General features: G+C 59.5%; 48 protein-coding genes and 1 riboswitch (2 of these 49 running past the window's edge). Of the genes, 10 read left to right on the top strand and 38 right to left on the bottom strand.

What is annotated here, in order from left to right:
• Nucleotides 1-195, top strand: partial view of a DMT family transporter gene (locus tag DMP17_RS00820; protein WP_337827186.1) — the 3' portion only. The gene continues 702 nt to the left of window position 1, outside the view; only the last 195 of its 897 coding nucleotides appear in the window; the start codon falls outside the window, past its left edge; its stop codon occupies nucleotides 193-195.
• A gap of 37 nt (nucleotides 196-232) precedes the next feature.
• Nucleotides 233-361, top strand: coding sequence for an entericidin A/B family lipoprotein (locus tag DMP17_RS00815; RefSeq protein ID WP_337827185.1), 129 nt, complete (start codon nucleotides 233-235; stop codon nucleotides 359-361).
• Between the two features lie 113 nt (nucleotides 362-474).
• Here DMP17_RS00815 and DMP17_RS00810 read toward each other — a convergent pair whose 3' ends face one another.
• Nucleotides 475-1,092: a DUF938 domain-containing protein gene (locus tag DMP17_RS00810; RefSeq protein WP_337827184.1), complete on the bottom strand. Its 618-nt coding sequence runs from the start codon at nucleotides 1,090-1,092 to the stop codon at nucleotides 475-477.
• A gap of 133 nt (nucleotides 1,093-1,225) precedes the next feature.
• On the opposite strand from DMP17_RS00810, the gene DMP17_RS00805 reads away from it, so the two are divergent.
• Nucleotides 1,226-2,446, top strand: coding sequence for a GAF domain-containing sensor histidine kinase (locus tag DMP17_RS00805; protein WP_337827183.1), 1,221 nt, complete (start codon nucleotides 1,226-1,228; stop codon nucleotides 2,444-2,446).
• A 209-nt stretch (nucleotides 2,447-2,655) separates the two neighbouring features.
• Here the strand turns inward: DMP17_RS00805 and gcvPB are convergent, their stop codons facing one another.
• The 4 genes from gcvPB to gcvT form a co-directional block, all read right to left on the bottom strand.
• A complete protein-coding gene (gene gcvPB / locus DMP17_RS00800) occupies nucleotides 2,656-4,347 on the bottom strand; it encodes an aminomethyl-transferring glycine dehydrogenase subunit GcvPB (RefSeq protein ID WP_337827182.1) in 1,692 nt (563 codons plus the stop codon).
• Complete coding sequence (gene gcvPA, locus DMP17_RS00795; RefSeq protein WP_337827181.1) at nucleotides 4,344-5,702, bottom strand: aminomethyl-transferring glycine dehydrogenase subunit GcvPA; 1,359 nt, start codon at nucleotides 5,700-5,702, stop codon at nucleotides 4,344-4,346. The genes gcvPB and gcvPA overlap by 4 nt, the downstream gene beginning before the upstream one ends.
• A 159-nt stretch (nucleotides 5,703-5,861) precedes the next feature.
• Nucleotides 5,862-6,233 carry a glycine cleavage system protein GcvH gene (gcvH, locus tag DMP17_RS00790; RefSeq protein WP_337827180.1) on the bottom strand — a complete coding sequence of 124 codons (372 nt, stop codon included), beginning with the start codon at nucleotides 6,231-6,233 and terminating at the stop codon, nucleotides 5,862-5,864.
• A 3-nt stretch (nucleotides 6,234-6,236) separates the two neighbouring features.
• Nucleotides 6,237-7,421 carry a glycine cleavage system aminomethyltransferase GcvT gene (gene gcvT / locus DMP17_RS00785; RefSeq protein WP_337827179.1) on the bottom strand — a complete coding sequence of 395 codons (1,185 nt, stop codon included), beginning with the start codon at nucleotides 7,419-7,421 and terminating at the stop codon, nucleotides 6,237-6,239.
• A 154-nt stretch (nucleotides 7,422-7,575) separates the two neighbouring features.
• Nucleotides 7,576-7,669, bottom strand: a riboswitch (glycine riboswitch).
• A 189-nt stretch (nucleotides 7,670-7,858) separates the two neighbouring features.
• On the opposite strand from gcvT, the gene DMP17_RS00780 reads away from it, so the two are divergent.
• A complete protein-coding gene (locus tag DMP17_RS00780) occupies nucleotides 7,859-8,047 on the top strand; it encodes a DUF3008 family protein (protein ID WP_337827178.1) in 189 nt (62 codons plus the stop codon).
• A 145-nt stretch (nucleotides 8,048-8,192) separates the two neighbouring features.
• Here the strand turns inward: DMP17_RS00780 and DMP17_RS00775 are convergent, their stop codons facing one another.
• The 22 genes from DMP17_RS00775 to DMP17_RS00670 form a co-directional block, all read right to left on the bottom strand.
• Nucleotides 8,193-8,864 carry an NAD(P)H-binding protein gene (locus DMP17_RS00775; RefSeq protein WP_337827177.1) on the bottom strand — a complete coding sequence of 224 codons (672 nt, stop codon included), beginning with the start codon at nucleotides 8,862-8,864 and terminating at the stop codon, nucleotides 8,193-8,195.
• Entirely contained in the window at nucleotides 8,864-10,036 is a 1,173-nt protein-coding gene (locus DMP17_RS00770) for a deoxyguanosinetriphosphate triphosphohydrolase (RefSeq protein WP_337827176.1), read from the bottom strand. Before DMP17_RS00770 ends, DMP17_RS00775 begins: the two co-directional genes overlap by 1 nt.
• A 3-nt stretch (nucleotides 10,037-10,039) precedes the next feature.
• The gene (locus tag DMP17_RS00765; RefSeq protein ID WP_337827175.1) at nucleotides 10,040-12,208 is read right to left on the bottom strand and encodes a tetratricopeptide repeat protein; all 2,169 of its coding nucleotides are present in this window, start codon (nucleotides 12,206-12,208) and stop codon (nucleotides 10,040-10,042) included.
• Between the two features lie 128 nt (nucleotides 12,209-12,336).
• Nucleotides 12,337-13,845, bottom strand: coding sequence for a cell division protein FtsZ (ftsZ, locus tag DMP17_RS00760; RefSeq protein ID WP_337827174.1), 1,509 nt, complete (start codon nucleotides 13,843-13,845; stop codon nucleotides 12,337-12,339).
• A gap of 168 nt (nucleotides 13,846-14,013) precedes the next feature.
• Nucleotides 14,014-15,273, bottom strand: a complete 1,260-nt coding sequence (gene ftsA / locus DMP17_RS00755; RefSeq protein WP_337827173.1) for a cell division protein FtsA — start codon at nucleotides 15,271-15,273, stop codon at nucleotides 14,014-14,016.
• Between the two features lie 4 nt (nucleotides 15,274-15,277).
• Complete coding sequence (locus tag DMP17_RS00750; protein WP_337827172.1) at nucleotides 15,278-16,261, bottom strand: cell division protein FtsQ/DivIB; 984 nt, start codon at nucleotides 16,259-16,261, stop codon at nucleotides 15,278-15,280.
• Entirely contained in the window at nucleotides 16,258-17,184 is a 927-nt protein-coding gene (locus DMP17_RS00745; protein ID WP_337829746.1) for a D-alanine--D-alanine ligase, read from the bottom strand. The genes DMP17_RS00750 and DMP17_RS00745 overlap by 4 nt, the downstream gene beginning before the upstream one ends.
• A complete protein-coding gene (gene murB / locus DMP17_RS00740; protein ID WP_337827171.1) occupies nucleotides 17,177-18,169 on the bottom strand; it encodes a UDP-N-acetylmuramate dehydrogenase in 993 nt (330 codons plus the stop codon). The genes DMP17_RS00745 and murB overlap by 8 nt, the downstream gene beginning before the upstream one ends.
• 122 nt (nucleotides 18,170-18,291) lie before the next feature.
• Nucleotides 18,292-19,713, bottom strand: coding sequence for a UDP-N-acetylmuramate--L-alanine ligase (gene murC / locus DMP17_RS00735; protein ID WP_337827170.1), 1,422 nt, complete (start codon nucleotides 19,711-19,713; stop codon nucleotides 18,292-18,294).
• Complete coding sequence (gene murG, locus DMP17_RS00730) at nucleotides 19,710-20,894, bottom strand: undecaprenyldiphospho-muramoylpentapeptide beta-N-acetylglucosaminyltransferase (protein ID WP_337827169.1); 1,185 nt, start codon at nucleotides 20,892-20,894, stop codon at nucleotides 19,710-19,712. Before murG ends, murC begins: the two co-directional genes overlap by 4 nt.
• Complete coding sequence (locus tag DMP17_RS00725) at nucleotides 20,891-22,117, bottom strand: FtsW/RodA/SpoVE family cell cycle protein (protein ID WP_337827168.1); 1,227 nt, start codon at nucleotides 22,115-22,117, stop codon at nucleotides 20,891-20,893. The genes murG and DMP17_RS00725 overlap by 4 nt, the downstream gene beginning before the upstream one ends.
• Before the next feature lie 76 nt (nucleotides 22,118-22,193).
• Complete coding sequence (gene murD / locus DMP17_RS00720; protein ID WP_337827167.1) at nucleotides 22,194-23,504, bottom strand: UDP-N-acetylmuramoyl-L-alanine--D-glutamate ligase; 1,311 nt, start codon at nucleotides 23,502-23,504, stop codon at nucleotides 22,194-22,196.
• Nucleotides 23,501-24,571 carry a phospho-N-acetylmuramoyl-pentapeptide-transferase gene (mraY, locus tag DMP17_RS00715; RefSeq protein WP_337827166.1) on the bottom strand — a complete coding sequence of 357 codons (1,071 nt, stop codon included), beginning with the start codon at nucleotides 24,569-24,571 and terminating at the stop codon, nucleotides 23,501-23,503. Before mraY ends, murD begins: the two co-directional genes overlap by 4 nt.
• The gene (locus DMP17_RS00710) at nucleotides 24,572-25,963 is read right to left on the bottom strand and encodes a UDP-N-acetylmuramoyl-tripeptide--D-alanyl-D-alanine ligase (RefSeq protein ID WP_337827165.1); all 1,392 of its coding nucleotides are present in this window, start codon (nucleotides 25,961-25,963) and stop codon (nucleotides 24,572-24,574) included.
• Complete coding sequence (locus DMP17_RS00705) at nucleotides 25,960-27,387, bottom strand: UDP-N-acetylmuramoyl-L-alanyl-D-glutamate--2,6-diaminopimelate ligase (RefSeq protein ID WP_337829745.1); 1,428 nt, start codon at nucleotides 27,385-27,387, stop codon at nucleotides 25,960-25,962. The genes DMP17_RS00710 and DMP17_RS00705 overlap by 4 nt, the downstream gene beginning before the upstream one ends.
• Nucleotides 27,387-29,081: a peptidoglycan D,D-transpeptidase FtsI family protein gene (locus DMP17_RS00700; protein ID WP_337827164.1), complete on the bottom strand. Its 1,695-nt coding sequence runs from the start codon at nucleotides 29,079-29,081 to the stop codon at nucleotides 27,387-27,389. Before DMP17_RS00700 ends, DMP17_RS00705 begins: the two co-directional genes overlap by 1 nt.
• Nucleotides 29,078-30,037 carry a hypothetical protein gene (locus tag DMP17_RS00695; protein ID WP_337827163.1) on the bottom strand — a complete coding sequence of 320 codons (960 nt, stop codon included), beginning with the start codon at nucleotides 30,035-30,037 and terminating at the stop codon, nucleotides 29,078-29,080. Before DMP17_RS00695 ends, DMP17_RS00700 begins: the two co-directional genes overlap by 4 nt.
• Nucleotides 30,037-31,005: a 16S rRNA (cytosine(1402)-N(4))-methyltransferase RsmH gene (gene rsmH / locus DMP17_RS00690; RefSeq protein WP_337827162.1), complete on the bottom strand. Its 969-nt coding sequence runs from the start codon at nucleotides 31,003-31,005 to the stop codon at nucleotides 30,037-30,039. Before rsmH ends, DMP17_RS00695 begins: the two co-directional genes overlap by 1 nt.
• A complete protein-coding gene (locus tag DMP17_RS00685) occupies nucleotides 31,002-31,487 on the bottom strand; it encodes a division/cell wall cluster transcriptional repressor MraZ (RefSeq protein WP_337827161.1) in 486 nt (161 codons plus the stop codon). Before DMP17_RS00685 ends, rsmH begins: the two co-directional genes overlap by 4 nt.
• A 468-nt stretch (nucleotides 31,488-31,955) precedes the next feature.
• Nucleotides 31,956-33,113, bottom strand: coding sequence for a Gldg family protein (locus tag DMP17_RS00680; RefSeq protein WP_337827160.1), 1,158 nt, complete (start codon nucleotides 33,111-33,113; stop codon nucleotides 31,956-31,958).
• A 107-nt stretch (nucleotides 33,114-33,220) separates the two neighbouring features.
• Entirely contained in the window at nucleotides 33,221-33,625 is a 405-nt protein-coding gene (locus tag DMP17_RS00675; protein WP_337827159.1) for a hypothetical protein, read from the bottom strand.
• Between the two features lie 40 nt (nucleotides 33,626-33,665).
• Nucleotides 33,666-34,682: a cysteine synthase A gene (locus tag DMP17_RS00670; protein WP_337827158.1), complete on the bottom strand. Its 1,017-nt coding sequence runs from the start codon at nucleotides 34,680-34,682 to the stop codon at nucleotides 33,666-33,668.
• Between the two features lie 737 nt (nucleotides 34,683-35,419).
• Here DMP17_RS00670 and DMP17_RS00665 point away from each other — a divergent pair.
• Nucleotides 35,420-38,629: a TonB-dependent receptor domain-containing protein gene (locus DMP17_RS00665; RefSeq protein WP_337827157.1), complete on the top strand. Its 3,210-nt coding sequence runs from the start codon at nucleotides 35,420-35,422 to the stop codon at nucleotides 38,627-38,629.
• Between the two features lie 149 nt (nucleotides 38,630-38,778).
• On the opposite strand, the gene DMP17_RS00660 is transcribed toward DMP17_RS00665, so the two are convergent.
• The gene (locus DMP17_RS00660; protein ID WP_337827156.1) at nucleotides 38,779-40,041 is read right to left on the bottom strand and encodes a hypothetical protein; all 1,263 of its coding nucleotides are present in this window, start codon (nucleotides 40,039-40,041) and stop codon (nucleotides 38,779-38,781) included.
• A gap of 489 nt (nucleotides 40,042-40,530) precedes the next feature.
• On the opposite strand from DMP17_RS00660, the gene DMP17_RS00655 reads away from it, so the two are divergent.
• Nucleotides 40,531-42,732, top strand: a complete 2,202-nt coding sequence (locus DMP17_RS00655; protein ID WP_337827155.1) for a TonB-dependent receptor — start codon at nucleotides 40,531-40,533, stop codon at nucleotides 42,730-42,732.
• Nucleotides 42,733-43,197: 465 nt separating this feature from the next.
• Here DMP17_RS00655 and tatC read toward each other — a convergent pair whose 3' ends face one another.
• The 10 genes from tatC to DMP17_RS00605 all read right to left on the bottom strand — a co-directional run bounded on the left by tatC (nucleotide 43,198) and on the right by DMP17_RS00605 (nucleotide 52,814).
• Nucleotides 43,198-44,022 carry a twin-arginine translocase subunit TatC gene (gene tatC, locus DMP17_RS00650; RefSeq protein WP_337827154.1) on the bottom strand — a complete coding sequence of 275 codons (825 nt, stop codon included), beginning with the start codon at nucleotides 44,020-44,022 and terminating at the stop codon, nucleotides 43,198-43,200.
• Complete coding sequence (gene tatB, locus DMP17_RS00645) at nucleotides 44,019-44,465, bottom strand: Sec-independent protein translocase protein TatB (protein ID WP_337827153.1); 447 nt, start codon at nucleotides 44,463-44,465, stop codon at nucleotides 44,019-44,021. Before tatB ends, tatC begins: the two co-directional genes overlap by 4 nt.
• A gap of 29 nt (nucleotides 44,466-44,494) precedes the next feature.
• On the bottom strand, nucleotides 44,495-44,755 hold the full coding sequence (locus DMP17_RS00640; protein WP_337827152.1) for a twin-arginine translocase TatA/TatE family subunit: 261 nt from the start codon (nucleotides 44,753-44,755) through the stop codon (nucleotides 44,495-44,497).
• Between the two features lie 175 nt (nucleotides 44,756-44,930).
• Complete coding sequence (scpB, locus tag DMP17_RS00635) at nucleotides 44,931-45,521, bottom strand: SMC-Scp complex subunit ScpB (RefSeq protein ID WP_337827151.1); 591 nt, start codon at nucleotides 45,519-45,521, stop codon at nucleotides 44,931-44,933.
• 193 nt (nucleotides 45,522-45,714) lie between these two features.
• Nucleotides 45,715-46,488, bottom strand: coding sequence for a segregation and condensation protein A (locus DMP17_RS00630; RefSeq protein WP_337827150.1), 774 nt, complete (start codon nucleotides 46,486-46,488; stop codon nucleotides 45,715-45,717).
• Between the two features lie 12 nt (nucleotides 46,489-46,500).
• Complete coding sequence (nagZ, locus tag DMP17_RS00625; protein WP_337827149.1) at nucleotides 46,501-47,511, bottom strand: beta-N-acetylhexosaminidase; 1,011 nt, start codon at nucleotides 47,509-47,511, stop codon at nucleotides 46,501-46,503.
• Between the two features lie 116 nt (nucleotides 47,512-47,627).
• Nucleotides 47,628-48,353, bottom strand: a complete 726-nt coding sequence (locus DMP17_RS00620) for an SPOR domain-containing protein (RefSeq protein WP_337827148.1) — start codon at nucleotides 48,351-48,353, stop codon at nucleotides 47,628-47,630.
• The gene (gene argS, locus DMP17_RS00615) at nucleotides 48,353-50,080 is read right to left on the bottom strand and encodes an arginine--tRNA ligase (protein ID WP_337827147.1); all 1,728 of its coding nucleotides are present in this window, start codon (nucleotides 50,078-50,080) and stop codon (nucleotides 48,353-48,355) included. Before argS ends, DMP17_RS00620 begins: the two co-directional genes overlap by 1 nt.
• 116 nt (nucleotides 50,081-50,196) lie before the next feature.
• Complete coding sequence (locus tag DMP17_RS00610) at nucleotides 50,197-52,011, bottom strand: vWA domain-containing protein (RefSeq protein ID WP_337827146.1); 1,815 nt, start codon at nucleotides 52,009-52,011, stop codon at nucleotides 50,197-50,199.
• Nucleotides 52,012-52,142: 131 nt separating this feature from the next.
• Entirely contained in the window at nucleotides 52,143-52,814 is a 672-nt protein-coding gene (locus DMP17_RS00605) for a hypothetical protein (RefSeq protein WP_337827145.1), read from the bottom strand.
• 128 nt (nucleotides 52,815-52,942) lie between these two features.
• On the opposite strand from DMP17_RS00605, the gene ispH reads away from it, so the two are divergent.
• From ispH to DMP17_RS00585, 4 genes are all read left to right on the top strand, one after another.
• Nucleotides 52,943-53,941: a 4-hydroxy-3-methylbut-2-enyl diphosphate reductase gene (gene ispH, locus DMP17_RS00600; RefSeq protein ID WP_337827144.1), complete on the top strand. Its 999-nt coding sequence runs from the start codon at nucleotides 52,943-52,945 to the stop codon at nucleotides 53,939-53,941.
• Nucleotides 53,942-54,099: 158 nt separating this feature from the next.
• Nucleotides 54,100-55,065, top strand: a complete 966-nt coding sequence (gene thrB / locus DMP17_RS00595; RefSeq protein WP_337827143.1) for a homoserine kinase — start codon at nucleotides 54,100-54,102, stop codon at nucleotides 55,063-55,065.
• Nucleotides 55,062-55,559 carry a ribonuclease HI gene (gene rnhA, locus DMP17_RS00590; protein ID WP_337827142.1) on the top strand — a complete coding sequence of 166 codons (498 nt, stop codon included), beginning with the start codon at nucleotides 55,062-55,064 and terminating at the stop codon, nucleotides 55,557-55,559. The genes thrB and rnhA overlap by 4 nt, the downstream gene beginning before the upstream one ends.
• Before the next feature lie 125 nt (nucleotides 55,560-55,684).
• Nucleotides 55,685-57,671 carry the 5' portion of a hypothetical protein gene (locus DMP17_RS00585; RefSeq protein ID WP_337827141.1) on the top strand. The gene runs 83 nt beyond the window's last position, so 1,987 of the gene's 2,070 nt are visible here — the first part of the coding sequence; its start codon is at nucleotides 55,685-55,687; its stop codon lies beyond the right edge, outside the window.

The following is a 57,671-nucleotide window of genomic DNA, read 5'->3' as shown; positions in this document are numbered from 1 at the left end:
CTGGTCATGCCGATGGATTATACCGGCCTTCTGTGGGCGAGCCTCATCGGTTTCATCCTGTTTTACCAATGGCCGGGTGCAGCGACATGGTTCGGCGCCCCGCTCATCATCGCGAGCGGCCTTTATATCCTGTGGCGCGAGCGCGTTCGCGCTCAGCAAGCGTTCATGGAACCGGCGGCAAGTCCGGAACGTTGAAGCAGCACGAAATAATATATGAAGTGAGGGAAACTAGATGAAAAAGTCAGCTTTTGTTATGGTTTTGACAGCAATAGCCTTGTCGGTATCGGCGTGCGCCACCGTCAAGGGCGTCGGCAAGGACATCCAATCGGTCGGTCAGGCGGGCGAAGAAGCCATTAATTGATCTTGATACGCGCTTTTATAGCGTGAAACGCTGGAATATCCGGCTGGAGGATGGCTGGACGTGGGAAACCATGTCCGGCCATTTTTTGCGTATTGATAGCGCCTAGATGCCGCTCACTCCGCCATAAATTTGCGGAAAAGCGCGATGATATTATTGGCGGGCATGGGCGTCACTTGCTCCAGCGCAAAGTCGTAAAGATCAGCCAGTTCGGCGGCTTCCTCCAAAGTACGCAGGCCCCAAGTGGGGTTACGCTGCTTGAGGCTTTCGTCGAAAGCAAGGTTGGACGCCGCCGTTTCCACGCCCTCGCGGATATAAGGGCCATAGAGGATGAGCGGTTCGCCGGGGGCTAGCAGCTTTGCGCTCCCCCGCATCAACCCTTCGGTCGCCGCCCAAGGGCTGATATGCACCATGTTGATGCACAAAATCGCGGAAATATTGTCCATTTCCGGCCAGCCTTCGGGGGCGGACGCATCAAGCTTTAACGGCGCAAGCAAATTGGGCAAGTCCGCCGTCGCGCGCCAGCTTTCGATGGCTGCGACCGCCGCATCCGACCCGTCGCTCGGCTGCCACAGCATTTGCGGGAACCGCTGGGCAAAATAGAGCGCATGTTCACCCGTCCCACTCGCAATTTCGAGGATTTTGCCGGTATCTGGCAAAATTGCCTGTAAAATATCGGCAATCGGCCCGCGATTGCGTAAAGCGGCGGGTGATGAAGGTCTTGCTGGCGGCATATCCCTTCCTAACCGGACGATTGGCGCGATGAAACCCCTGTTCGGCGATGCTTTGTTGTCGTTTGTTCAGCGCGTTCTGCTATAGCTGCGCGCTCCACTCCTTTGCCGGACTATTATGCTCAAGGATTTCGACGTGAACGCCCCGCTTATGCGACAGCCCGTGCCCCACGATTATCGTCATGATATTGAAGCGGTTGGCCGGATCGAAGCTGTGCCGCGTATTCTTGACGTGATTTGCAAAACCACCGGCCTTGGCTTTGCTGCGGTTGCGCGCGTGACCAATGACCGCTGGATTGCGTGCAAGGTGCAAGACGATATTAATTTCGGCATCCGCGCCGGGGATGAGCTGGATATTGCGACCACCATTTGCAACGAGATTCGCGAAACGCGCCAAGGCGTGGTCATCAACCATGTCGCCGAAGACCCGATTTTCCACACCCATCCGACACCAGCGCTGTACGGTATCGAAAGCTATATTTCGCAGCCGATCATCCTGAAGGACGGCACATTTTTCGGGACATTATGCGCGGTGGACCCGCGCCCCGCCGCTATCGACAATCCGCAAACCATCAATATGTTCAAATTATTTGCCGATTTGATCGCGCAATATCTGATGGTGGATGGCCAGCTTCGTTTGACGCAGGACGAGTTGGAAGAAACGCAGGACGAGCTGGAAGAAGAACGCGAAACCGCGCGGTTACGGGAACAATTTATCGCGGTACTGGGCCATGATTTGCGCAATCCGGTGGCCGCCTTCCAATCGGGCATCCGCCTGCTTGCCGACCAGCCACTCGACCAGCGCGGAGAGCAGATTTTGGGGCTGTTACAAGGCAGCGTGAGCCGCATGGATGATATGATCCGTAATATGCTCGATTTTGCGCGGTTGCGGCTGGGGTCGGGGGTGACGCTCCACCATGATGCCGACCGCGATTTGTCCGAAACCATCGAACAGGTCGCGCTGGAATTAAAGGCCGCCAATCTGGAACGCCGCATCGAAATAGCGATCCCCGCTTTTCCGCGCCTTTCCGTCGACCATAACCGCATTGCGCAGATGCTGTCGAACCTCATCGGCAATGCGATTACGCATGGCGACCCTGACCAGCCGATCCGCATCGGCGGTTCGCTGTGCGCCAATAATCTCACCATCTATGTCGCCAATGGCGGCAAGCCTATCCCTGCCGACGCGATGCCGCATCTGTTTGACGCCTTTTACCGGCAGGACCAAGGCAAATCCAAGGATGGCTTGGGGTTAGGCCTGTTCATCGCCTCCGAAATCGCGCGCGTCCATGGCGGAACATTGAGCGTCGCCTCGGACGAGACGGAGACGCGGTTTACCTGCACCTTGCCGGTGTAGGTGCGCGCACCATCCTTCTCCCTCGATGGAAGAAGGATATGGAGCCTTAGCGAGGAACGAGCTTAGGCGCAGTTGGATGAGGGTGATCTCTCCGGAAAAACCGCGCTTGGCTGAGAGCACACCCTCATCCAGCTACGACTAGGCAGCAAGCTGCCAAGTCTTCACATCCTTCTCCCATCAAGGGAGAAGGATTGCGCAGGTCTATCTCCTCAGCCCCCGCCGATATTCGCGCCCGCACCGGTGCCAGCGGCTTCCGGCACGGATTCTTTCCAGCCGAGGATCGGTTTTCTTGCCGCCAAGGTTTCATCCAAACGGCGGCGCGGCGCGTAATAGGGCGCGTTTTTGAGGGTCGGATTGCCCTGCTTGGCTTGCGCCACCACCGAACGCAGCGCGCCGATAAATTGGTCCAGCACGCGCTTGGATTCGGTTTCGGTCGGCTCGATCAGCATCGCGCCATGCACCACCAGCGGGAAATACATGGTCATCGGGTGATAGCCTTCGTCGATCAGTCCCTTCGCCACATCAAGCGTCGAAAAGCCCTCGGCAAAGCCTTTGTCCGAGAAGATCGCTTCGTGCATACACGGCCCTGACGGTGCGAACGGCGCGTCGAGCATATCTTCCATCGAGCGCAGGATATAGTTGGCGTTCAAGACCGCATCCTCGCTGACCTGTTTCAACCCGTCCGCGCCGTGGCTCATAATATAAGCGAGCGCGCGGGTGAACATGCCCATCTGCCCGTGGAAGGCGCACATACGGCCGAACGTCTGCGGATGCTCTTCCGCGGCATTTTCTTCCTCGATGAGCCGGATATGGCCGTCCTCATAGCGCGCGGTGAAGGGGAGCGGACCGAACGGCGACAAGGCTTCGGAGAGCACCACCGGTCCCGAACCCGGACCGCCGCCGCCATGCGGGGTGGAGAAGGTTTTGTGGAGATTGATGTGCATCGCATCGACACCCAAATCGCCCGGACGCACGCGGCCGACGATGGCGTTGAAGTTCGCGCCGTCGCAATAGACAAACCCGCCCGCCGCATGGACCATGTCCGAAATGCGCTTCATGTCGCGCTCGAACAGGCCGCAGGTGTTGGGGTTGGTGATCATCACCGCCGCAACATCGGGACCAAGACGCGATTCAAGCGCCTTGATGTCGACACGGCCTTCGGGTGTTGCGGGGATATTTTCGACCTTATAGCCGGCAAAAGCGGCGGTCGCGGGGTTGGTGCCATGCGCGCTTTCCGGCACAAGGATGACCGAGCGCGCATCGCCGCGCGCTTCCAATGCGGCGCGGATACAAAGGATGCCGCAAAGCTCGCCATGCGCGCCCGCTTTGGGGGTCATCGCCACGCCGTGCATGCCGGTCAGTTTGATGAGCCACACTGCCAGTTCATTGATGACGCCGAGGGCGCCTTGCACCGTATCGACCGGCTGGAGCGGGTGAATATCCGCAAAGCCCGGCATCCGCGCAACCTTTTCATTGAGGCGCGGGTTGTGCTTCATCGTGCAGGAACCGAGCGGGAAAAAGCCCAGATCAATCCCGTAATTCTGGCGGCTGAGGCGCGTATAATGGCGCACCGTTTCGGATTCCGACAGGCCGGGCAGATTGATCGGGTTTTTGCGGGCCAAACTTCCCAACCTATTAAGCCCCTCCCCTTCAGGGGAGGGGTTGGGGTGGGGGTTGTTGACGGAGGCCGAGCTTTCCGACAGGCCCCACCCCCGGCCCCTCCCCTGAAGGGGAGGGGAGATTTGGTCAAAATCCACGCCCGTGGTCGTGCGGCTGCCAATTTCAAAAATCAGCGGCTCGTCGAGCATCAGCGCCTTGTTACCGGTGAAGGTTTCGGGGCCGGTCAGTTCGTCAGCGCCGCCCATTTCGGGGCGCCATCCGCTTGCGTTCAGTTCGCTCATTTCAGCACCTCCTCAAGCGCTACGGCAAAGGCTTCGACATCTTCCGCTGTGGTGGTTTCGGTGACGGCAACGAGCAACCCGTTTTCGAGTGCCGACACTGTGGGATAAAGCCGCCCCAAGGACACGCCGCCCAAAATGTCACGCTCCGCCAGTTCGCGCACAACCGGGCGCGCTTCCTTAGGGAGCACCAGCGTAAATTCGTTGAAGAAGCTGTCATTCAACAGCTTCACACCCGGCACCTTGGCCAAGCGGTCCGCCGCATCACACGCCAGCGCATGGTTGAGCGCCGCCAATTCGGTCAGCCCCCGCTCGCCGAGCAAAGTCATGTGGATGCTGAACGCCAGCGCGCACAGCCCCGAGTTAGTGCAGATGTTCGAGGTCGCCTTTTCGCGGCGGATATGCTGCTCGCGGGTCGACAGCGTCAGCACAAAACCGCGCTTGCCGCTTGCGTCCACCGTTTCGCCGCACAAGCGCCCCGGCATCTGGCGCACATATTTTTCCTTGGTCGCAAACAGGCCGACATAGGGCCCGCCAAATTGCAAGCCCACGCCCAGCGATTGGCCTTCGCCGACAACAATGTCCGCGCCCATATGGCCCGGCGCTTCAATCGCGCCAAGTGCGACCGGCTCGGTCACGACCGCGATGAGCAGCGCGCCCATTTCATGCGCCTTATCGGCAATCGGGGTAAGGTCGGTAATACGGCCCAAAATATCGGGATATTGGACGACGACGCAGCTTGTATCCTTGTCGATCGCGCCAAGCAGCCGCTCGGTATCGGTGTCTGCGACCAGTTCGGGCGCGGCAACGTCCAGCGTGTCGCCGGTAAATTTCGCCATCGTTTCGGCAACCGACACATAATGCGGGTGAAGTCCCGAAGACAGCACCGCCTTTTTGCGGCGCGTCACGCGGCCCGCCATGCTGATCGCTTCATAACAAGCGGTCGAGCCATCATACATGGAGGCGTTCGCGACGTCGCAGCCGAACAGATGCGCGACTTGCGTCTGGAATTCGAACAGGACTTGCAGCGTCCCTTGCGCGATTTCGGGCTGGTAAGGCGTGTAGGCGGTCAGAAACTCGCCGCGCTGGATCAGATGATCGACCGACGCAGGCACATGGTGGCGATAGGCCCCGGCGCCCAAGAAAAACGGCACGTCGCCCGCGACCATATTCTGACCCGCAAGCCGCTTCATATGGCGCTCGACCGCCATTTCGCTGGCATGATCGGGCAAGCCTTCAATCGTGCCGCTAAGCCGCGCTTCGGCGGGCACATCGACAAACAGGTCATCGACCGACTTTGCGCCGATCACATCGAGCATCGCCTTGCGGTCGGTGTCGGTCAGGGGGAGGTAACGCATGGGTTCTGGTTCCTAACCCCCTCCTTTAGGGGAGGGGCAATTTAGCCTTATGAGCGTATGCGAATTAGGCGTGTGGGGTGGGGTTTGTCGGCCCGCGTTGCGTTTGCGGACGAACCCCACCCCAACCCCTCCCCTGAAGGAGAGGGGCTTTTCTTCGCCTTACAGGCTCGCGATGAAATCCTTGTAGGCGGCCTCGTTCATCAGGCCGTCGAGCTGGCTTTTATCCGCGAGCGTCAGTTTGAAGAACCAGCCTTCGCCTTCGGGGTCGGTGTTGACGAGGCTCGGATCATCGCCCAGCGCTGCATTGCCTTCGGTGATGGTGCCATCAAGCGGGGCATAAACGTCGGACGCGGCTTTCACCGATTCCACGACCGCGGCGTCTTCGCCTTTCTTCACATCCTTGCCTGCTTCGGGGACTTCGACGAACACGATGTCGCCGAGCTGGCTTTGTGCATAGTCGGTAATGCCGACCGTCGCTTCGTCGCCGGTTACGTCAAGCCATTCATGTTCATCGGTAAAATAACGTGCCATAATTCAGACTGCCTTCCTCACATATTTGTGCGGTACGAACGGCATGGGAACCACGGTTGCCATGAGCCGCTTGCCGCGCACTTCAATTTCCAAAATCGTGCCGGGATGCGATTGTTCGGTGGCGACATAGCCCATCGCGATGGGACCACCGACGCTCGGCGCAAAACCGCCCGACGTCACGACGCCGACATGATGGCCGCCCGCATAAATATCCGCGCCTTCCCGCGCCGGTTGTTTGCCTTCAAGCGTCAGGCCCACGCGCTTGCGCTTGGCGCCATCGACCAGTTCGGCAAGAATATCGACCGCACCCGGAAAACCGCCTTCCAAGCGGCGGCGCTTGGAGATGGCAAAACCAAGATCGGCTTCGACCGGATCGGTTTCGGGGCTGAGGTCATGGCCGTAGAGCGGGAGGCCCGCTTCAAGCCGCAAACTGTCGCGCGCGCCAAGACCGACCGGCTTGACTTCGGGCGCTGCGGTAAGCGCATCGGCAAAGGCTTCGGCGGCAGCGGCGGGCAGTGAAATTTCAAAACCGTCCTCGCCTGTATAGCCCGACCGGCTGATGCCCAAAGGCACACCGTTCCATTCATAAGGCCCGGCCTGCATGAAGACGAGCCCGCCCACATCGGGGAGGCCGTCAACCGCAGGCTTGATGCCCAATCGCGTCAGAACCTCGACCGCTTTCGGACCTTGCAAGGCAAGCAAGGCTGCATCTTCGTCATAGTTGAGCGTAATATCGTCGGGCAATTCTTCGCGCAAATGGGCAATATCGTCATGCTTCACCGCGCCGTTCACCACGACATACAGATGGTCGCCCGCATTGGTGATCATCAGATCATCCAAAATGCCACCCTCTTCATTGAGCAACAGCGAATAGCGCATCCGCCCCGGTTTCAGCACGCTAATGTCGCCCGGCACGAGCGTTTCCAACGCTTCTGCAGCGCCTTCACCCGCAATCTGGAGTTGGCCCATATGGCTCACATCGAACAGCCCCGCATTTTCGCGGGTCCATAAATGTTCGGCCATAATGCCTTCATATTGGATCGGCATATGATAGCCCGCAAATTCGACCATGCGCGCACCCTTGGCACGGTGCCATGCGTCGAGCGGCAGGGTCAGCACTTCCAGTGCGACCGCTTCTTCGCCTTCAGTTATAGTATCGTCGCTCATCACACACTCTCCGTCGGTCACATAGCGTCCTTGCGCGCACCGGTGCCGCAAGCCCAAGCTATGCCCCCTCTGTCACGGGAACCTGAGAGTTTTCCTTTGAGGACCGTCAGGCCCAAAAAGTTACCCCTTCGGTGGGATAGCCCGCACGCGCGCCATCCGCTTTCCAGAGTGCCGACAGGATAATGCGGTCCCTTGTGACCTGAGAGTTTCCGGGGCGGTTGCTCCTTCGGTGGAGAGGTCAAAGCCTCCCGCTCTCCCGCATTTCCATCTGCCTTCGTTCAAAAAAGGCAGCGACTTGTCCCCGCCCATGAAGGCCATACAGAGTCGAGTCAATCCGCCTTGGGGCCAATATCGCAAAAAAGCCGCCCATATGCCGCGCAGTGGCGGAAACGGGCCGGAGCGCCCCGCAACCTTTTCGCCTTTGTCCGCGTTGGAAAGAAAGAGAAGGAGATTATGCCATGCCCGCCAAATCCAAAGCCCAGCAGCGCGCCGCCGGTGCCGCGCTCAGCGCCAAACGCGGCGAAACCAAAGTGTCCGAGCTTCAGGGCGCGTCGAAACAAATGTATGAAAGCATGACCGAAAAGGAACTGGACGAGCTTGCCAGCACCAAGACGGAAGACCTGCCCGACCATGTGGATGAGGATTGAGGGGGGTAGCTACTCCCTTCCCTACTCATTCGTTATCCCCGGCTTGACCGGGGATCCATCTCCTGATCGCCCGTTTTAAGGTGAGGGCGGGAGATGGATACCCGCCTTCGCGGGTATGACGCGGTTTTTATATATAAGCCGCCTATTACTTAATCCGCTTCGCCAGCGCCGCTATATCGTCATTTTCATGCACGAAGCTGCCTTCCGATGCGCGGTCCACCAGCGTTGCCATCGCGGCCGCTACTACGGCTGAATCCACCGAGCGATAGCGGCGCAGCGGGACGAAGCCCATCACCGCATCGGTGATCGGGCTGAGCAAAATGCCCAGCCGTTCGCCGACCCGTCGCTCGCTGCCGCGTTCGCCGCGCAGTAATCCGGGGCGCATCAGGTCGAGACGGTCAAAGCCGAGCGCGGCCAGACTTTGCTCGACCTCGCCCTTGACGCGCAGATAGAAAGTGCGGGTGCTGGCATCGGCGCCGACCGAGGACACAGAAATCGCATGGCGCGCCCCTGCCCCGCGCGCCGCCGCCATCACCGCCAGCACCAGGTGCTGGTCGACCGCGCGGAACGCCTCTTCGGATTTGCCCGCCAATCGCCAGGTCGTGCCGAGCGCGGAGATGATGCAATCGGGCTGGATCGCCGCAACCAGTGCGGGCCATTCCTCCACAGGGGCCACTTGTTCGTTATAATTTGCGCCGCTTATGCCGCTCGGCGTGCGGGTCAGCGCGACGACCTCATGCACGCCTTCATCCAGTAACCGCGCGACAAGTTGCCGCCCGATCAATCCGGTTGCGCCGACGATCAGAAGTTTCGCCATTACAGCCCCGCCGGCACGGCTGCGGCACCGTAGATTTCGGCAAAGCGGTTGAGCGCAAAACGGTCGGTCATACCCGCAATATAATCGGCAATATGACGCGCGCGTTGCGGATTGTCGGCGGGCAAGCGCGTCGCCCAATCCTCGCCCATCAAAACAGGGTCGGCGGCATAGGCGCTGAACAGGCCGGACACCACGGTGTCGGCGGCATCGGCGGCTGCAATCTGGGTCGGGTGATAATAAAGATTATCATACATGAAGCGTTTGAGCGCGCGTTCCTCGGCTTGCATTACGTCCGAAAAATTGCCGAGCGTCAGCCCTGCCGCGCGCACATCTTGTGCCGTTTCGATGCGATGCTCCATAAGTCGCGCGCGCGTTGCTTCAATCACATCATTGACCATCTGGCCGATCTGGTCGCGCACCAGTTCGCGTTGCAACCGCTCCTTCACAACGCCCGGATAGGTTGCGATAATCCGCTCCCAACCCTTGCGCACAATGGGTTGGCCGAGCAGTTGGTCCATCGTCAACAGCCCCGCGCGCAGGCCATCATCAATATCGTGATTATCATAGGCGATATCGTCGGACACCGCCGCAATCTGCGCTTCCAGACTGCTGTGGCGCGCCAGATCAAGGTCGAACGCCGCGTTCGCCTCCTCCATCGCCCAGCCGCGCTTTGCCACCGGCCCATTATGTTTAGCGAGCCCGTCGAGCGTTTCCCAACTGAGGTTCAGCCCGTCAAAATGCGGATAGACGCGCTCCAGAAACATCAAGGTTCTGAGCGTCTGCGCATTATGGTCGAAGCCGCCATGATCTTTAAGCGCGCGTTCCAGCGCCCGCTCTCCTGCGTGACCGAAAGGTGGGTGGCCGATGTCGTGCGCAAGGCATAATGCTTCGGTCAGATCTTCGTTCAACCCCAGCGCGCGGGCCATCGCCCGACCGATTTGCGCGACTTCGAGGCTGTGGGTCAGCCTGACGCGGAAATGGTCGCCATCGGGCGCGACAAAAACTTGGGTCTTGTGGCGCAAGCGGCGGAAGCTGATCGAATGGACGATGCGGTCGCGGTCGCGTTGGAACGCATCGCGCGGGCCGCGCGTGGTTTTGCCCTCTTCATGCAAGCGCCCCCGACTGTGCGCCGGATCGCTTGCATAGCCCGCCAATTGCCCCCCATTGACCATCGCTTAGCGCCTGCCGACCGGAGTGACCTCTTCGCCCGTATCGCTGGTCCAGACAAAACCGTCCCCGCCATTTTTCTTGAGCGAGGCGAGCCAGCTATTGGCATCGCGCATCGTGTCGAACGGCCCCACGAGCAGCCGCTGCGAACGACCGAACGGCGCGGTATAGCCGCTCTTTCCTTTAAAGATGGTCGCATTTTTGCCGACCGATTGACGGCGATATTCGCTGCCCATGACATTGGCCGCGCCGGTTGCAATCTGCACCCATGTGCGCGCGGGATTATCCTTTTTCTTGGCCGCTTCGGCAGCAGCGGTGGCAGCGGCCTCGCGATCCTTGGCGGCTTGCGCATCGGCAGCGCGTTTCTTGTCGGCTTCGGCGCGACGGGCAGCAGCAGCTTCGCGGTCGGCACGGATTTTATCCTGCCGCAAGCGTTCAAGCGTTGCGGCATCGACCGGCGCTTCGGTGCGGGTACGCACCACTTCAGGCGGGCGCACCGCTTTCACCAGATCATCCAGCGAAAAGGCTTTGAAGGTCGATTCCGGCGGGGTGACGGCAGGTGTCTGGGCCGCCGCTGCGGGCAGAGGTGCAGGGGTGGTAACCGGCGCTACATTGACCGGGTCGGTAAAGCCCGGCCCGATCACCGGCCCGCCATTTGCGCTTGATGCCGGAATATCGGTGGTGACCACCGCGCTTGCGGCTGGCGCAGGTGCAGCAGCAGGTGGCGTGGAAATCGCGCGCGCGCCGCTATCGACCGGTCCCATCGGGCTGGCGGAAACAGGCGCGGTGGCGACCGGTGCAGGGGGTTGCGGCTGGGGAACAGTCGCCATCGCGGTTTGAACCGGCGGGCGTTGCGCTCTGGCCGCTGCAAGACGCGCGGCTTCCGCATCGCGGCGTTGCTGGGCGAGCCGCGCGGTTTCGGCCTGACGGGCTGCTTCCGCTTGCCGCGCAATTTCAGCCTCGCGCGCGACCGCTGCCTGACGGGTGGCTTCGGCCTGCCGCGCCGCTTCGGCCCGTGCAGCGGCTTGCGCGGCGTTAGCATCGGCCACCCGCTTGGCTTCGGCCTGACGGGCCGCTTCGGCCTGTTTTTCCTCATGCTCTTTAAGCAGAGCAAGCTGTTCGGAGCGCGACAATTTCACCGGACGGCCATCTTCATCAACGAAACGCTTGCCCGCGAGCGGATCATTGGCGGCGGCAACGGGGGTTGCGGTGCGGCCCTTGCTGGTGTTGCGGCTCGTTTGGCGGGCAGCCGTTTGACGTCCACCGCGCGAGGGCGCGGCTTTGGCCGCCGTGCTTGAGGCGGCGGCAGGCACATTGCCGCCCGCATTGCGCCCGACCGCAGCCAGTTGCGCATCGCTTGTCGGGAACTGGCCATAATGGACCGCCAGCGCCATTTGGCGGTTCGACAGCCGGTTCATCTTGGTAAGATAAGGCGTGAGGCCGCTCGCGACATTGGCGGGCATGGTCGTGCGGACAATTTCGACCGCTTCCTGTGTGCGCCCGTTCATCGCGAGGATGAAGGCGCGGTCACGCCAAGCCGCGCGGTCCTTGCGCTGGAGAAGCGGCGCGATAATCTGGATCGCGCGGTCGGTCTCGCCGCCAATGCCGAGCGAGAGCGCATAGTTGCGCAAGGTCTGATCACTGGGGCTAACCTGCAGCGCCATCTGGTAATCGCGCTGCGCCTTGGCATTGTCGCCGATAAGGTCATAAGCCATCGCGCGTTCGGCCAAAAAGCCGCGCTCCGATGTGCCAAGCTTCACCGCCTGGTCAAACATGCGCAAAGCTTCGACCGGATTTTCAAGCCGCACCAATGCTACGCCCATCCCCGCCATCACGCGGCCATTATTGGGCGCAAGCGAACGCGCGCGGTTCAAAAAGCCGTAAGCGGCCTGTGCATCACCCAATATATTAGCGGCCATTCCTGCATCGACCAGCGCATTCACATCATTGCCATTGGTGCCGATGCGGGTGAGCGCGCTGGTCAGCATCGCCTGCGCGTCGAGTTGCGCACGTTCGGCGGCGCTAATCTGCGGCGCGGGATTGTTGGCAGGGGGCGCCGTGCTAATCTGGGCAGCGAGACTGGCACCGGAGGCGGGAATCAAAAGCGCAAGCGTCAAAGCCGACGCGCGCGTAACAGCATATGTCCGCGGCAATTTTACACAATTTTTGTTCGTCATGGGCTCCAGCCTATAGCATGGTTCACCTGAACCAAAGCTAACATTTTGACGCCGTAGAAATGACAATCCCGGCACGCTTGCGACGTACCGGGATTTATCCGCGTCAAACGCGCTATACGCGCAATCGCTTACTGGTTGTTCTGGCGGTTGAGAAAACGCGGAATGTCGATTTTCTCGTCTTCACCTTCGCCCTCGCCGTCCGGCTTGCGCGCATTGCCGCGCGATAGGTTGGACATGCGTTCGAACAAAGTGCCGCCGCCGGTCGAAACGCGCGGGCTGGCCGGAGCGTCGGCCTGCGGCACGGGGGCAGCGGGTGCGGCTTCGGGCGCATCCAGCACCAGCTCGTCGGCAGGCGCATCAAATTCCGAGCCAAGATCGTCATAGACAATCTTTTGCGCTGGCGCATCATGTGCGGTCACCCCGCCTTGATTGTCGACCACCGGTTCGGGAGGCGTCAGTTCGATCGGCGCTTCGTCGCTATTATGCGCGGGCGCATCGAAACCGGGCGCAGCTTCGGGTGTCGGAGCGGCGGGCGCAGGCGTTTCGGCTTGCGGCGCGCTATAGGTTGAAGCCGCAGCAGCGGGGGCGGCCGGAATCGGCGTCGGCTTGCGCGCGGCGGGGAAAGAGAAAGCCCGCGTCGGCTGCGCGCGCTGTTCAGCAGCGGCTTCCGCGTCGGCATCAATGCCGGTCGCAACCACCGACACGCGGATTTTGCCCTGCAGATTATCGTTGAACGCCGAACCCCAGATGATGTTCGCATCGGGATCGACCAGCTCGCGGATATGGTTCGCTGCTTCATCGACTTCCATCAGGCGCATATCTTCGCCGCCGGTAATCGAGATGATGACGCCCTTTGCACCGCGCATCGACACACCGTCCAAGAGCGGGTTGGCAATGGCTTTTTCGGCTGCTTCGAGCGCACGGCCATCGCCATCCGCTTCGCCGGTGCCCATCATCGCCTTGCCCATTTCGTGCATGACGGAGCGCACGTCGGCAAAGTCGAGGTTGATGAGGCCGGGCATGACCATGAGGTCGGTAATGCCGCGCACACCTTGTTGCAGCACTTCGTCGGCCATCTGGAACGCTTCCTTGAAGGTCGTGTTCGGGTTGGCGACAAGGAACAAATTCTGGTTCGGAATGACGATCAGCGTGTCGACATTTTTCTGTAACTCTTCGATACCCGATTCCGCCGAACGCATACGGCGCGAGCCTTCAAAGGTGAAGGGCTTGGTGACAACGCCGACGGTCAGGATACCGCGGTCGCGCGCGACCTTGGCGATGACGGGCGCAGCGCCCGTGCCGGTGCCGCCGCCCATGCCAGCCGCGATAAAGCACATATGCGCGCCTTCGAGCGCCTGCTCGATGGTCGCGATGGTTTCTTCGGCAGCAGCGCGGCCCACTTCGGGGCGCGATCCGGCGCCAAGGCCTTGTGTAATATCCGGACCAAGCTGGATGCGGCGCTCTGCAGGCGAAGAGTTCAGCGCCTGCGCGTCGGTATTGGCGACGACAAAATCGACCCCTTCGACACTTGCGGCAATCATGTTCGCGATCGCGTTGCCACCGGCACCGCCGACGCCGATGACGGCAATACGCGGCTTCAATTCGTCAACCTGCGGAGGACGGATATCAATGCTCATTCAACTTGGCTCCCTCACCCCATTTTCGACAAATGGGCTAAAAAATATATTCGAACAGCCCCCTGCTCGTTCCGCTCAGCTTTGCACTAATTTTGGACCGGAAGCACGTATAAATTTAACCTTTTAGTAACGCGACTGTAAATTTCATGCCTCTTTTGGGGCAACTCGTCAGAAATTGCTACGGAATGCGGCAACAAGCCGGTCGAGCAGGGCTGGTCCCGATGCGCGGACAACCTCTTGCTCCTCGATGGAAAGCGAGCGCAAATCAACCGGATCGGACGCCGCATATTGCACCAGTCCGGCCAGCGTTGCGAAAGCCGGACCGGCATGGGCTTCGGGCAATCCAATAAGGCCTTTGGGGCGGCCAATCCGCACCGCGCGGCCCAACGCGCTTTGGGCATAATCGGCCATACCTTTCAAATCCGCGCCGCCGCCTGCCAGCACCACCTGCCGTCCGACAGGGCCGGTAAAGCCCAAATCTTTCAACGCCTTGCCGATTTCGGTCAACATATAGTCAAGCCGTTGACGGATCACCGAAATGAGCTGCGCGCGGTTGACCTTCACCCCGTCGGTTTCCAGCGCATTGGTGGGCGGCGCGAGCTCGATCATCTCGCGGCTGTCCTGCGGGCTGGGCGTGGCCGAGCCATAGAAGCATTTGGCGCGCTCCGCCTGACTGCGCCGCACCCCGAAAGCCGAGGCTATATCGTCGGTAATATCCGATGCGCCGAACGGGAGTGAGGTCAGACCGACCAGCATCCCGCCTGCAAATAATGACACATTTGTGACAGATGCGCCGATTTCGACCAAAGCGACGCCCAAATCGCGTTCTTCGGCAGACAGGCACGCCATGCCCGTGGCCATAGGCGATGCGACGATGGTTTCAACATTGAGATGCGCTTGGCGCACACACATATCGAGATTGCGCACCGGCGATCCGTCCGCCAGCACGACATGGATATCGACGCCTAACCGGTCGGCATGGAGGCCGAGCGGATGCTTGACCCCGGCAAGACCATCGAGCGTATAAAGTGCGGGCTGGGCATGGAGGACCATGCGCCCATCAGGATCAATCGTGCTGCGGCCTGCCGCCAGCAGATCGTCAATATCTTCCTGCTCGACCCGGTGCCCGCCCAGTTCTACTTCGACGCGCGCAATATCGCTCGACAGGCCGCCAGCGGAAAAACTCACCCACACATCTTCGATATTGGTGCCCGCAATCCGTTCGGCCTGCTCAATCGCTTCGCGCACCGCCTGTTCGGTCTTGTCCATGTCCGCCACATAGCCGCGCTTGACGCCCTGGCTCTGGCGCTGGCCTGTCCCAAGCACATGGATTTCGCCATTTTCGGTTTCGCCTGCAATCAGCGCCGATACTTTCCACGACCCGATGTCGAGCGCGGTAATCAGACGTTCTACGCGCGGTGCCGCCATGAACTTATCCCTCTTTTTTCTCTGCCTTAGCCTCGCTCGGCTTATTTTCCGCCGTTTTATTCTCGCCGCTCTTGACCTCGGCTCCGTCGCTGCTCGCCGGCGCCTTTTTGTCGGGCAAGCGCAGCACGAAGCGTTCCGGATCGCGCATATCAAAGCGCAATATGCCCCGGCCCAGCAAGCGGTTCATGCCGTCCATCCGCGCGAAATTGGCAAGCGCCTTCTTCGCATCGGTTTCGCCTTCGGGGAGCGAGAGCGTTTCGCCCGACTGGAAGCGCAAGTCCCAGCGGCGATTGCCGACCCATGTTGCGCCCGCGACCAATGGCTTCAACGCAGGCGCTTCGGCAAGCAGCACATCAAGGTCGCGCGTCTGTTCATTCGCGCGTGGGCCGATAACCAGCGGCAGATCGGGCATGGTCGCGACCGTTACCGGTTCCAACACCACGCCGTTCACGTCGATGAGCGAGAGCTTATGCTGGTTCTGCCACACGGCGGTCGGCGTGCGCTCGACAATGTCGATGACGAGCGTGTCGGGCAAGCGGCGGCTCACCCGCGCATCTTCGACCCAGCCATATTTCATGAGGTCGGTGCGCAGCGCCTCCAGATCAACCGACGCCATCGAGCGGTTCTTCTGGTTGAGCGCAAGGTCGTAAATCTTCATCTGGTCGATGCGGTTGACGCCCAGAACTTCGACCTTTTTGACTTCAAAGCCCGCACGGCCAACCGCATGGGCGACCTCTTCATTGACCTTGGCGGTGACGCCAGTGGAGGCGGCAATCGCATAAAGGCCCAAGCAAAAAGCGCCGAAAATCGTCCAGCTTGCCACGCGCTCGACCGTTTTGGGCTGCACCGGCAATTTGGCGAGCAAGGCGGCGGTGCGTGACGGCGGCGCTTTGCGCGAACGCGTGCCGTTTTTGGACGTTACCCGCACACGGGTCGGCGCTTGCCGCCGTGTCGTCGCCTTTCCGCGTTTGATCTTTGCGGTCGTCATGTGAGTGCCTCCTCGACAATCATTTCCACCAGATCAGGATAGCTGATCCCCTGTTGCTTGGCCTGCTCCGGCACAAGGCTGAGCGGCGTCATGCCCGGTTGGGTGTTGACCTCCAGCAGATAAATGCCCGCCAAACCCTGTTCTTCATCCCAACGGAAATCGGAACGTGATGCGCCTTTACAGCCCAAAAGATTATGCGCGTCGAGCGCCAATTGCATCATCCGGTCAAACGCATCTTGCGGGATTTGCGCGGGGCAAACATGCTCGGTCATGCCTTCGGTATATTTGGCGTCGAAATCATAAAAGCCGGTCTTGGGGACGAGTTCGGTGACGGTGAGCGCGCGGCCGCCCAGCACCGCGACCGTCAGTTCGCGCCCCTTGATGAAGGGTTCGGCCAGCAGTTCGTCAAATTCCTGCCAAGGCCCCGCAACATCGCGGCCAATCGGATTGCCATAATTGCTGTCATCGGTGACGATGGCGACGCCCACGGACGAGCCTTCATTGACCGGTTTCAGCACATAGGGACGCGGCAACGGATCGCGCTCATAAAGGCTCGCCGAAGACACTATCGTGCCTTCGGGCATCGGGATACCGGCAGGGACGAGGCGTTGCTTGGTCAATTCCTTGTCAATCGCGATGACCGATGTGACCATGCCGCTATGCGTATATTTGACGCCCATCAGGTCGAGCATCCCTTGCACCGCGCCATCCTCGCCCGGAACGCCGTGGAGTGCGTTGAACACCACATCGGGCGCGGCTTCGGCGATTTTGGCCGCGACATTGCGATCCATGTCGATGCGCGTCACCTTGTGGCCCTTGCTTTCTAGCGCGTCGGCAACACCCGCACCGCTCATCAGCGACACGGGGCGCTCATTGGCCCAGCCACCCATTAAAACTGCAACGTGCCAGAGGCCTTTAGTCATCATTCTGCCTTCTCAAATTTTCCGACGCATTATCTTTGTTTGGCGCTCCGGCGAACACGCCTACGCTATCTTTGTTTGGCGCTCCGGCGAACACGCCTACGCTTTTTGACGCTCCGGCGAACACGCCTACGCGCTGGATTTCCCAATGGAGATCAACGCCGCTTTTTTCCTTAACCCTGCGCCGCACTTCTTCGCCAAGATTTTCAATATCGGTCGAGGTCGCATCGCCGGTGTTGATGAGGAAGTTGGTGTGCTTCTCGCTCACCTGCGCGCCGCCGACGGTGAGGCCGCGACAGCCCGCTTCATCGACCAGCCGCCAAGCCTTGTCGCCATCGGGATTTTTGAAGGTCGAGCCGCCGGTTTTGGAGCGCAAAGGTTGCGAGGCCTCACGGCTTGCGGAGATTCGATCCATTTCGGCCTGGATGGCCGCGGGTTCGCCCGGTTCGCCCTGAAAGGTCGCGCTCACCACAACCGCGCCTTCGGGCAGCTCGCTATGGCGATAGGTGTAGCCGAGGTCAGAGAGCGCCAGCGTTTTGAGCGTGCCGTCGCGCGTCACAATCTGGCAGTCGATCAATATGTCCTTGACCTCGCGCCCGTAAGCGCCGCCGTTCATGCGGACAAAACCGCCGACCGTCCCCGGAATGGAGCGCAGAAATTCCAAGCCAGCTATGCCTGCATCGCGCGCGGTCGAGGACACCAGAATTCCAGACGCCCCCCCGCCGCAAGTGAGTTGCTGCGCGCCGCTTTCGGTCACTTTGGCAAAAGGCTTGCCGAGCCGCACAACAACCCCCGGCACGCCCCCATCGCGCACGATGAGATTGGAGCCGAGGCCCAATGCCATTACCGGCACAGCGGGATCGAGGTCGCGCAGAAAAACTTGCAAATCTTCGAGATCTTTAGGTTCGAACAGCCATTGCGCCGTGCCGCCGGACTTGAACCATACAAGCGGTGCCAATGGCGCATTGGGCGTCAATTTGCCACGCACTGGGCCCCTCCCCTTTAGGGGAGGGGTTGGGGTGGGGGTTGTCGGCAAGTGTTGAGACTGGTTGACAGCCCCCACCCCCGACCCCTCCCCTGAAGGGGAGGGGAGATTGGTTTCCCCCCCGCTCATTCGCGCGCCTTCCCGATAGCGTCGGCAAGCCCCGCCGCGACTTTGGTAATATCGCCCGCGCCCAAGCAAACGATCATATCATGCGGCTTCAAATCAGCCGCCAGCGTGGTCGCTAATTCTTCCGGCCCCGCCAGCGCCGTCGCGGCATTATGTCCGCGCCGCTTGATGCCGACGACCATTTCATCCGACGACACGCCCTCAATCGGCTGTTCCCCCGCTGCAAAAACCGGAAGCGCATAGACGACATCGGCGTCGTTAAACGCTTGCTGGAAATCATCCATATGATCGCGCAGACGCGTGAAGCGATGCGGCTGGACAACCGCTACGACACGTCCCTGCGCGCCTTCGCGGGCGGCGGATAGCACTGCGCGGATTTCGACCGGATGATGGCCATAATCGTCGATGATGGTGACAGCGCCGTCGTCCGTCGCGACTTCGCCAACCTTGGTGAAGCGCCGCTTGACCCCGCCAAATTTGGCAAAGCCGGTGCGGATGATGTCGCTTGCAACGCCCATATGATGCGCAACCGCAACCGCCGCGAGCGCATTTTGGACATTGTGACGACCCGGCATCGGAAGCTCTATGCCCTCAATCGTTTCGACATTGCCGTCACGGTCGCGGATGGCCACGTCAAAGCGGTTACCGCCGGGGATGGGTGTGACGTTCAAGCCCTTCACATCGGCCTGCGTCGAAAAGCCGTAAGTGATGATGCGCCGGTCGCGGATGCGCGGCAGGATCGCCTGCACTTCGGGATGGTCAAGGCACAGCACCGCCGCGCCATAAAAGGGCACATTTTCGATAAATTCGACAAAGGCATCCTTGATGCCGTCAAAATCGCCATAATGGTCGAGATGTTCGGGGTCGATATTGGTGACCACCGCAATCGTGCCGTCCAGCCGCAGAAAGCTGCCATCGCTTTCATCGGCTTCGACCACCATCCAGTCGCTCGCGCCAAGGCGGGCGTTGGAGCCATAGCTGTTGATGATGCCGCCATTGATGACGGTCGGGTCCACCCCGCCCGCATCAAGCATCGCGGCGACCATCGAGGTGGTGGTGGTCTTGCCATGCGTGCCGGCCACAGCGACGGTATTTTTAAGCCGCATCAACTCGGCCAGCATTTCCGCGCGGCGCACCACGGGGATGCGGCGTTCATAGGCGGCTTCGACTTCGGGATTGGTTTTGCGGCTCACGGCGGTCGAGGTCACGACCACCGCCGCATCACCCAGATTATCGGCATCATGGCCGATCTTCACGTCAATGCCGCGCCCGCGCAGGCCTTCGACCACATAGCTGTCAGCCATGTCGGTGCCTTGGACCTTATAGCCCAGATTGTGCATGACCTCGGCAATGCCGGACATGCCGATGCCGCCAATGCCGATGAAGTGGATGGTGCCAATGTCGGTGCCGACGCCTTTCATCGTGCGGCCTCCTTCATCGCGGGCGCAAAGCCGCTGGAAGGGGCCGCCGATTGCGCTGTGCCCACGCGGATCACATCCATCAAGGGCGCGCCGCCGGTTGATTCCACAAGGTCGGCCAAATCGCGGGTCGCATCGGGCAAGCCGCAACTTTTCGCGCGCGCCGCCGCATTGGCAAGCGCACCGGGTTCCAGCGCAATCTTCTGGATCTGCTTGGCCAGTTCCTTGGGTGTAAATGCCGATTGCGCAATCGCGCGCGCACCGCCTGCGGCCACCATCGCTTTCACATTATAGCTTTGATGGTCGTCCGTCGCACTGGGGAGCGGCACGAGAATAGCCGGACGCCCCGCGCAGGTAAGCTCCGCAATCGTCGACGCCCCTGCCCGGCTGATAACCAGATGCGCCCAATTAAGCTTGTTGGGCATATCGGTAATATAAGTTGCAAGTTCCGCCGGGATGCCATGTTCTTTATATTTGGCGCGCACCGCATCAATATCTTCGGCGCGGCATTGCTGGGTGACCTGCAAGCGGATCTTGAGCGCGGGCGGGAGCATGGCAAGGCCATCGGGCACCACATTCGACATGATGGTCGCGCCCTGACTGCCGCCCGTCACCAGCACGCGGAACACGCCATCTTCCTCGAACGGCGGGAAGTCTTCATCGCGCAGCGCAATGACTTCGGCGCGCACGGGGTTGCCGACCATATGGGTTTTGGGAAGGCAGCTATCGGGCAAACGCTGGATGTCGGGATAAGCGGTCGCAATCGCATCGACCCGCTTGGCGACCAAGCGATTGACGCGGCCGAGCACCGCATTTTGTTCATGGATGAGGGTCGGCACCCTGCATTTGCGCGCGGCGAGCAAAGCGGGGAACGCCGGATAACCGCCAAAGCCGATGACCGCAGACGGTTCAAAGCTTTCATACAAACGCGCCGCCATAGCGCGGCCTTCCCAGATCGCCTTGGCGGCCTTCATCCAGCCAATCGGACCACCGGCTATGCGGCCTGCGGGGAGGATATGCACCTGGCCTTTATCGAACAGCCCCGGAATCTTCGCGCCGCGTTCATCCGTCACCAGCGCGACATGATGGCCTCGCCGGGTCAATTCCTCGCCCAACGCAAAAGCGGGGATCATATGGCCGCCTGTCCCTCCGGCAGCCAAAACATAATGACGCGATGCACTCATTTACGGTTCCATTTCACAACATGGCCTGATCGCACCAGATAGGGGTTTCTGCGCGTCAGTGACAATAATAATCCCATGCCGATACACAGCGCGAGCATTGACGAGCCGCCATAGCTGATGAACGGCAAGGTCATGCCCTTGGACGGGAATAACTGCGTATTCACCGCCATATTGATGATCGCCTGTCCGCCAAATTGGGTGACAAGGCCCGCGACCGCCAAAATGGTGAACTGGTCTTCTTCATCGAGCAGGCGGATGAGCACGCGCACGACAATGGCAAGATAGATGCACGCAATCGCGATACAGGCAAACAGGCCAAATTCTTCACCGATGACGGAGAAAATATAGTCGGTATGCGCTTCGGGAAGCTGGAATTTAGCAACGCCCGCGCCGGGGCCAGTGCCGCCAAGCCCGCCGCCGGTCAGCGCCGCATGGGCCTTCACCACCTGGAAATCATCGCCCTTGGAAAAGAGCCAGATGTTGATGCGGTTATGCGCAACCGAATAAGTGAAATAGGCAACCACAATGCCCACCACACCCGACAGGCCAAGCAGGCCGATAATGCGGAACGACATGCCCGCAATCAGCATCAACACCAGCCAGCTTCCGCAAAAGATGATGGTTTGTCCAAGGTCGGGCTGGAGCATCAACAGCGCCCCGACCACTGCGGTCAATCCTATCGACAAAGGAATGACTGGGAGGCTCTTATCCTGCACTTTCCATGACAAAATCCACGCAGTGGTCACGATGAAGAAAGGCTTCAGAAATTCCGACGGTTGCAAGCGGAGCAGGCCCGAGCCCAGCCAGCGTTTCGCGCCATTCACCTCATTGCCGATGACCGGCACGAGCAACAGCAAAGCCAGAAACAACATCGCGCCATAAATGGCAAAGCGCCGCGCCTGATCTTTGGGCAGCATCGAAATGACCAGCATCACCGGCACACCGACAATCACCCACGCAATCTGGCGATACAGATAATAAAGCGGCGCAATGCTTTCGGTCGTGGTCGATTGTTTCATCGCCGACACCGGCGAGGCGGCGGCGACCGCGACCAGACCGATCGCAATCAACACCGCGAGTAACGACAACAGCACGCGGTCGATTTCCCAGAACCACACGCCCAACGGGCTGCGATCCGCACGGCTCAAGCGCGGCGAACGCTTACGCAAGCTCGCCTTGGGCGTGATGATCGGCTTAACAATGTCAGCGGTGCCGTCGCTCATGCCTCTATCCCCGTACTTCCTGCTTCTTCCCTCTGCGCTACGGCCCTTTTCCGGCATCCGATGCGCATATTATCTGTCACGCGAGGGCGCCGACCGCCGCCTTGAAGGCATCGCCGCGCGCTTCAAAATCCTTGAACTGGTCGAACGAGGCGCAGGCGGGCGAAAGCAGCACCACATCGCCGGGCTTTGCCGCCGCTGCCGCGCGCTCCACTGCGGTGACCATCAACTCGCAATGCTCGACCGGCATTTTGTCTTTCAACAGATCGGTGAACATCGGTCCAGCCTCGCCAATTGTATAGGCCTGGGCAACATGGCCGAACCAAGGCGCGCACTCGTCCAGATTATCGCTTTTGGGTAAGCCGCCGACAATCCAGTGGATACGCGGGATAGCAACGGGGCCGGGCGCGGGCGGATAGGCCGCAAGCGCGGGGGCCGTCGATGCGGGATTGGTCGCCTTGCTGTCATTCACATATAGAACGCCGTCACGTTCGGTGACGCGCTCCATACGGTGCGCAAGGCCGCCAAAGCTTTCGAGCGCATGGCCGATGGCCTTATCCTGAAGCCCAAGCGCGCGTGCGACCGCAATCGCGACGGCCGTATTTTGTGCATTATGCGGCCCTTGGAGCGCAGGCCAATTGGCTTGATCGTCAGGGTCGATATTGTCCGCCTGAACCGTGATAAGCTTGCTGTTCACAAGGTCGGCAATCGCACGGGTTTGCGGGTCTTCGGTGGCAATCACCGCGATATGGTCGCCTGACTGCATCGTAAAGAGCCGCGCTTTCGACGCGGCATAGGCTTCAAATCCTTCATAACGGTCGAGATGGTCGGGCGTCACATTGAGCAACACCGCCACATCGCAATCGAGATTATGGGTAAGGTCAATCTGGTAGCTTGACAGCTCGAGGACATAAATGCCTCCCGGCGCAAGCGGCTCCTGCCCCAAAATCGGCAAGCCGATATTACCGCCCATCCGTGTCGGCAATCCGGCATTGCGGATGATATGGTGGATGAGCGCGGTCGTGGTCGATTTGCCATTGGTGCCGGTAATGCCGACCACGCGGTGCGGCGGCAAGGTTTCGCGGGCGAGCGCGAATAATTCTATATCTCCGATAATCGGACATCCCGCCGCCCGCGCGCGGTCGACCACCGGATGGCGGTTCAGCGGAACGCCCGGCGACACGACCAGCCCGTCAAAGTCCGACAGGTCTATGTCCATCGGGTCGGCAATGGTCGCAAGCTGTGCCACAGTATCGCGCGCTTCGGGGCTGCTGTCCCAAGCCGTCACGGATGCGCCGCTGGCGGCCAAAGCCGCAACGCACGCCTGTCCCGTCCTTGCCAAGCCCAGAACCGCATAGTTGCGGCCGGAAAAGAGCGGGCTGGTAATCACCGCAGCTTCAACGTCGCAAGACCTGCGAGCGCCAACACGAAGGAAATAATCCAGAAGCGGATAACAACGGTCGGTTCGGCCCAGCCTAATTGTTCGAAATGGTGGTGGATCGGCGCCATGCGGAAGATGCGCTTGCCCGTGCGCTTATACCAGAAAACCTGAAGGATGACCGACAAGGCTTCCACCACGAACAGACCGCCGACGACGACCAGCGCAAATTCATGGTGCGCGGTCACCGCGACAACACCGAGCGTCCCGCCGAGCGCAAGGCTGCCCGTATCGCCCATGAATACGGCGGCGGGTGGCGCATTGAACCACAGGAAAGCAAGGCACGCGCCCATCACCGCCGCACATAAAATCGCAAGCTCGCCTGCGCCCGGAACATGCGGGATACCCAGATAAGCGGCAAATTTGGCGTTACCGGCGAGATAGATGATGACGAGGAAAGCAAGGTTCGCAATCACCACCGGCATGGTCGCCAGCCCGTCCAGCCCGTCGGTGAGATTGACCGCATTACCGAACGCGACAATCACAAAGCTTGCAAAAGCGATATAAAGCCAGCCCAATTCGGCAATGGGTTCATTGACGAACGGGATATGGAGATCGGTGCCTGCGGTGCGGGTGATAAGATAGACCGCGATGCCAGCAATCAGAAATTCGAGCAAAAGCCGCACTTTGCCCGAAACGCCTTTGGTGCTGCGCTTGGTCACCTTGTCATAATCGTCAAGAAAACCGACAAGCCCGAAGCCGATCATCACGCCCAATGCCGCCCATACATAGGTCGAGCGCAAATCCATCCATAACAGCATGGAAATACACACCGAAAACAGGATCATCAGCCCGCCCATAGTCGGCGTTCCGACTTTGGCAAGGTGGGTTTTGGGACCATCGTCGCGGATCGGCTGGCCCTTGCCTTGCTTGACGCGCAGCATATTGATGAAGGCAGGGCCGATGAACAGGCCGATCATCAATGCTGTAAATACAGCCGCACCCGACCGGAACGTCAGGTAACGGAACAGGTTGAAAACCCCCGGATAGCCTAGATATTCAGCGAGCAGATACAGCATTTACGTTTCCCCGCCCGTTAGCGCGGAAACGATTTTTCCAAGCCCGACAGCGTTTGATCCTTTGATTAAAACCGCGTCGCCCTGGCGCATCGTTGCGCGCAACTGTTGAAGCGCCCAAGCCGCGTCAGGCCCATGCGCGAATTCGACGCGTCCCTCAAGGGCCGACGCCAATATTTTCATCTCCTCGCCGATCAACAGAGCGTAATTTACGTTCGCTTCGGCGAGATGGTCGGCAAGCGCGGCGTGGTAATGATCGCTATCATCGCCTAGCTCGCGCATCGCACCCAGCACCGCGATGCGCCGCTCCGCCGGTTCGCGGCCCAATTGGCCGATGGTTGCGGCCATCGAGGCAGGGTTTGCGTTATAGCTTTCGTCTATGAGCAGCGCCGTGCCCTCGCCCATTTCGATATGATGACGCGCGCCGCGTCCGGGGAGGCCCGGCAGTTCGGCGAGCGCGAGGCCTGCCGCGGCCAGATCGCCGCCTACCGCCTGCACCGCCGCCAAAATCGCCATCGCATTGGCGACCCAATGTTCACCGGGGGCGGACAATGTGAAGCATAGGCTGGTTTGCCCCGGAAGACGCGCGGTGATGAGCGTGCCGCCATTGCCCGCCGGCACCCAATCCAGCGCGCGCACATCCGCGCCTTCACCAAGACCAAACGTCACGATTTTTGCAGCATAGGGTGAGGCCGCTTCAATCAGGCGATCGCGATAGGGGCTGTCATAGGGGATGATCGCGGTGCCGCCGGGTTCAAGACCGGAGAAAATTTCGCCCTTGGCATCGGCAATCGCTTCGAGCGACGGGAAATGGCCCACATGCGCAGGCGCAACCGTCGTGACTATCGCGACATGGGGCCGGACAATCTTGGTAAGATCGGCCAATTCGCCCGCATGGTTCATGCCCATTTCAAAAATGCCATAGCGGCTGTCGCCCGGCATCCGCGCGAGGCTCAACGGCACGCCGACATGGTTGTTATAGCTTTTGACAGAACGATGCGCTTTGTCGGGGGCGATGCGCGCGAGACATTCGAACAAGGCTTCCTTGGTGCCGGTCTTACCCGCAGAGCCGGTCACGCCGATAATTTGGGCATCGGTGCGCGCGCGCGCCGCTTCGCCCAAACGGTTGAGCGCCACCGCGCTGTCTTCGACCAGGATATGCGGACTATCAATGACCTGTTCGCTAATCGCCCCCGCCGCGCCATTGGCAAAGGCTTTGTCGAGGAACAGATGGCCGTCACTGCTTTCACCCTTCATCGCGATGAAGAGGTCGCCGGAGCCGACTTCGCGGCTGTCAAACGCGACGCCCATCACCGCAAAATTACTGTTGGCCACGCCATCGACCGCTTTGGCAATCGCATCCGAAATCCAAAGTGGCTGTTTCGAGGCTGTCATGCCGCACACTCCCGCGCCACTGTGACGTCGTCAAAGGGCAACACCATGTCGCCCACGATTTGCCCCTGTTCATGCCCCTTGCCCGCGATACAGATGATGTCGCCCGCCCGCGCGTCAGCGACCGCCGCTGCAATCGCTGCCCGCCGGTCGCCAATTTCGATAGCGCCGGGCGCCGCCGCCAATATGGCTGCGCGGATGGCCGAAGGGTCTTCGGAGCGCGGATTATCGTCGGTGACAATCACCATATCCGCCTTGCTGGTCGCGATTGCTCCCATTTCTGGTCGCTTACCGACGTCGCGGTCGCCGCCCGCACCAAAGAGGACGATCAATCGCCCGCTTGTGTGCGGTTTTAATGCTGCAATAGCAGCGTCAAGCCCGTCCGGCGTATGGGCGTAATCGACATAGATCGGCACCCCCGCCTTGGTGATAGCGGCCCGTTCCAGCCGCCCGCGCACGGTTTGCACCCGTGCCAGATGATCGAAAGTCTGTTTCGCCGTCCCGCCGGTCGCGATCACTATCGCCGCAGACGTCAGCGCATTGGCCGCCTGATAAGCGCCGATGAGCGGCAGTTTGATCGTATATTCCTCGCCCTGCGCTTCGACCAGCAAGGTCTGGCCGAGCGGGCTGAGGCTGCGCGACAGCAAGCGGATAGTGTCACCCTTTTCGCCCACAGTCATGAGCTTGAGGCCGCGCCGGTGGACGCGCTTGATAACCTTGTCCGACCAAGCATCATCGGCCCATACAACCGCCGTGCCATCGGGCGCGACGACTTCGTCGAACAAGCGCATCTTGGCATCGAAATAGCTGTCCATATCGCCATGATAATCAAGATGGTCGCGGCTCAGATTGGTGAAGGCCGCGCACTGGACCAGCAAGCCTTCGGTGCGATATTGTGCAAGGCCGTGGCTGGAGGCTTCAAACGCCAGATGGGTCACGCCCATTGTGGCCAGCCCCGATGCGTTGGACAGGAAGGTCACAATGTCGGGCGTGGTAAGGCCGGTCGTCACCTGATCGACATTGGTGGTCACACCCAGCGTCCCGATGGAGGCCGCATTATGCCCCGCCAGATTCCATAGTTGCCGCGTCAGTTCGACATTGGAGGTCTTGCCGTTGGTGCCGGTGACGGCGACCACTGTAGCAGGAAAAGGCGCAAAGAAGCGCGCGGCCAAGGCGGCAAAGCGGCGACGCGGCTCCGGGTCGGCAATATGCGCTGCACCTTCGACCCTTACGTCGGGGCTGGCGACCACAGCCACCGCCCCTGCCCGCACCGCATCGGCGATAAAATCCTCGCCGTTCACCCGCGCGCCCTTGAACGCGCCGAATATTGTCCCCGGCGCTACCTTGCGATGGTCAATCGCAAAGCCGGTCACATTGGCATCGGCATAAAGCGGCGTGACATCGGGCGCGAGGACAGAAAGGCGCATCAATCGCTCCCCTTCGTATCGCCCACCAGCGGCTTCAGTTCGGAAAGGTCGACATCGCGGCTATCGTCCGGAATGACGCCCAGCATCGGCCCGATGCGCGACACGACATTTTTGACCACAGGCGCAGCGGTATAGGCCGCCGTGCGTTGGCCGCGGCTATAGGCGTTGCCCTTAGGCTCATCGACCATGATGAGGATGACATAGCGCGGATTGTCCATCGGGAAACCGGCGGCAAAGGTTGCGACCACCGAATGGCGCGCATAGCCGCCCGCGCTCGGCTTTTCCGCTGAACCGGTCTTGCCACCGACGCGATAGCCGGGCGCATCCGCCGTCCGGCCTGTGCCGTTGGTGACAATCAGGCGGAGCAGTTGGCGCATCCGCGCGCTGGTCGATTCCTTGAATACGCGGCGGCCTTGCGGGATTTTGCCATCTTCAATCTTGAGCAAGGTTGCGGGGCGATAAACGCCTCCATTGAGCAAGGCCGCATAAGCATTGGCGAGGTGGAGCGGCGTGACCGCGATACCGTGACCATATGCGACCGTCATATTGGTGACACGGCCCCAATCTTTGGGCCATAGCGGATAAGCGCGTTCCTTAAGCTCGGTCTTGGGCCGTTCATGGAAGCCAAGCGCACGCATATAGGCTTCCATCTTTTCCTTGCCGAGATCGTCGGCGATATACGCCGTGCCGATGTTCGAGCTGTGGATCAACACTTCGGGAACATTGATCGACCGTCCCATCGAGTGGGAATCGCGAATTTGAAAGCCAGCGATGGGAAGCGGACGCGACGCATCATAGCGGGTCGCCATGCTCTTGATGGAGCCTGCATCAATGGCAGCGGCCACCGACAACGGCTTGAAGGTCGAGCCTAATTCATAAAGATTATAGCTCACCGCATTTTTGCGCGCCTGTTCGGGCGCGGTCTGGATATTATTGGGATTGAACACCGGAAGCGAGGACATGGCCAGCACTTCGGAGGTGCGTACATCCATGATGATGCCCGCCGCGCCTTGCGCTTCCAACCCTTGCATCGCGGTATAAAGTTCGCTTTCCAAAGCGGCCTGCACGCGGCTGTCAATCGACAGCATTTCGGGCTTGGCGCGCAATTTGGGGTCGAGCAATTGCGTGTCGAGCGCAGCTTCCATGCCGATCACCCCATGCCCGTCCATGTTGGTAAAGCCAAGGACGTGCGCGGCCAAAGTCTGTTGCGGGTAAAGCCGTTCTTTTTCGCGCGGGAAATCAAACGCGATTTCGCCCAGCGCGTTAACCGCTGCCACCTGTTCCGGCAACGCGCGGCGGCGGATATAGGACGGGCGGCTGGAGGTCAGCTTGTCATAGAAGCTGTCGGCGCTGACATCGGGGAAAATGGCCGAAAGATTATCCGCGATAATCCGCTTGTCGCCCATGATCTTTTCCGGCGTCACGCGCACCGCCCAGGCATCAATAGTGCGCGCCAGCGGCACGCCGTTGCGATCGACAATGTCGCCGCGCGCAGGCACATAAAGCGCCGCATTGGCATTGCGATCCTCGACCGTTTCAAACAGAGCGAAGAACAGGATGCGGCTGATGATGAGCGAGATAATCGCCATGAACAGCAGCATGATAATCATCAAACGCTGTTGGGCGGTCGCCATCGCCGCCTGTTTTTGTCCTGCAAGTCGTACCCGCTCTGGCCGGGCAACCAAAGTGGTCATGGCTGTTTGGCACCCTTCGGACGATCCGCCGAAGCGACGCGGCGCGGCGCGGCCTTTTTGGCCTCGGCTTTGGGTGCAGGCGAGCGCGCGGCGACTGCCGTTTTCTTAGGCTCTGCCTTTTTAGCTTCGGCGCGTTTAGGTTCGGCCTTTTTGGCGTCGGGCTTTTTTGCCTGAGCAGTGCGGGCGGGTGCGGTGCGCGCAGGTGTTGCCTTGGCCGGAGCCGCTTGGGTCGCAGGCTTTTTACCCGCCGGAACCGCGGCGACCGCGCTTGCAAGCTGTGCCGCGGGACGGGTCGCGGGCACCGCCTTTTTCGGGGCCGAAGCAGGCTTTTTAGCGACCGGTGCTTCGGCGCGCTTGGTCACCGCTGCGGCGGTCTTGCTCACCGGCGATTCTTTTTCGAGCAGCGTGTCGATCATCCGCGCGCGTTCGGCGTAGCGGTCGCGCGCGGTCGGCTTGGCCGCAACCACGACGCGGGTTTGCGGCTTGGCGGCGGATTGCACATCGACCGTTGCCGCAGCCGCCTTGATCTGGCTTGCAAGGATTGCGCTGGCAGCGGTTTCAGAATCGCTCGCGACCGGATTGCCGTCGACGCTCACCACCATCGCGGTCGCCGCCTGCACCGGCGCGACCACAGCAAGCCGTTCACCCTCGACGCCCGCAAAGGATCCGAGATTGGCAAGCTGGCGCTCGCCTTCCAGATATTGCGCGGCGGTCGGGGCGGAATAAGCAAAGCTTTCCGCATTCCACCGCTCCAACTGGCGTAGGCTGGCGCGCGCGCCCAGTTCGGTTTCCAGATAGCGGATATTGTCGCGGGTAGAGCGGATGTCGCGTTCGACACGCGCCAACTCGCTGCGCTTCGATGCGACCCGAAGCGATACCGGATACAAGGTCATGGCGAGGAACAGGACGATTAATACCAATCCGATACCTTGCAATTTACGTGCTGCCATTAACATCAGGAAACCTCCTCTGCCCAGGATGGTGCCCCGGTCCGGATCGCCGCGCGCAAGGTCGCCGAACGGGCACGCGGATTGCGCGCCAGTTCTGCCTCACTCGGACGAACCGCCTTGGTCACAGTGGTAAAAGTCGGGTCCGGCCCGCGCTCTGCCGTTGGCGGCAAATGTCGCGAGCCGGCCCCTTGCGCCCCGCTCCGGCGTTTCAAAAATTGTTTGACGATGCGGTCTTCAAGGCTGTGGAATGTCACAATCGCCAGCCGACCGCCGGGTTTCAACACCGCTTCGGCCGCGCGCAACCCGTCGTTCAACTCGTCCAGTTCGCGGTTGAGATGGATGCGGATCGCCTGGAAAGTGCGGGTCGCCGGATCCTTCTTGTCGTGCGGCTTATGGCCGACCGCCTTACGCACAATCGTGGCCAGTTCGCCGGTGCGCGACAAGGGCCGCGCCGCGACAATCGCGCGGGCGATGCGGCGCGAGCGATGCTCTTCGCCATATTGATAGATGACATCGGCAATATCGGCTTCGGGCGCGCTGTTAAGCCAGTCGGCGGCGCTCATGCCCGCTTGCTCCATCCGCATATCGAGCGGACCGTCGCCTTGAAAAGAAAAGCCGCGATGCGCTTCATCAAGCTGCATCGAGGACACGCCAATGTCGAGCGTGACGCCATCGACCTCGGCCGCGCCCGTCCCTTCGACCAGCGCCTCCATATCGGAAAAGCGGCCCGCGAGCAGCTTGAGCTTGCCGTCGCTCGCCGCGACCAGCTCTTGTCCCTTGGCAATCGCGTCGGGGTCGCGGTCAATCGCGATGACATTGGCACCCGCCGCCATGATCGCACGGCTATAGCCACCGGCTCCAAAAGTGCCGTCGACCACCGTATCGCCCTCGACAATGGCAAGGGCGGCAACCACCTCGTCGCGCATCACGGGCGCGTGGCGCGGATCATCGTGGAAGGCAGGCAATCCGCTCATTTGCGCTTGCCTCCATTGTCCATCAGATATTGGGCCGCCACCTTCAGAGGGGCATAGCTGTCGTCAGCGGCCATCAATGTCTGGGGATCCCAGATTTCAAAATATTCGCCTGCGCCGTGGAGGAACACCGCCTTGTCGAGCTTGCCGAGCATTTTCAGCACCGGCGGCAGGATGAAGCGACCCGACCCGTCGAGCGAGACTTGTTCGGTCAGGCCGAACTTGCGGCGGTTGGCGGCATCGCGGTCATAATCAAGGCCGCGCGCAATCGCATTCTGCTCTTCGCGGCTGATGTCATCCAGCATCTTTTGAAGGCGTTCGGGGCCAAACGCGATCAGACAGTCGGATTTTTCATGTTTGGTGACGCACAGCGTAATGCCGTCGGATTTGGGGATCGAATTGCGCAGAGTCGCGGGGATAGCAAGACGACCTTTATCGTCTATCGCAGATAGGGCAGGCCCGGAATAGATACCCGCAAGCGCCACTATAACCCCTCAAAAAAACATCCCACTCAGCCCGAGGGCCATCGACTTGAGAGCGGGCACAATCTTCCACGCAGCGAAAAGCACACCGGCGTTAACGGTCCGGCTGCCGTTCGACTCGATCAGTCGCGCAAGGAGAGAGCCCCTCTCGAAGACTATGCATAACAAGGGTTCATCGGGGTGAAAAGGGGAAAATTGGGGATAGTTGGGGAAAAACGGGAAAAATCGCGGATTCTTTGGGGATGGGGCGCGCAAAATGCGACAGGCCGATGCCCAACGCGCATCGTCGTTACAGCTTGTTCCCATCATGTTCGTTTTCAGACAGTTAGCGCGACGGCAAAGATGCTTTGCGACAAGCGATTCTAGGACGCGGCTTGCCTATCCCCCACCAGTGCGGGGGACGGGCGATGGACGCGCAACCTTCCATCCCCTTCCGCGCATACGAAAGGGGCGGTGGCCGTTCAGTTAATGTCAGAGTTTGAGGCGGACCGGTTGCGCGCGCGGCTGGCTGGCGGGCTGGTCTGCCGAAGGGTCGGCCAGATCATCAAGCCGCTCGCTCAGCCACGCCATATTGTCCGCGCGCCATAAGGCTGGCGACAAATCCTCGTCCCCGCTGCCCAAGAAAGCAGGGGCCAGCCAATGCTGCGCGTCGAGCAAATCAGCGTCGCCCAATAACAGCGCGCGCCCTTTGCCCACCGTGCAATCCGCAAGCGCACCGCCAAGGCGGATCGTGCAGGCAACGCCCTTGGCTTGGCCTTTGAGTGCGAAAATACCGGGCGCGGCGAGCGCAAGGCGGTGCGGGCCGTCATTAATCCGCAAGTCGGGCCGCTCCGGACCATTTGCGGGAAGGATCAAGTCCAACCCCCAATGGTCGAGCAACGGGGTGAGCAGGCTTGTCACCGGCGGGTTGCGCTTGTCGCCCAACGGATAAGGCGGCTCCCAAGCAAGGAAAGCATCGGCGAGGATCAGCGCCTTGCCGCCCCCGCGCACCCAAGCGTCAAGCGCCACCAGTTCGGCAGGCGCGAGCGCGCGTGGATGGGCGACGAGCAATACGCCCTGTTTGGGCAGGCTCTCGCGTGTCACCGCGTCAATCGGCGTGACCGCAAAGCGTTGCTGGAGCAGCCGATAGGCTGGCGCCGGGGCCGCGGCATCGCCTTGGAGCGCGGCGGCAATATCGGCATTTTCAGCCTCCCCCCACAGCAAGGGCAGGCTTGTAAGAAGGGTGAGCGGCGCTTGGCGGGGAGGCGGCATATAGGCTTTGCGGATGGCAAAGCCCGCAACCAGCGACAGCAACAGCGCCGCTGCGATGATAATCCCTGCTCCGGCCCAGCCTTTCCCGCGCGCGCGCCAATGCTGCACCACGCCGTCGGCCAGCGCACACCATAAGACGCTGATGATGAAGAGCGCACTATGCTGTTGCCATCCGGTGCGTACCGCCATGGTCGCGGTCATCAGGAGATGCGCCACGCTCACCACAATCAGCGCGAGCGCCAAACCGGTCGCGCGCGCCTTGCGCTCAAAGGGGGCGAGCAGCAATACCGGCACCAACAAGGTGACAAAGCGCGGCGGCACGGCGAGCAGCGGGTCGAGGCGCGCTTCAACCACCCAGCCCGACCAGAAGGGGGTCAATAAAAGGTCCGCCGCAAAAAAGGCGAGCAGCGCCCATATTATCCGGCGATCAAGGCGTGTCATAAGGCACCGCTTCCGGCCAAGGCTCCCCCGTCCATCACGCGGACTTACTGGTCGCGCGGCTGGTTATTGCTGGGCGGCAAGTCCTGCACCCGTTCGCCGGGGCGCACCGGTGGCGGGAGCGCGTTGGCGCTGCCATTGGCATTGGGATTGGGATTGGTAGCAGAGCTGCCGTTCACATTGCTATTGCCATTCGTCCCGCGCGGCAAGGTCGGGCGCATATGCGGCACCGGCGTTTCCGAAGGCGGCGCGGGCTGCACGCCCAGTTCCGACAAGGATTCAGTCGGCGCTTTATCCTTGCGCACAACATCGCTCACATCTCTGTCAAAAGAAAAGGCGCTGCCTTCCTTCTGATCCGCCAATATACCGGCGAGCCCTACCAGAAGGATCACCGCAGCGAGGCCGATACCGCCAATCTGGAGGCGGCGATAATGGTCAACCGAACGAAACATCGCGCTCTTTTGCCCGAAGCGGAGCGGCTTGCCAATCCCTTTAGCCGGTCGGCAAGCCCTTGGCGGCGCGCCATTCGGGATTGAACAGGGTAGACAGATAGCGGAACCCCGTATCGGCAAGGATGGTCACAATCCGCTTGCCCGGCCCAAGCTCGCGCGCGAGCGCCATCGCGCCCGCAACATTGATGCCCGACGACAGACCGACGCACAGGCCTTCCTGATTGAGCAAGGCTTCGACCTGCGCCAATCCTTCGGCGTCGGAGATGCGGAATTGCGTATCAATCGGCGCGCCTTCCAGATTGCCGGTGATGCGCCCCTGGCCGATGCCTTCGGCAACGCTCGAACCTTCGGCGCGCAATTCACCGCACGCATAATAATTATAAAGCGCCGCGCCATGCGGGTCAGTGAGCGCAATGGTGATATTTTCATCCTTGGCTTTAAGACCAAGCGCGACGCCCGCAATCGTGCCGCCGGTGCCTGCTGCGCAAGTGAAGCCGTCTATCCGCCCGTCCATCTGCGCCCAGATTTCTTCGGCTGTGCCGTGGATATGCGCCTTGCGGTTGGCGATATTGTCAAACTGGTTTGCCCAGATGGCATTTTCGGTTTCTTCGGCAATGCGCCGCGAGGTATGCACGAAATGCCCCGGATTGGCATAAGGCGCGGCAGGCACCAGCACGAGTTCCGCACCCAGAGCGACCAGCGTGTCTTTCTTTTCCTGGCTTTGCGTTTCGGGCATGACGATGATCGTCTTATAGCCTTTGGCATTAGCAACGAGCGCAAGACCGATGCCGGTATTGCCCGCCGTCCCTTCGACAATCGTGCCGCCGGGACGGATTTGCCCACGCGCTTCGGCATCCTCGACAATATAGAGCGCCGCGCGGTCCTTAATCGACGCGCCGGGATTGGCAAATTCGCACTTGGCGTAAATATCGCAACCGGTCGCGGCACTGGGTCCGGCAAGGCGCACGAGCGGCGTATTGCCAATCAGCGCGAGACTGTCGGGAACTGCGGAAGGAACGGACACGGACGAAAAGGATGGGGAGGAAGCCTTGGTCATAAGTTGCTTCTGTAACCAACCCTGAGCGGGGCGACAAGCAAGGCCTGCTTGGGGGATCCCACAGGATTTCTTGGCAGCCGCACCGCTCTCTCGCCTGCCCGTATGCCCCGCCCTGCAGTCCTATAATATATTATGTCCTCATAATATATTAGACCATATTGAAATGTATAGAATATAACGAATTTTCGGAAATTTCGCCTCGATAATATAAAATTTTATCTTAATATGTCCATTTCATTGATGGTATAGAATGTATAATATTGATTATATTAACTATTTTCACGTTTCATAAATAGTTGACCATCACATGTCATCATCTTTTTTGATCTTTTATTTCCATTTTATGACGAAACAGGAAAATAGATTGTATCAAGCCGAAAAGATTTTTTGTTATCAAGCCATATAGCCTATACACGCCCGTATGACCGTCGCCTGCCGTTGCTACATGAATATAAATCCAGCATTTTCTAATTAATGTAAGCAGATTTTTGATTGACTTTGCACTGCTGTAAAATTTTTCCAATTCTCTCAACGGTACATCATATGTTCAGATTCGGAAATTGTGGCTTTAATGGCACAGTGACGGAAAAGCTTTGCATTTTCGGGCTTATTGTCTTGCCCTAAGGTGGTTGCCGCGTTGATAGATAAAGAATGTTTTTGACCCGTTGCCCGCGCGGCAGATCGGCGAAACATTGAATCAGATCGAGTATCAACACCAATAGGGGAGTTTCACCCAAATGCGATTAACCCGACTATTGACCGGCTCTGCATTGGCCGGCTTGGTTGCTGTTGGCGTCACGCCAGCTTTTGCACAAACCACCAGTTCGCCATCCGAGGCCGAATGCGCAACCGACGCATCGCTGCCCGGCTGCCAACCCAGCGTTGAAAGCACCGACGATGCAATCGTCGTGACCGGTTCGCGCATTATGAGCCGTAATCTGGATCTGGCGACCCCCGTTACCACCATTACGCCTTCGGAATTGATGCAAAAGGGCGACCTCTCGCTTGGTGATGCGCTCAGCCAGCTTCCCTCGATGCGCTCGACGTTCACGCAAGCAAACTCGACCGGCTCAATCGGTACTGCAGGGATTAACGGCCTCGACCTTCGTGGCCTGGGCACCGCACGCACGCTCGTGCTGGTCAATGGCCGTCGTCGCGTGACGGCGCAACCCGGCTCCTATCTTGTTGACATCAACACGATCCCCAGCGCGCTGCTTGAAAAAATCGAAACTGTTACCGGGGGCAACTCGGCTATTTACGGTTCGGACGCTATTGCGGGCGTGGTGAACTTTATCACCAAGAAGGACTTTGAAGGTCTGCGTATTTCGGGTCAGGCCGGCGCGACCACTTACGGGGATCGCGGCTCTTATTCGTTGAGTGCGGTTGCCGGTCATAATTTTGCCGATGGCCGGTTCAATATCACCGGTTCACTCGAATATACGCACAGCAATGCCCTGTTCTTTGCCGACCGCGATTATCTCGGCGCGACCACGGGTGTCCCCGGCTTCATCACCTCGCAGATCACCACGGCACCGAACCGCAACTTTGACGGTATTCCGAACACGGTGTTTGTGGATGGCAATCCGGGCATCACCTTCGGCAACCTTTCCACCGGTGGTTATGTCCTGACCTCATGCGCTGCAGCAAATGCTTCAGGCAATGCCGCGCGTATTGCAGCAGTTTGTACTGGCCAGACCAACCCCACGGGCGGCGCGCTCGGCTATAACTTTGCATTCCTTCCTGATGGCACATTGGTCCGTGACGACCCGTCGCGCGGTCTGGTGGACAATCGCCAGATCGGTGGCGGCGTTCTTGGTGGCCTCAGCGCAACGGGCGTGGAAGATGCCATGCTCTATCCCGGCATTGACCGTATCAACGCCAACCTGTTCTTCAATGGCAATATTTCGGATGCTTTCAATCCGTTCGTCGAACTCGGCTATGTCCGCATCAAAGCAACGCAGCAAAGCACGCAGCCGACCTTCGTGGCCTCGACGCTGAGCCCGACTTTCAGCACGAGCAATCCGTTCCTTACGGATCAGGCCCGTGAACAACTGGCATTGATTACAGGCGGCGCATCGACTTTCACGATGCAGCGTTTCAACAATGACCTTGGTACGCGTGCTGAAAATCATAAGCGCGAAACCTATCTCGGTGCTGTCGGCAGCCGCGGTAAGTTGAGCAATAACCTCAACTATGAAGTGTCGTTGAGCTATGGCCGCACCGAAACCTATTATGAAACCGGCGGCAACGTGCATCTCCAACGTTGGCGCAATGCGGTCAATGCGGTCCGCAATGGTGCTGGCCAGATTGTCTGCGGAATCAATGCAGACACCAATCCCAACAATGACGATCCGAATTGCGCACCGTTGAACCTGTTCGGTTATGGCGCGGCGACACCGGAAGCCAAAGCCTATGTCTTGCAACAATCTTGGCGCAAGCAGAAAGCCGAACAGCTCAACGCTATCGCTTTCATTTCAGGCGATACAGGGAACTTCCTTGAGTTACCCGGTGGTCCGATCGGTTTCGCACTGGGCGGTGAATATCGCGAAGAAAAAGCATTCTCGACTTATGACGATGTCACCAAATCGGGTGCGACCTTCCTGAACGCGATTTCGACCTTCGATCCGCCCAAGCTCAAGGTGAAAGAAGCCTTTGCAGAATTGAAGGTTCCGATCCTTGCCAATACGCCCTTCTTCCATGAACTGACCCTCGATGGCGCGGGCCGTGTTTCGGATTATGGCGGCAAGACCGGTTCGGTTTGGGCATATAATGTCGGTTTGGTCTGGGCTCCGGTCAGCGATCTTCGCTTCCGTGCGTCTTACGCCAAGTCGGTTCGTGCGCCGAATCTGTCAAACCTGTATGCAACGCCGGCAACGACGTTCCAGAACGGTTTCACCGATCCTTGCGATCAGGCAGGTGGCACCAACGCTTCGAACAATATTACGTCGAACCCGAACCGTGAAAAGAATTGCCGCGATGCGGGCATTCCGACATCGATCACCTATACAGATGCTGCGGGCAACACGATTACCCGTCCCTGGACCAACACGCCCGGATCGGGCCTTCAGGGCATCAACCGCGGTAATGACAGTCTGCTTCCCGAAGTCGGCAAGAGCTTCACGCTCGGTGCCGTATTCCAGCCGACTTTCCTGCCCGGTTTCGCGATGACGGTCGATTATTACAACATCAAGGTGAAGAACGTCATTTCCGGTTTGACCGGTCAGGCGATCATCAACCGTTGTTATGATGATCCGGGTGGCATCAATAACGTATTCTGTGATGCGATTTCGCGCCGTACGTCGTCCGACCCGCTTGCCAACCTGACCTTCGATGGCCAGAGCTCGCGTCGTCTCGACAATATCAATGGCGATATCACCCTGCCGGTTCTTGGAGCGTCTTTCTATAACCAGCCGTTCAACTTCGCTGCGCTGAAAACGTCGGGCATTGATGCTGACATCATGTACCGTCACAGCTTCAACGACAATACGGCGCTGACGCTGCGCGCCTTGGTCAGCTATCTGATCAAGCGTGAAAGCTATAGCTACATCACTGAACCCAATCGCTCGGACCGCCTGCATGGCACCTTGGGCGATCCGGTGTGGGCAGGTAGCTTGTCGGCCAACCTCGACCTTGGCGGGGTCGATCTTGGATATAGCATGCGCTTCGTTGGCAAGCAGATCATGAAGGGCTTTGGTTGGGAAACCTTCTTCCCGCATCAGGGCCGTCCTGCAACCAACCCCGATGCGCGTCCGATGCCTTATTATCCGACGCAAACCTATCACAACTTCCGCATCGGTGTGGACGTCAACAAGACATTCGAATTCTACACCGGCGTGGATAATGCGTTCAACCAGCTCCCGCCTTATGATGCGACGGGCACGGGTGATGACGCCATTTATCCGGCCCTTGGCCGCTTCTTCTATGCAGGCTTCACCGCCAAATTCTGATTTTATCGTAAAATCAGTTGCATCAAACATATGGAAGGGGAGCTTTACCGGCTCCCCTTCTTTTTTGGGCCATCCACTTTTATGCGCTGGCTGATAGCCAAGATAATAAGAAGGTGCGTCAGAGGTGAATTCGCAAAAAGCAAAAGCCCTTAGCGTAGTTTGACCGACGCGGGCACATGGGTGGGCGCGCACCAGCGCATCGGCGCGCCGACATTCCGGTTTGCTTCTTCATTATAGGCGATGCGTCCTGCCTCTTTGGGCTCGACCACTATCCCGCTTGCTGTGCGCCAAGCCTGCCCGTTGCGGCGCGGCGTGCCGACCGGCGCTAGCGTCGTTTCGGGTCTAGCTGTGCCGCGCGCAATCAGTCCGTGGCGCCGCCCGTCATAATAGAAATAATGCGGGGCATCGGTGCATAATGTGCCTTCATTGACATAATAGCCGGGCGCTACGCCCAGCGGCCCGGCGGGTGCAGGCATCCCCGCTCCGGGATCAAAAAGACAAGCGCCCAGCCCTTCACGAAACGCCTTGGACGATCCGGCCAGCGTAACGGTTTCGGCAGGAATCACGGGCGAGGATATGCTGATGGTATCGGCATACATCATGATTCCGAGCATTTCCGATGACAGCGTGGACGCCCATAATTTTTCCGCCGGCGCTATGCTGAACTGCGTATCGAACTGGTTATTGAAGCGCACATTCATGGACGTGCCGCGCGATACCGTCGGCACGTCCATGATCATCAACACATTGCCATCGGCATTACAGGCCAGAAGGATATTGCGGATTTTCCCTGTGCGCGGCAAGGCAGCAAAGGAGCCAGTCTGGTCGTGCAAAGCTCGCCAGCCTCCCGCCCCTGCGCTTTGCGGAGCAGGCGTTGGCCGAGCTGCCGGAACCGGGGCTGCCGCTATCGCCGCTGCGCCCGTCCAAGCCGCTGGTGCAAGGCGGCGCACCGCCGCTTGCATCCGCTGTGACAGGCTGGCGGGGTTGCACAAGGTCAGCGTCAGTTGATCGACCTCGACACGGTCGCGCGCCGGTGCGCCCATCTGGTAGGTCGCGCGATTAGGGCCGAGCGCCTTTACCCGCTCGAACGCAGTTCCGCCCAGCGACACTGTGGTGGTGAAATCGGTAAAGCCGCTGCGCAACCGCGTTGCTTTGGTAATGCGGTGGAGTTCGGCTTGCGGCTCGCGGCCCATTTGCGGATTTTCGAAATAATAGATGTTGCCCCAACGGGTGCCGTCATAAACATAAACCTGACCGGTCGAACCGCATTGATTATATTGGTCCACCCACGCCCCTTTGGCGATGGGCAAGGACGGTCCGCTTTGAGCCATCCCTTCGGGCACCACAAAGGCCGACGCCGCCAAAGCCGCGCCCGCGGCCAACGCCAATATCGAAACACTCCCTCTTATCATCACATCCCCCCCTTTGCCTCCGCACCGGTCCACAAAGCGGCCCTGCGGGACGGCTGATATTCTTCATGAATGATAGGGAAATTGATACAGGTTAACCTTCGTGATTTCAAGGCGCACACAGTCCATCGTGCCGCTCTGACAAACATCGCTATCGCAACGCATCTTACTATGATTTTTGTGTAGGATGGCCCCCTGCCTCTCTCAGCTGCTGATCGATTTTTTCCATGACAGACATAAATTTCTCTGGGCAAACGCCCCGAAAATGATGGTCGCGAAGGCCGTAGAAACGCAGAAAATTCGATAATATTTCTATCGGCTTAGGCGAGCATTTGCACAGGCACACCCTCATCCATCCACCACCTTACCGCACTCTCCCGCGCTATTTTTCCGGCCAACTGCACCATTTACCCCGTCAAAGCGGGTTGATTGTGAGATAATATATCATTACTGGGTGCGCCGACCATTAGCTTGCCCCGTAAGGAAATCATCTTGAAAACCCCCATCGCTCTCCGTCTGTCCGTCGCCGCGCTTGCGCTTGTCGCCGCTCCCGCTTTTGCGCAGGATGCCACCGGCGATGCGGCCGCACCCGAAGCCGCCTCGACCCGCAATGCCGATGATTTCCACAATGACGATGCGATTGTCGTGACCGGCAAATATGTGAAGGCGCTCGACGTTCTGGCGGGCGTATCGGTGGTCGGCGGCGAAAAGCTCGCGCTCGATCTGCGCCCGCAAATCGGGGACAGCCTCACCAAGCTGCCGGGCGTTTCCGCGACAAGCTTTACCCCCGGAGCCTCGCGCCCCGTATTGCGCGGCTTTCAGGGCGAGCGCGTGCGCGTCCTCACCGACGGCATCGGTTCGATTGACGTGTCCAATACCTCGGCCGACCATGCGGTCACGATCGACCCGCTAACCGCCGAGCGCATCGAAGTGCTGCGCGGGCCCGCTGTCCTCCTTTATGGCAGCTCGGCAATGGGCGGCGCGGTCAATGTCCTTGACCGCCGCATCCCGCGTGCAATGCCAGAACATGGCGTCCATGTTGACGGCCTCGCGACCTATGGCAGCGCTGCCAAGGAACGCAGCGTCGGCGCGTCGCTCGATGTGCCGCTGGGCGATAAATTTGTCTGGCACGTCGATGGCACCTGGCGCAAAACCGATGATCTGCGCACCGGCGGCTATGTCTATTCGCCGCAATATCGCGCCGCGCTCATCCATTTGGGCGATGAAGCAACCGAAGAAGGCGAAAGTGAAGAAGCCGCCGAAGCCTATGGCGCAGCAAAGCTCAAGGGCCGCATCCCCAACAGCGCGACCGAAACCAAGAGCGCAGGCACCGGCTTTGCACTCATCACCGACCGCGGTAATCTGGGCGTATCGGTCGGCTATTTCGAAACCAATTATGGCGTGCCGGGCCGCCCCGAGCTTGAGCATCATCACGACCATGACCACGGGCATGACCACGGGCATGACCACGACCATGATGATGGCCACGGCCATGAACATGGCCACGATCATGGTGATGTGACCATCGGCATGAAGCAATGGCGCGCGGATTTGCGCGGCGAGGTTGAAACCAGCGGCGGCTTCCTTGACCGCATCCGCGTGCGCGCAGGCTTTGCCGATTATACCCACACCGAATTTGAAGGCGGCAATGTCGGCACGGTTTTCTACAACCAGGGCATTGAGGGCCGGTTGGAGCTGGTCCAGCGCGAGCGCAATGGCTGGTCGGGCACCAGCGGCTTCCAATATAATAGCCGCGACATGAGCGCGGTCGGCGAAGAAGCGTTCGTCCCGCCCAACCATACCGAACAAAGCGGCCTGTTCACGTTGCAGGAACTGGAATTGGGCAATCTCGGCCTTGAAGGCGCGCTGCGTTATGAACATACGCGCGTCGCCGCCCCGTCGGTCGAGGGCAAGCGCAATTTCAACGCTTTGTCGGGCGCGCTCGGAATGTCTTACAAGCTTGACCCCGACATCAAGCTGGGCGTCAACCTCACCCGCGCGGTGCGCGCGCCGTCCGCCGAAGAATTATTTGCCGATGGCCCGCATATCGCGACGCAAAGCTATGAAATCGGCAACGCCAACCTGAAACTGGAAAAAAGCTGGGGCGGCGAAGCCTATCTGCGCGTCGACAAGCCCGGTTTCACCGCATCGCTCACCGGCTATTATACCAAGTTCGACAATTATATCTTTGACATCGCAACCGGCGACAGCATCGACGATCTGCCGGTGTTCCAATATATCCAGCGCGACGCGCGCTATTATGGCTTTGAAGCCGAAGCGAGCGTCAAACTCGCAGAAACGCGCGACTGGAACTTTCTTGTCGATGGCGTCGCCGATTATGTCCATGCGAGCGCACGCAATGATGCGGGCGATTATGCCGCCATCCCGCGTATCCCGCCGCTGCGCCTGATGGGCGGGCTTGAAGCGCAAAGCGAACATTTTGACGGGCGCGTCGAGGTCGAACATAGTTTCAAACAGGACCGCGTCGGTGCGTTCGAAACCCCGACCGATGCGTTTACCTTGGTCAATGCATCGCTGGCCTGGCGTCCGATGGGGAAATCGGGCGGGCTGACCTTGCTCTTGTCGGCCAATAATCTGTTCGATGTAGAAGCGCGCCGGGCGGCGAGTTTCACCAAGGATTATGTGCCCATGGCAGGCCGCGATTTCCGCGCTTCCGTGCGGGTAAGTTTCTGAGGTCGAAAAAAATAAAAATAATTCACGCGGCGCGGGAACCAATAGCGCGCCCGTGAATTATATATTTCGGATGGCGCACTTAGCCCCCCGCTCTCGTCATCCAGATATATGACCCGGCTGCGCTTCCTCCCCCTTTTGAAAGCGCGCCGGGTCTATTTTTTTGGGGACTATTCTTTGCAGCTTTTGTGAATTTTGTGTGGCGGTTTAGCATATCAGTTTTGTGTCTGTTTGGATTCACGCGAAGCCGCGAAGGCGCGACGATTTTTGAATCAATATTTGTGAATCCGCCCCACTAACCCGTTCGTGCTGAGTAGGCCGCAGGCCGTATCGAAGCACCTTATCCAAAAAGGCCCTTCGTTACGCCGCTACTTTGGGCGAACGGGGTGGTAGGGCGAGCGGGATTCACAAATCTCCGCGCCTTCGCGCCTCCGCGTGAACCTTTTTCCAGCGCAACCAGCGAAAGCCTCAGGCCGAAATATCGCTTCCCGCCACTGCCTGTTTGCGTCGTCCGGTGATGCGGATTGCGATGAGGGCGACTTCGTAGAGGAGGCATAAGGGTATGGCGAGCATGAGCTGGCTGATCGGGTCGGGCGGGGTTGCCACCGCTGCTATCGCGAAGGCGGCGACAATCATATAACGCCGCGCGCCTTTAAGCTGGTCGAACGTCACAATCCCGGCGCGCTCCAGCAGCATGATGAGGATTGGCAGTTGGAACGCAATGCCGAACGCCATCACAAATTGCATGATGAAGGTGAGATAATTGCCGATCGCGGGCAAAGCCTCACGCTCGACCCCGCCGAGATTGCCTTGGAAGCCAAGCAGAAAATGGAGCGCGGTCGGAATGACGAAATAATAAGCGAGCGCCGCCCCTGCCAGAAACAAAACCGGCGTTGCGAACAGGAAGGGCAATAATGCGCGCTTTTCGTTGCGATAAAGCCCCGGCGCGACAAATTTCCAGATCTGCATCGCGATCACCGGAAAGGCGATCATGCAGGCGGAAAACAGCGCGACCTTTACCTGCACGAAAAATGCTTCGAACAATTGGGTGTAGATGAGCGTGCCCTGCCCTGCGCGCAGCAAGGGCTGGACCAGAAAGGCAAATATCTGGTCGGCGAAATAGAAGCACACACCGAACGCAATAGCGAGCGCGAGCAGCGACCATAAGAGGCGCTGACGCAATTCGATCAGATGGTCGAGCAACGGGGCCTTGCTCTGGTCAATCTCTTCGTCGGGAAGGGCGGGGCCGGTTGCCGGATGCGGGCCGGTGTGGGGGTCGGGAAGCGCGGTCATAACCCTGCTCCACCGCTTTTGGGGGCGCCGCTTTCGGGAGCCTCTATTTTTGGTGCATCCCTTGATGGGGCATCGGCCGGAGCCTGCACCATGCCATCGGTTACGGGCGGCGGCGGCGTGGCACCATCGACCCCTGCCCCGCTCCCTGCGCTCTCCGCCGGAAAGCCCGGATTGGCCTCGCGCATGGTGGGCGACATATCATCGGCATTGGGAAATTCCGCCATGATGCGGCGATTTTGCTCTTCCCAATCTTTTTTAAGCTCTTCAAGCTCCGCCTCGCGCACCATATTGTCGACGCCCGCGCGGAAATGGGCGGCCATGCGCCGCGCTTTCCCCACCCAATTGCCGACAAAGCGCAACGCTTTGGGCAAATCTTTGGGGCCGATAACCACCAGCGCGACAATCGCCACGACGAGCAGTTCGGTAGGCGCTATATCAAACATCGAAAAAGACGCGGCCCCATAGGAAAAGTTCAGATACGCGGGTCGTGCGGCGGAATCGGCTTACCGTCGAGCGTCGGCTGTTGCGGGGCAGCGTCCGGCTTGGCGTCAATGCGCGGCGGAATGTTGGTCGAGGAAGGCGCGTTGGCGTCATCGTCTTCGGCCATGCCTTTTTTGAATTCCTTCAATCCCTTGGCCACATCGCCCATCATGCCGGAGAATCGGCCCTTGCCGAACAATAACAGGACGACCAAGCCCAAAATCAGCCAGTGCCAAATGCCAAACGCACCCATGTAATCAAACTCCTGATATGTCGTCGCGAAATTATCGCCGCTTTTTCAATGCCATCCGGAAGCGTGCTGAAAGCGCGCCCTGACGAGCGGCGTATTTGCCGGACGCGCATAATCACATATTATCCGCACGGCAAACCCTCGCGAAATTGCGCATATGCGCTTTTCCACATTCTATCTAGTCATTATCGCTGCCGGTTTCCAGTTCGGATTCGAGGTCAAGCTGTTCAAACGCTTCATCGACCGGGTCGAGCAGGCCTGCCGCGCGTAAATCGTCAATGCCCGGCAAGTCGCGCCGCGATTGCAAGCCGAAATGGGTGAGAAAGTCGGGCGTCGTCTTATAGATAAGAGGTCGCCCCGGCACTTCACGTCGTCCGGCGGGACGCACCCAGCCCGCCTCCATCAGCACATCAAGCGTGCCTTTGGCGGTCTGCACCCCGCGAATGGCTTCGATTTCCGCGCGGCTCACTGGTTCATGATAGGCTATGATGGCCAGCACTTCCATCCCTGCGCGCGTCAGTTTGCGCGGTTCTTCGCGTTCGGGGCGGAGGAGATAGGCAAGGTCGGCGGGCGTCTGGAAATGCCAGCGTCCGCCGCGCTCGACCAATTCAATACCACTCCCCGCATGGCGCGCCTGTATCGCCACGAGCGCGACCTTGAGGTCGCCCTGTTCGCCCACATAGATGGTAAGATCGGCAAGGGACATCGGCTTGTCGGCAGCAAATAGCGTGGCTTCGACGCCGCGTTCAAAATCGGGAATCGGGGTCATGGCAGAAATGTTACCCATCCTAAATCCTCCCCTGCAAGGGGAGGTGGATTGCCCGCAAGGGGAAGACGGAGGGGTGAGACCCTCTCGATAGCGCGACACCCCTCCGTCAGGCGCTGACGCGCCTGCCACCTCCCCTTGCAGGGGAGGATTTGCGGGCGCATGGTTCGGCGCGGGCGTTGAAAAAGCAGCGCCATCACCCTGCCGCTTTTAGATAGAGCGGTTCGAACGCGCCATCCTGTTTGATCGACACTTTGCCAAGTCGCGCGAGTTCGAGCGCCGCCACAAAACTCGACGCGAGGGCGGACTTACGCAATTCGCCTTCAAAATCGGGCGGCAGGAAAGTTTCGAGACTGGTCCAGTCGAGATGCACGCCGATCAACCGGCTCACCCGCGCGATGGCGGCGTCGAGGGTCATTACCGGACGGCGCGCGACCATATGGACCACCGGCTCTGTGCGCAATTTGACCTGCCCATAGGCGCTCATCAGGTCGAACAAAGAACATTCCCAGCGCGCTTTTTTGATGGTGCGCAAGCCCCAAGGTGCGCCGTTCAGGAACACATCTCGCCCTACCCTGTCGCGCCCCATCAAGCGCGCGCCCGCATCGCGCATCGCGTTCAAACGCTGCAAGCGTAGTTGCAAGCGCAGCGCCAATTCTTCGGGCGACGGGTCGATGGTCGGGTCTTTGGGGAGTAGCAGACCGGATTTGAGATAGGCAAGCCACGCCGCCATCACCAGATAATCCGCTGCAATTTCCAGCTTTAGCGCATGGGCGCTGTCGATATAATCGAGATATTGTTCGACCAGCGCGAGGATTGAAATTTCGCGCAAATCAACCTTCTGGTTACGCGCGAGCGCGAGCAACAGATCGAGCGGCCCTTCCCATCCGTCAATATTGAGCTGGAGGATGTCCTCCCCGCCAAGGGTGCCGCTGTCGATCCCCTCTTCGAACAGGTCATCGGTGGCCAAGGGCGTCGTCCGTTATGCCACCGCAAGCAGCGCGTCGCGCTTGGCCATCAAATCGGCCAAGGGCGGCAATTCGCGCCGCGTGCCGCTAATCATCGCCATCGCACGATCGAGCCGCGTGCGGCTTTCGGGACGGATTTCGGGAAGGCGTTCGGCCATCTCGATCATCTCGTCCATCCGGCCCCAGCAGTTGAGCGCCAAGTCACAGCCTGCCTGCACCACACCGACCGCGCGGTCAGGGACGCTGCCCGACAAGGCTTGCATATCAATATCGTCCGACATCAACAGGCCGTTAAAGCCGATCCGTTCGCGGATGATATTTTCGATCACATAGGGCGACAGGCTCGCCGGATTATCCTTATCCCACGCGGTATAGACGACATGGGCGGTCATCCCCATCGGCGCATCCTTAAGCGCGGCAAAGGGCGCAAGGTCATGCTGCAAGTCAATGTCGGGCGCGGTGACGACCGGCAGTTCCTTATGGCTATCGACCGTCGCGCGGCCATGGCCCGGCATATGTTTGACAACACCCATCACGCCGCCTTTGAGCAAGCCTTCCAAGATGCCGCGTCCGATAGCGGCGACGCGCATCGGGTCCATGCCCAGCGTGCGGTCGCCCATGATCGGGTCGGCGTCCGGCTGGCGCACATCTAGCAAGGGCAGGCAGTTTACGGTCACGCCGACTTCGGCGAGAATCACGGCCAGGGCTTGCGCATTAACGCGCGCGGCTTCAATCGCGCTGGCGGGCGCGGTTTCATAAAGCGCATCGAACACGCCGCCCGATGGGAATTCCGGCCATACCGGCGCTTTCATGCGCGCCACGCGGCCGCCTTCCTGATCAACCAGGATAGCCAGATCATCGCGGCCATGCAGCGTGCGCAATTCATCGGTCAGCGCTCGGACCTGATCTTTGGTGATGATGTTGCGGGCAAATAAAATATAGCCCGCCGGCTCGGCCTGCTTGAAAAAAGCACGCTCGTCCGTGGTCAATTTCTCCCCCGCCATGCCGAAGATTACCGGTTTCATTCGTCACCCATCAACTCAACACCAAGTTATCACCATAAACAAAAGGGCGACCTCCGCAAAGCGGGGCTCGCCCTTTTCGTCGCGATTTTGGCAGTTTATACGGACCTGTTGCGCAATTAGCGCACTACCATGCAATTTTCCCCCGCAGCCGCCATTTTGGTGCAAATGTCGGAAGCCTGCGCATTATTCGCGACCGCTGCGCGCAGACGATAGACGGTGCCGCCGCCGACGCTTGCCGCGGTCACACTATGTTTGGCTCCCGACAGGAAGCGGAAACGCTTGGCCATATCGGCCCATGCTTTGTTGGCAACCGCTTCCGAATTGAACGCGCCAAGCTGGACCATCGCGCTGCCCGCCGCCGGGACGGTGTTTTGCGCCGGAAGATCTGGCGGCGGCGTGGTGGTGGTGCCGACCTTGGCAGGCGCGGCAGGCAAAGCGCCCGACCCTATGCCGGGCGCTGCCGTCTTGGCATTGGCCGGGGTTTCGGGGGCTTTGGTAAGGTCAATCTTGCCTGCAACCTCGCCGCCCTGGCTGGTCTTATAGCTCGCATCGCCTTCGCCCTGGAATTGTTTGGCGCCCGGTTCGGACGGCGCAACCTTATAATCCCCGTCGGCCGCGGCGATCAGTTCGCCTTCGCCATTGGTATTGTTGCGGTCCTGAAGCCACCAGATCGCGCCGACCAGCAAAGCAAGCGCGGCAAGCCCGCCCAACACCAAGCCGATCAGCCTTCCCGGCGACACCGCCGCTTCATCTTCGCTCGCGTCCACCGCTTCCAACCAAGGCAGCCGATCCTCTTCTTCCAGCGCCAGCGTATCTGTTCCCACCTGTTCCTGTTCGCTCATCACTGCATCTCCTCGACGGCCTTAACCCCCATTAAAGACAGGCCATTCCGGATAACTTGCCCTATTCCTTCGGTTAAGAAAAGCCTGCTGGAAGTGGCGACCGGGTCATTAACCACCACCATACGCAGCTCAGGCCGGTCATTGCCCATATTATAGAGGCTGTGAAAGGCCGCTGCGAGGTCGTTCAGATAGAAAGCGACTCGGTGCGGTTCGCGATTCGCGGCGGCCGAATCGACAATGCGCGGAAATTGCGCGGCAAGTTTGACGAGCGCCAGTTCCTCTTCGTTCAGGCGGGCAAGGTCCATCGCCGACAGGTCAATGCCTTCGGCCCCAGCCTTGCGCCGAAGCGAACAGATGCGCGCATGGGCATATTGCACATAGAAAACCGGATTATCCTTGGAGGCTTCCACCACCCTGGCAAAGTCGAAATCCATTTGCGCGTCAGCCTTGCGGGTAAGCATGGTGAAGCGCACCACATCCTTGCCGACTTCGTTGACGACATCGGCGAGCGTTACGAAATTGCCCGCGCGTTTCGACATTTTAACCGGCTCGCCATCGCGCAGCAGCCGCACCATCTGGACCAGTTTCACGTCAAAGCGCGTCTTGCCGCCGGTGAGCGCGGCCACGGCGGCTTGGATACGCTTGACCGTTCCTGCATGGTCCGCACCCCAAATGTCGATCAGTTCATCCGATTGCTGCGCTTTCTGGTAGTGATAAGCCAAGTCCGCGCCGAAATAGGTCCAGCTACCATCCGATTTCTTGATCGGGCGGTCTTGGTCATCGCCATAGTTGGACGAGCGGAACAGCGGCAGTTCCACAGGCTCCCAATCTTCGGGCGTTTCGCCCTTGGGGGCTTCTAGCACGCCATCATAAACAAGGTCATGCTCGCGCAACCATTTTTCGGCGGCTTCGGGTTTACCCGCAGCCTGCAATTCAGCTTCGGACGAAAACAGGTCATGCTCGATGCCGAGCAGTTTCAAATCCGCCTTAATCATGACAAGCATCGCTGCGACGGCGGCCTTGCGGAACAAAGCCAGCCATTCGCTTTCCGGCGCGGACACATATTGGCCGCCATATTCCTTGGCGAGCGCCGCGCCGACCGGCTTTAGATAATCGCCGGGATAAAGGCCTTCGGGAATGTCGCCAATCGCTTCGCCCAGCGCCTCGCGATAACGCAGATGCGCCGAACGGGCGAGGACATCGACCTGTCCGCCTGCATCATTGACATAATATTCGCGCGTCACCTTATGGCCGATGGCTTCGAGCAAGGTCGCGAGCGCATCGCCCACCACCGCGCCGCGGCAATGGCCCATATGCATGGGGCCGGTCGGATTGGCCGACACATATTCGACATTGACCGACACGCCCTTGCCCTTGTCGGACCGGCCATAAGCATCACCAAGCGCATGGATTTGCTCCAGCTCTCCGGTCCAGCTTGCGGGCACAAGACGCATATTGATGAAGCCGGGTCCGGCAATATCGACGCTTGCCACCTCGTCGATTTTCTCAAGTTCCGCCTTGACCGCTTCGGCGAGCGCGCGCGGGTTGGTCCCTGCCCCCTTGGCCAGCACCATCGCGGCATTGGTCGCAAGGTCGCCATGACTGGCGTCACGCGGCGGCTCGACCGTCACATTGCCGCGCGGCAATCCGGCAGGCAGCGTCCCCGCCGCTTCCAGCGCATCCAGCACCGCATTGATATGATCTGCAAAACGAACATAGAGGGTCACGGTACGGAATCCATTAACAGGCTAAAGTGGCAAAAAAAGTGGCAGCGCGAAGCTGCCACTTCAAACATGGCGCGCTTTATATGAAATGGCTCGTCAGGAAAAGAGGCGTAGTGCTCTCAATCGCTAGCGTCTTCTGCCTTAACCATATCCAGAATACCCAAGCCGTCTTGGGTGATAAGCGTAAGCCGGTTGCCATTCGCATAATAAGCGAACCGTAGTTTATCGTCGGGCAATATGATTTCTTTGTCGTTGATCACAAATGCCTGATCTACATCCGTTTTTCCGTGGCGCTCTTTCTTGAACAAGGTTGTCATCCGGTTCGAATTATCAAATGTCACACGATCTCCGCGATAGACATCTTCAAGGCCAACCACTTTTGTCACCGTCCAGTTTCCCAGCACGCCCATGTGCCGCATCCCCTTGGGCAACTCCCCGGCAAATCCCGCAAAATAGGCCGCTTTGGTGTGGAGGCTATTGACCAACTCCTGTTCTTTACGCAGTTCGGGCAAGCCAGCGCCATCAAGACGCTGTTTCAAACCCGCAAGCTGTGCATAGGCACCCCTCCGGTCACTTTTTGTATGAAACCGCTGCATCGCGTCGGTCAATGTAACATATTCGTCCACCAGCATATGGGCGAGGGTCATACCCTTGTCAGGAGAGGCAGCAACGTCACGCACGACAATATTGGTAGCACCCGGTTTGCCATCGGTTGCGCGTATGTAACGCATAGATGCCGCCATCAAAGCTTGCCCCTCCAAAGGACTGGCCGGCAAATGTTCGCGCGCATCCGCTCGTTCTAAGCCGACATAAATCCCGCCACTATTTGAGGACAGGAAAGCAGTGGGCACCGTGACTTCAATCGCGCCGTCCTTCCCCTCCTCCATAACTTCGGCAGGAACACCAAACACGCCGGAGATTTTATATCCTGTGTGCGGTTCAAGGCGGATCACCATATCGTAAGCGACTTCGCTCACCATATTGCTGAACTCTTTAGAGAAAATATCATTCGCCTGTTTGCGATTGGCAACAAAGAAAAGATTGCCGCCCCGTACGCTCGAAATTTTACTCGCCAGAGCGCCATCATATTGAACGCCAACACCGATTGTCGTTAAGCCGACACCCTTGACCGAAGCCTCACGTGCCATACCCATAAAGCTTGCAGTGTCGGTCGCACCCACATTGGGTTGCTCGTCCGTAAACAGCATCACACGTGTCTTGCCTTTGAAGCTCGCGGCTTCGGCAAGCGCCGTCTGATACCCTATTGCCAGCCCCTCTTCCATATTGGTGGAACCATCAATTTTGATAGAATCAATGGCTGCTAACAGCATATCGCGATTGCCATGCACATTTGTCGCCGGAAGATGCACCAGCGAGTGCGTACCATAAATTACCAACGCGAGCCGATCACTATCCCGAAGCTGGGATACCATCTGACGTAGTCCGGTTTTGACATGGTCCATGGGGGTGCCTTGCATGGAGCCAGAACGGTCAATCACGGCAACAACGCTAAGCGGCTGGCGTTGCAGACTGGATGCATCAATATTGCTACCAAATCCGATGCCGACAAAATAGCGGTCGTCTGGTCGCAAGGGAATGGCCGCATTCATCGCCTGACCTGTGAGACAGAAATATTGCGCGCATTTGGCAGTGCCTGCCATTGCAAGGTCATGTTCGCCGAACAAACCCTCGACCGTCAGAGAATCTAAAGATGGCAACCCATCCGAATCAAAACTCGCCTGACGGAAATGGCTAATATCCTGCGCACCGCCCTGGCGCACCGCTGTAACGACTATATTATCATATGCTTCTTGATCTTCGGGCGGGTCTGAAGCCTGTGCCATGCCAGCACATGGCATAATGGCCAACAACGCCATACCGGTTGTCATGACAAGAGACCGAAATGACCGGTCTGATTTCATATAGTCGCGCATTTGCTCTCTCCCTCCCAAAGGCGATGCCGCCTTTTCGGCGGAGTCGCCTTGCCTGTCGTGAGAGCAACTATATCTTATTGAGGTATGTTTTAAATCGAAATGATAGGCATTCCCGTTACGGTATAAAAACCCTATCGCGTGGCGTTATATTGAAGCTGGTCGTTGGTCAGCTGGAAACCGATGAGCAGTTCGAAGCTCGCCTTGGCGAGCGCTTCGCGCACTTCGGGATCCGACATCGGATCGAGCGCGGCATCGGCATCGCCTGCTTTGCGTTTGCGGGTGATTTTTTCGCGGATTTCTGCCGGAAGGGTTGCCGCATTGCGATCAACAAAGGCCGCAGCCTTGGCGGATGCCTGCGCGCGGGTTTGTCCTTCGGCAAAGTTGAGCGTCACTTGGCCCAACCGCTTGGCGACCACGGCGGTACCGCCCTGCATCACGGTGGAAAAATAAGGGAGCGTGACCTGACGCGCGGGGCCTGCTTCGCGACGGGTGGCCAGTACATCAAAGGTCGCAACACTGTAAATCTGTTCGCCCTGATCGTTGCATGCCGGGCGCACATTGGTGATCGAGGCAGTCACATCAATCGCGCGCGAATCCTTGCTGCCTGCCGGATTGAACAGGGTCACATCGCCCGTATAGAGCGGAACGCCGACCGCCGGACAGGCCGAACGCGACGCGGTAATGCCGACGCCCGATTGAATATCAATCTCGCCGGTGCGCGCGCAGCCCGCCAATGCAAGCGTTACCGCCGCGATCGCAAGCGCCTTGGCAACGGGGGAATATTTCTGCTGGAATTGCGGCATGGCGGGTATCATATCCTTAGCAACTGGCTTTTATGTCTGGCGCTTCTTATCCGGCGAGGGGGATGCGCGCAACTTTAGACTTTGGGCATTAGACTTTGTATTCGACACTAGCTAAAGCGCGAGGCGACATGACTGCACCGTTAACATCTCCCGAAACGGCCCCCGAAACCACGGGGCAATCCGGCCTTCCGCCGCTCAAATTGCTGATCGCAGCGCCGCGCGGCTTTTGCGCCGGGGTCGACCGCGCCATCACCATTGTCGAACTCGCGCTCGAAAAATATGGCGCGCCTGTCTATGTGCGCCATGAAATCGTGCATAATAAATATGTCGTTGATGCGCTCAAACAAAAGGGCGCGATCTTTGTCGAGACATTGGGCGAAGTGCCGGACGATGTGCCGGTGGTGTTCAGCGCGCATGGCGTCCCCAAAGCGGTGCCCGCCAAAGCCGAAGCGCGCGGGCTTTTCTATCTCGATGCGACCTGCCCGCTTGTCTCCAAGGTCCACCGCCAAGCCGAACGCAATGTCGAAGCGGGCCGCCATATCATCTTTGTCGGCCATGCAGGCCATCCCGAAGTCATCGGCACGATGGGGCAGGTTCCCGAAGGCAAGATGACGCTGGTGGAAACGGTCGAGGATGTCGAAGCCTTGACGCCGCAAGACCCTGACAATCTTGCCTTCCTCACCCAGACCACCTTGTCGGTCGATGATACCGCCGCGATCGTCACCGCGCTGCAACAGCGTTTTCCGACAATCATCGGCCCCAAGGGCGAGGATATTTGCTACGCCACATCGAACCGTCAGGCGGCGGTCAAGGCGATTGCCGCCGAATGTGAGGTGGTGTTGGTGATCGGCGCGCCCAATAGCTCCAATTCGGTGCGCCTGCGCGAATGTGCCGAACGCGAAGGCGCGCGCGCATATCTCATCCAACGCGGCGACGAGATTGATTTTGACTGGCTCGCCAATGTGACGACCCTGGGTCTGACGGCTGGCGCATCGGCGCCCGAAATTTTGGTGCGCGAGGTCATCGACCAAATTGCCACCCGCTTCACCGTCACCGAAGAAACGGTCGAAACCGCGCAGGAAAAGATGATCTTCAAACTCCCGCGCAGCCTGACCGAAGACGCATGAGCATTTCTGTTTGCAGTAATGCTACCGAAATCCTCCCCTGCAAGGGGAGGTGGCGCGCCGCAGGCGTGACGGAGGGGTATCCCGCTCCCCTGAGGGCAACACCCCGCCACCACCCGGCTGATGCCGGGCGGTCCCCCTCCCCTTGCAGGGAAGGATAAATGGCCGTCTATACCCATGTCAGCGCCGAGGAGATGGCGCAGTTTTTGACGCTCTATGATGCGGGCGAATTGCGCGTGGCCAAGGGCATCGCCGAGGGCGTCGAGAATAGCAATTATCTCATCGAAACCACGGCCAACCGCTTCATCCTCACCCTTTATGAAAAGCGGGTCGAGGAAGCAGACCTGCCCTTCTTCATTGCGCTGCTTGACCATCTGGGCGCGAAGGGATGCAAGGTGCCGCGCTTTATCGCCGACCGCAAAGGCGTGCGCTTGCAGCAATTGGCGGGCCGCCCCGCCTGCCTGATCGAATTTCTGTCGGGCGTGTCGGTCACCGAACCGACGCCCGCACAATGCCGTGCAGCGGGCGAAGCTTTGGGCGAACTCCACCGCGCGGCGGCTGATTTCCGGATGGAGCGCCCCAATACGCTCGGCCCGACAGGTTGGCGCACTTTGCTCGCCGACATAGGCAGCGGCTTTGACAGCATCGCCACAGGATTGGGCGACAAGGTCCATGCCGCCGCCGCCGCGATTTTCAGCCAATGGCCCGATAAGCTTGCCACCAGCATCATCCATGCCGATCTTTTCCCCGACAATGTTCTGTCGGTCGGCGATGCTGTTACGGGGCTTATCGACTTTTATTTCGCCTGCACCGACATTCGCGCCTATGATCTGGCTGTCACGCATGGAAGCTGGTGCTTCAGCCATGATGGCAGCGTCTTTTACCCCGAACGCGCCGCGGCTTTGGTCGCAGGCTATGAAGCCGCGCATGGGCTGACCGATGCCGAACGCGCTGCCCTCCCCATCCTGTGCCAAGGCGCGGCGTTACGCTTTCTGCTCACGCGCGCTTATGACTGGATCAACACGCCGCCCGATGCGCTTGTCATGCGCAAAGACCCGCTCGCTTATATGCGCAGGCTCGATACCTATCGCAGCCTCACTCCCGCCGAATTGTTCGGCGCGGCATGAGCGAAACACCGGTCAAGCGCCCGCACGTCACCATCGCCACCGATGGGGCGTGCAAGGGCAATCCCGGCCCCGGCGGTTGGGGCGCGGTCATCCGTTTTGGCCTGCACGAAAAATGCCTTTCCGGCTCGGCCCCTGACACCACCAATAACCGCATGGAGTTGCAGGCCGCGATTTCCGCGCTCAATGCGCTCACCAAGCCATGCGATGTGACGCTTTCGACCGATAGCGTCTATGTGCGCGACGGCATCACCAAATGGATTTTCGGCTGGCAGAAAAATGGCTGGAAAAACGCGTCCAAAAAACCGGTCGCTAATGCCGATTTATGGCAGGACTTGCTGAAAGCCGTGCGCCCGCACCGCATTACATGGGAATGGGTCAAGGGCCATGCCGGTCATCCCGACAATGAAATTGCCGATAAACTAGCCTCCGACGCCGCCATTGCGTTGCAACGCGGCGAAACGAACGCAGGGGAAAACATCGCTCCGCATTCGTAAAATATCGACAAAGTCGATTGACGCCCCGTTATGTGTTCGCAATGTTGATGATAGGGTCATACGATACGCGAACAGGGAGAGAGATGATGCGTAACGGAGTGATAAGCCTATCGTCCATCGCCGCTATGGCTGTGCTGGGCTGGAGCAGCGATGCCAAGGCCAGTGCCGACGGCGGCTGCATGACCGACTGGATCGTCAGCACGGCCGGTTTTAACGGCTGCAATAATTCCCCCGCGCTCCAACCTGGCAATGACACGCGCGCCAATATGCTGCTGATGCTGCTCGATAATCACAAGGTCGCGCCTTCGAGCGGTAAGCTGGTCATCGCCAAAGATGATTATGACGCCGCGCCGTTCAGCCCGTTTCAACCTTGGTTTGAAACCGTGCGCTATTATCTTCCGCAAACCCCGCCGCAACGCTATGGGCGCGGCTCGCGCTGCCAGAGCGACGAGAGCGGTAGCGCCGCCTTCGTCCGCGCGGTCAATGGCGCGCGCGGCATTAGTGCAGGCGAACGCAGCGCACTCGTCTCCGCGCGCACCGCGATGAAGGCGGATTGCAGCGGAGCTGGCACCTCGGGCACGCCGATGGACCAACTCTCCGCTAGCCTCACCAGCGCGGAAGGCAAGGCGTTCGGTGCTTATTTGCAAGGGGCGCTCGCTTTTTATGATGGCCGTCAGGAGGAAGCGCAAAGCCAATTTGCCGCCGCCGCCAAGGGCCGTGATGCGTGGTTGAAGGACGCAAGCCAATATATGATCGCCCGCGCGGCGCTCAATGAAGCGCAGGACGGGCTATATGACAAATATGGCTATCGCGACAGGGAGGTGGCGCTCGACAATGCCAAGCTCAAAACCGCAGAAAATGCGTTTAACGCCTATATCAAAAATAATCCGCGCGGGGCTTATGCCGCCTCGGCGCGCGGATTGTTGCGGCGCGTTTATTGGCTTGGCGGCGATTTCCCCAAGCTGGAAAATGAATATGCGCGGCTGATAGCCGACCCTAATCAGGACATCGCCAGCCTTGCGGAAGAAATCGACCTTAAATATCTGTCGGGCGCAAAGAGCAGCAAAAATCCGTTGCTGGTTGCGACGATGGACCTCGCACGGATGCGCAGCGGCGGCGAATTTGGGGGGCCGGAAAGCTGTTGCAGCAAGCCGCTAGGGGCCGAAGAATTGGCGGGGCAAGCGGATATATTCCGTAATCACGGGGCCTTGTTCGATTATCTCAAAGCCGCCCACGCTTATTATGTCGGCAATAATCCGCGCGCGGTGTTGCAGATGATCCCCGATGCGGCACGGCAGAAAGAATTTAGCCATGTACAGTTTGCGCGGCAAATGCTGCGCGGCGAAGCATTGGAGGCGGTCAAGGACCGCAACGCGCGTGGCTTCTGGCTGGAAATGCTACCCGGCGCAAAATCGGAAAACCAGCGGTGGTTGCTCGAACTGGCCATCGCCAATCATGACGAAAAGCAAGGCCAGTTGGCGCGCGTGTTCGCCAAGGATTCGCCGGTTAGAAACAAGATTATCCGCCGTATCCTGCTGACCCGTTCCGCCGATGCGCCGTTGCTGCGCCAACAAGCGCGCAGCGCAACCGCCCCGCAAGAGGAGCGCGATGTCGCGCTCTACACCTTGCTCCAGAAGGAATTGAAGAGCGGGGCCTATAAGAATTTCCTGACCGATCTCGAACTGGTGCAAGCGCCCCCGTTAAAGCCTGATTCGGATTCGGGATATTTCTATCTTTATGGTGACAAGCCCACCGTGCCGCTCGGAATATTCCGGTCCACAGTGAGCAATGCCATCTATCCTTGTCCCGATATCAAGGCGGTCGCGACGATCCTTGCCGCCAATCCCAATAATGCCAAGGGGCAGATTTGCTTTGCCGAATTTTCGCGCGTTTATCTGGAGGGCGGATGGGATAAGGAACGCGCCAAGGATGAGCTTGGCTCTACCCCCTCCCCGCTTGATGCGCGGCCCTATTCGCGGCTTGCGGTGTTCCAGCGGTTGATCGGGGATCGCACGGTGCGCGGCAATGACCGGGCCATGGCATTGAACCTGGCGGTGCGCTGTTTTGAAACGAGCGGCTATAATCATTGCGGCGATCAGGAAATCCCGCAGG

Source organism: Pseudonocardia sp. TMWB2A (assembly GCF_017312135.1).
Note: the sequence above shows the minus strand (reverse complement) of the source record. Positions and strands in the feature narration are given on the sequence as shown.

What these genes read in the sequence shown, in the direction of transcription:
- DMP17_RS00750 (WP_337827172.1), bottom strand. Translation starts at nt 16,261, where the DNA reads ATGACGACCGCAAAGATCAAACGCGGAAAGGCGACGACACGGCGGCAA.
- scpB (WP_337827151.1), bottom strand. Translation starts at nt 45,521, where the DNA reads ATGACCCCGATTCCCGATTTTGAACGCGGCGTCGAAGCCACGCTATTT.
- DMP17_RS00745 (WP_337829746.1), bottom strand. Translation starts at nt 17,184, where the DNA reads ATGACTAAAGGCCTCTGGCACGTTGCAGTTTTAATGGGTGGCTGGGCC.
- rsmH (WP_337827162.1), bottom strand. Translation starts at nt 31,005, where the DNA reads ATGAGCGGATTGCCTGCCTTCCACGATGATCCGCGCCACGCGCCCGTG.
- rnhA (WP_337827142.1), top strand. Translation starts at nt 55,062, where the DNA reads ATGAGCGAAACACCGGTCAAGCGCCCGCACGTCACCATCGCCACCGAT.
- DMP17_RS00605 (WP_337827145.1), bottom strand. Translation starts at nt 52,814, where the DNA reads ATGCCGCAATTCCAGCAGAAATATTCCCCCGTTGCCAAGGCGCTTGCG.
- DMP17_RS00610 (WP_337827146.1), bottom strand. Translation starts at nt 52,011, where the DNA reads ATGCGCGACTATATGAAATCAGACCGGTCATTTCGGTCTCTTGTCATG.
- tatC (WP_337827154.1), bottom strand. Translation starts at nt 44,022, where the DNA reads ATGACCGCGCTTCCCGACCCCCACACCGGCCCGCATCCGGCAACCGGC.
- DMP17_RS00700 (WP_337827164.1), bottom strand. Translation starts at nt 29,081, where the DNA reads ATGACCACTTTGGTTGCCCGGCCAGAGCGGGTACGACTTGCAGGACAA.
- DMP17_RS00725 (WP_337827168.1), bottom strand. Translation starts at nt 22,117, where the DNA reads ATGAGCGACGGCACCGCTGACATTGTTAAGCCGATCATCACGCCCAAG.
- DMP17_RS00670 (WP_337827158.1), bottom strand. Translation starts at nt 34,682, where the DNA reads ATGACCAAGGCTTCCTCCCCATCCTTTTCGTCCGTGTCCGTTCCTTCC.
- DMP17_RS00665 (WP_337827157.1), top strand. Translation starts at nt 35,420, where the DNA reads ATGCGATTAACCCGACTATTGACCGGCTCTGCATTGGCCGGCTTGGTT.
- tatB (WP_337827153.1), bottom strand. Translation starts at nt 44,465, where the DNA reads ATGTTTGATATAGCGCCTACCGAACTGCTCGTCGTGGCGATTGTCGCG.
- DMP17_RS00780 (WP_337827178.1), top strand. Translation starts at nt 7,859, where the DNA reads ATGCCCGCCAAATCCAAAGCCCAGCAGCGCGCCGCCGGTGCCGCGCTC.
- mraY (WP_337827166.1), bottom strand. Translation starts at nt 24,571, where the DNA reads ATGCTGTATCTGCTCGCTGAATATCTAGGCTATCCGGGGGTTTTCAAC.
- DMP17_RS00770 (WP_337827176.1), bottom strand. Translation starts at nt 10,036, where the DNA reads ATGGTCAATGGGGGGCAATTGGCGGGCTATGCAAGCGATCCGGCGCAC.
- ispH (WP_337827144.1), top strand. Translation starts at nt 52,943, where the DNA reads ATGACTGCACCGTTAACATCTCCCGAAACGGCCCCCGAAACCACGGGG.
- murG (WP_337827169.1), bottom strand. Translation starts at nt 20,894, where the DNA reads ATGAGTGCATCGCGTCATTATGTTTTGGCTGCCGGAGGGACAGGCGGC.
- ftsZ (WP_337827174.1), bottom strand. Translation starts at nt 13,845, where the DNA reads ATGAGCATTGATATCCGTCCTCCGCAGGTTGACGAATTGAAGCCGCGT.
- gcvH (WP_337827180.1), bottom strand. Translation starts at nt 6,233, where the DNA reads ATGGCACGTTATTTTACCGATGAACATGAATGGCTTGACGTAACCGGC.
- DMP17_RS00775 (WP_337827177.1), bottom strand. Translation starts at nt 8,864, where the DNA reads ATGGCGAAACTTCTGATCGTCGGCGCAACCGGATTGATCGGGCGGCAA.
- thrB (WP_337827143.1), top strand. Translation starts at nt 54,100, where the DNA reads ATGGCCGTCTATACCCATGTCAGCGCCGAGGAGATGGCGCAGTTTTTG.
- DMP17_RS00660 (WP_337827156.1), bottom strand. Translation starts at nt 40,041, where the DNA reads ATGATAAGAGGGAGTGTTTCGATATTGGCGTTGGCCGCGGGCGCGGCT.
- DMP17_RS00710 (WP_337827165.1), bottom strand. Translation starts at nt 25,963, where the DNA reads ATGACAGCCTCGAAACAGCCACTTTGGATTTCGGATGCGATTGCCAAA.
- DMP17_RS00765 (WP_337827175.1), bottom strand. Translation starts at nt 12,208, where the DNA reads ATGACGAACAAAAATTGTGTAAAATTGCCGCGGACATATGCTGTTACG.
- murC (WP_337827170.1), bottom strand. Translation starts at nt 19,713, where the DNA reads ATGAAAGGCGTCGGCACCGACATTGGCACCATCCACTTCATCGGCATT.
- DMP17_RS00815 (WP_337827185.1), top strand. Translation starts at nt 233, where the DNA reads ATGAAAAAGTCAGCTTTTGTTATGGTTTTGACAGCAATAGCCTTGTCG.
- DMP17_RS00620 (WP_337827148.1), bottom strand. Translation starts at nt 48,353, where the DNA reads ATGAGCGAACAGGAACAGGTGGGAACAGATACGCTGGCGCTGGAAGAA.
- ftsA (WP_337827173.1), bottom strand. Translation starts at nt 15,273, where the DNA reads ATGGCGGCACCGCGCGTAGAACGTCTGATTACCGCGCTCGACATCGGG.
- gcvPB (WP_337827182.1), bottom strand. Translation starts at nt 4,347, where the DNA reads ATGAGCGAACTGAACGCAAGCGGATGGCGCCCCGAAATGGGCGGCGCT.
- DMP17_RS00810 (WP_337827184.1), bottom strand. Translation starts at nt 1,092, where the DNA reads ATGCCGCCAGCAAGACCTTCATCACCCGCCGCTTTACGCAATCGCGGG.
- nagZ (WP_337827149.1), bottom strand. Translation starts at nt 47,511, where the DNA reads ATGAAACCGGTAATCTTCGGCATGGCGGGGGAGAAATTGACCACGGAC.
- gcvPA (WP_337827181.1), bottom strand. Translation starts at nt 5,702, where the DNA reads ATGCGTTACCTCCCCCTGACCGACACCGACCGCAAGGCGATGCTCGAT.
- DMP17_RS00640 (WP_337827152.1), bottom strand. Translation starts at nt 44,755, where the DNA reads ATGGGTGCGTTTGGCATTTGGCACTGGCTGATTTTGGGCTTGGTCGTC.
- DMP17_RS00675 (WP_337827159.1), bottom strand. Translation starts at nt 33,625, where the DNA reads ATGTTTCGTTCGGTTGACCATTATCGCCGCCTCCAGATTGGCGGTATC.
- DMP17_RS00695 (WP_337827163.1), bottom strand. Translation starts at nt 30,037, where the DNA reads ATGTTAATGGCAGCACGTAAATTGCAAGGTATCGGATTGGTATTAATC.
- DMP17_RS00705 (WP_337829745.1), bottom strand. Translation starts at nt 27,387, where the DNA reads ATGCGCCTTTCTGTCCTCGCGCCCGATGTCACGCCGCTTTATGCCGAT.